Annotated in this window: 48 protein-coding genes, 4 tRNA genes and 1 pseudogene (1 of these 53 running past the window's edge); 23 read left to right on the plus strand and 30 right to left on the minus strand. The window is 72.7% G+C overall.

Annotated elements, in window-relative coordinates:
- Positions 1-1164, minus strand: a 1164-nt coding sequence (locus tag QSK26_RS36580) for an endo-1,4-beta-xylanase (RefSeq protein ID WP_285779933.1), incomplete at its 3' end; no start/stop codon positions are given.
- Positions 1165-1453: 289 nt separating this feature from the next.
- Between QSK26_RS36580 and QSK26_RS36585 the strand changes: the two genes are divergently transcribed.
- Positions 1454-4510 (plus strand): alpha-mannosidase, encoded by a 3057-nt coding sequence (locus tag QSK26_RS36585; protein ID WP_285779934.1) that lies wholly within the window; start codon positions 1454-1456, stop codon positions 4508-4510.
- A 10-nt stretch (positions 4511-4520) separates the two neighbouring features.
- Here QSK26_RS36585 and QSK26_RS36590 read toward each other — a convergent pair whose 3' ends face one another.
- The 3 genes from QSK26_RS36590 to QSK26_RS36600 form a co-directional block, all read right to left on the minus strand.
- A complete protein-coding gene (locus tag QSK26_RS36590; protein WP_285779935.1) occupies positions 4521-5387 on the minus strand; it encodes a GDSL-type esterase/lipase family protein in 867 nt (288 codons plus the stop codon).
- Positions 5388-5911: 524 nt separating this feature from the next.
- On the minus strand, positions 5912-6256 hold the full coding sequence (locus QSK26_RS36595) for a hypothetical protein (protein ID WP_285779936.1): 345 nt from the start codon (positions 6254-6256) through the stop codon (positions 5912-5914).
- Positions 6257-6424: 168 nt separating this feature from the next.
- On the minus strand, positions 6425-7273 hold the full coding sequence (locus tag QSK26_RS36600) for a helix-turn-helix domain-containing protein (protein ID WP_285779937.1): 849 nt from the start codon (positions 7271-7273) through the stop codon (positions 6425-6427).
- A gap of 185 nt (positions 7274-7458) precedes the next feature.
- Between QSK26_RS36600 and QSK26_RS36605 the strand changes: the two genes are divergently transcribed.
- Positions 7459-8037 carry a TetR/AcrR family transcriptional regulator gene (locus QSK26_RS36605; RefSeq protein WP_285779938.1) on the plus strand — a complete coding sequence of 193 codons (579 nt, stop codon included), beginning with the start codon at positions 7459-7461 and terminating at the stop codon, positions 8035-8037.
- 75 nt (positions 8038-8112) lie between these two features.
- Entirely contained in the window at positions 8113-9291 is a 1179-nt protein-coding gene (locus QSK26_RS36610; protein ID WP_285779939.1) for an MFS transporter, read from the plus strand.
- 43 nt (positions 9292-9334) lie between these two features.
- Here the strand turns inward: QSK26_RS36610 and QSK26_RS36615 are convergent, their stop codons facing one another.
- On the minus strand, positions 9335-9805 hold the full coding sequence (locus QSK26_RS36615) for a MarR family winged helix-turn-helix transcriptional regulator (RefSeq protein WP_285779940.1): 471 nt from the start codon (positions 9803-9805) through the stop codon (positions 9335-9337).
- A gap of 59 nt (positions 9806-9864) precedes the next feature.
- Between QSK26_RS36615 and QSK26_RS36620 the strand changes: the two genes are divergently transcribed.
- On the plus strand, positions 9865-10275 hold the full coding sequence (locus QSK26_RS36620) for a cupin domain-containing protein (RefSeq protein WP_285779941.1): 411 nt from the start codon (positions 9865-9867) through the stop codon (positions 10273-10275).
- Between the two features lie 105 nt (positions 10276-10380).
- Here the strand turns inward: QSK26_RS36620 and secA2 are convergent, their stop codons facing one another.
- Together secA2 and QSK26_RS36630 are read right to left on the minus strand one after the other, a co-directional pair.
- The gene (gene secA2 / locus QSK26_RS36625; RefSeq protein WP_285779942.1) at positions 10381-12606 is read right to left on the minus strand and encodes an accessory Sec system translocase SecA2; all 2226 of its coding nucleotides are present in this window, start codon (positions 12604-12606) and stop codon (positions 10381-10383) included.
- A 122-nt stretch (positions 12607-12728) separates the two neighbouring features.
- Positions 12729-13610, minus strand: a complete 882-nt coding sequence (locus QSK26_RS36630; RefSeq protein ID WP_285779943.1) for a DMT family transporter — start codon at positions 13608-13610, stop codon at positions 12729-12731.
- A 233-nt stretch (positions 13611-13843) separates the two neighbouring features.
- Between QSK26_RS36630 and QSK26_RS36635 the strand changes: the two genes are divergently transcribed.
- Both QSK26_RS36635 and QSK26_RS36640 read left to right on the plus strand, forming a co-directional pair.
- A complete protein-coding gene (locus QSK26_RS36635; protein ID WP_285779944.1) occupies positions 13844-14206 on the plus strand; it encodes a VOC family protein in 363 nt (120 codons plus the stop codon).
- A gap of 211 nt (positions 14207-14417) precedes the next feature.
- Positions 14418-15281, plus strand: a complete 864-nt coding sequence (locus tag QSK26_RS36640; protein WP_285779945.1) for a DMT family transporter — start codon at positions 14418-14420, stop codon at positions 15279-15281.
- Here QSK26_RS36640 and QSK26_RS36645 read toward each other — a convergent pair.
- Complete coding sequence (locus QSK26_RS36645) at positions 15278-16408, minus strand: FAD-dependent monooxygenase (protein WP_285779946.1); 1131 nt, start codon at positions 16406-16408, stop codon at positions 15278-15280. The two genes, QSK26_RS36640 and QSK26_RS36645, sit on opposite strands and share 4 nt — an antisense overlap.
- Before the next feature lie 69 nt (positions 16409-16477).
- On the opposite strand from QSK26_RS36645, the gene QSK26_RS36650 reads away from it, so the two are divergent.
- Complete coding sequence (locus QSK26_RS36650) at positions 16478-17065, plus strand: TetR/AcrR family transcriptional regulator (protein WP_285779947.1); 588 nt, start codon at positions 16478-16480, stop codon at positions 17063-17065.
- Between the two features lie 129 nt (positions 17066-17194).
- On the opposite strand, the gene QSK26_RS36655 is transcribed toward QSK26_RS36650, so the two are convergent.
- Positions 17195-17779, minus strand: a complete 585-nt coding sequence (locus QSK26_RS36655; RefSeq protein ID WP_285779948.1) for a GNAT family N-acetyltransferase — start codon at positions 17777-17779, stop codon at positions 17195-17197.
- A 137-nt stretch (positions 17780-17916) separates the two neighbouring features.
- The gene (locus QSK26_RS36660) at positions 17917-18420 is read right to left on the minus strand and encodes a cupin domain-containing protein (RefSeq protein ID WP_285779949.1); all 504 of its coding nucleotides are present in this window, start codon (positions 18418-18420) and stop codon (positions 17917-17919) included.
- A gap of 190 nt (positions 18421-18610) precedes the next feature.
- On the opposite strand from QSK26_RS36660, the gene QSK26_RS36665 reads away from it, so the two are divergent.
- Genes QSK26_RS36665 through QSK26_RS36675 form a run of 3 tightly spaced genes read left to right on the plus strand, consistent with a single transcriptional unit; the run spans position 18611 to position 22104 of the window.
- Entirely contained in the window at positions 18611-19825 is a 1215-nt protein-coding gene (locus QSK26_RS36665) for an acyl-CoA dehydrogenase family protein (protein WP_285779950.1), read from the plus strand.
- Between the two features lie 9 nt (positions 19826-19834).
- The gene (locus QSK26_RS36670) at positions 19835-21001 is read left to right on the plus strand and encodes an acyl-CoA dehydrogenase family protein (protein ID WP_285779951.1); all 1167 of its coding nucleotides are present in this window, start codon (positions 19835-19837) and stop codon (positions 20999-21001) included.
- Complete coding sequence (locus tag QSK26_RS36675) at positions 20998-22104, plus strand: acyl-CoA dehydrogenase family protein (protein WP_285779952.1); 1107 nt, start codon at positions 20998-21000, stop codon at positions 22102-22104. Before QSK26_RS36670 ends, QSK26_RS36675 begins: the two co-directional genes overlap by 4 nt.
- A 139-nt stretch (positions 22105-22243) precedes the next feature.
- Here QSK26_RS36675 and QSK26_RS36680 read toward each other — a convergent pair whose 3' ends face one another.
- The gene (locus tag QSK26_RS36680; protein WP_285779953.1) at positions 22244-22843 is read right to left on the minus strand and encodes a TetR/AcrR family transcriptional regulator; all 600 of its coding nucleotides are present in this window, start codon (positions 22841-22843) and stop codon (positions 22244-22246) included.
- Between the two features lie 215 nt (positions 22844-23058).
- Here QSK26_RS36680 and QSK26_RS36685 point away from each other — a divergent pair, with 215 nt between their 5' ends.
- The 4 genes from QSK26_RS36685 (at position 23059) to QSK26_RS36700 (ending at position 24304) form a co-directional block, all read left to right on the plus strand.
- On the plus strand, positions 23059-23826 hold the full coding sequence (locus tag QSK26_RS36685) for a nuclease-related domain-containing protein (RefSeq protein WP_285779954.1): 768 nt from the start codon (positions 23059-23061) through the stop codon (positions 23824-23826).
- A gap of 215 nt (positions 23827-24041) precedes the next feature.
- A tRNA-Leu gene (locus QSK26_RS36690) sits at positions 24042-24116 on the plus strand.
- Positions 24117-24146: 30 nt separating this feature from the next.
- Positions 24147-24222, plus strand: a tRNA-Ile gene (locus tag QSK26_RS36695).
- Between the two features lie 6 nt (positions 24223-24228).
- Positions 24229-24304, plus strand: a tRNA-Arg gene (locus QSK26_RS36700).
- A 31-nt stretch (positions 24305-24335) separates the two neighbouring features.
- Here QSK26_RS36700 and QSK26_RS36705 read toward each other — a convergent pair.
- Entirely contained in the window at positions 24336-25688 is a 1353-nt protein-coding gene (locus QSK26_RS36705; RefSeq protein ID WP_285779955.1) for a vWA domain-containing protein, read from the minus strand.
- Positions 25685-26542, minus strand: a complete 858-nt coding sequence (locus tag QSK26_RS36710) for an AAA family ATPase (protein ID WP_285779956.1) — start codon at positions 26540-26542, stop codon at positions 25685-25687. Before QSK26_RS36710 ends, QSK26_RS36705 begins: the two co-directional genes overlap by 4 nt.
- Positions 26543-26647: 105 nt before the next feature.
- Here QSK26_RS36710 and QSK26_RS36715 point away from each other — a divergent pair, with 105 nt between their 5' ends.
- Positions 26648-27166 (plus strand): MaoC family dehydratase, encoded by a 519-nt coding sequence (locus tag QSK26_RS36715; protein WP_285779957.1) that lies wholly within the window; start codon positions 26648-26650, stop codon positions 27164-27166.
- Positions 27167-27179: 13 nt separating this feature from the next.
- Here QSK26_RS36715 and QSK26_RS36720 read toward each other — a convergent pair whose 3' ends face one another.
- Positions 27180-27683 (minus strand): universal stress protein, encoded by a 504-nt coding sequence (locus tag QSK26_RS36720; RefSeq protein WP_285779958.1) that lies wholly within the window; start codon positions 27681-27683, stop codon positions 27180-27182.
- A gap of 649 nt (positions 27684-28332) precedes the next feature.
- Here QSK26_RS36720 and QSK26_RS42010 point away from each other — a divergent pair.
- Together QSK26_RS42010 and qcrB are read left to right on the plus strand one after the other, a co-directional pair.
- Positions 28333-29106: a hypothetical protein gene (locus QSK26_RS42010; RefSeq protein WP_352244469.1), complete on the plus strand. Its 774-nt coding sequence runs from the start codon at positions 28333-28335 to the stop codon at positions 29104-29106.
- A 251-nt stretch (positions 29107-29357) separates the two neighbouring features.
- The gene (qcrB, locus tag QSK26_RS36730) at positions 29358-31004 is read left to right on the plus strand and encodes a cytochrome bc1 complex cytochrome b subunit (RefSeq protein WP_285779959.1); all 1647 of its coding nucleotides are present in this window, start codon (positions 29358-29360) and stop codon (positions 31002-31004) included.
- Here qcrB and QSK26_RS36735 read toward each other — a convergent pair.
- Together QSK26_RS36735 and QSK26_RS36740 are read right to left on the minus strand one after the other, a co-directional pair.
- Entirely contained in the window at positions 30988-32199 is a 1212-nt protein-coding gene (locus tag QSK26_RS36735; protein WP_285779960.1) for a DUF4032 domain-containing protein, read from the minus strand. The genes qcrB and QSK26_RS36735 overlap by 17 nt on opposite strands.
- A gap of 53 nt (positions 32200-32252) precedes the next feature.
- A complete protein-coding gene (locus QSK26_RS36740) occupies positions 32253-32939 on the minus strand; it encodes a class II aldolase/adducin family protein (protein WP_285779961.1) in 687 nt (228 codons plus the stop codon).
- Between the two features lie 74 nt (positions 32940-33013).
- On the opposite strand from QSK26_RS36740, the gene QSK26_RS36745 reads away from it, so the two are divergent.
- Both QSK26_RS36745 and QSK26_RS36750 read left to right on the plus strand, forming a co-directional pair.
- Complete coding sequence (locus QSK26_RS36745) at positions 33014-33298, plus strand: 4a-hydroxytetrahydrobiopterin dehydratase (RefSeq protein WP_285779962.1); 285 nt, start codon at positions 33014-33016, stop codon at positions 33296-33298.
- A 66-nt stretch (positions 33299-33364) separates the two neighbouring features.
- Complete coding sequence (locus QSK26_RS36750; protein WP_285779963.1) at positions 33365-34021, plus strand: superoxide dismutase family protein; 657 nt, start codon at positions 33365-33367, stop codon at positions 34019-34021.
- 48 nt (positions 34022-34069) lie between these two features.
- On the opposite strand, the gene QSK26_RS36755 is transcribed toward QSK26_RS36750, so the two are convergent.
- Entirely contained in the window at positions 34070-35596 is a 1527-nt protein-coding gene (locus tag QSK26_RS36755) for a penicillin-binding transpeptidase domain-containing protein (protein ID WP_285779964.1), read from the minus strand.
- Positions 35597-35681: 85 nt separating this feature from the next.
- Between QSK26_RS36755 and QSK26_RS36760 the strand changes: the two genes are divergently transcribed.
- Positions 35682-36533 (plus strand): spermidine synthase, encoded by an 852-nt coding sequence (locus QSK26_RS36760; RefSeq protein ID WP_285779965.1) that lies wholly within the window; start codon positions 35682-35684, stop codon positions 36531-36533.
- Positions 36534-36545: 12 nt separating this feature from the next.
- On the opposite strand, the gene QSK26_RS36765 is transcribed toward QSK26_RS36760, so the two are convergent.
- From QSK26_RS36765 to QSK26_RS36775, 3 genes are read right to left on the minus strand one after another with little or no spacing between them, the layout of a single operon-like run.
- Positions 36546-37337, minus strand: a complete 792-nt coding sequence (locus tag QSK26_RS36765) for a class II aldolase/adducin family protein (RefSeq protein WP_285779966.1) — start codon at positions 37335-37337, stop codon at positions 36546-36548.
- 55 nt (positions 37338-37392) lie between these two features.
- Complete coding sequence (locus tag QSK26_RS36770; protein ID WP_285779967.1) at positions 37393-38088, minus strand: response regulator transcription factor; 696 nt, start codon at positions 38086-38088, stop codon at positions 37393-37395.
- The gene (locus QSK26_RS36775; protein ID WP_285779968.1) at positions 38081-40039 is read right to left on the minus strand and encodes a histidine kinase; all 1959 of its coding nucleotides are present in this window, start codon (positions 40037-40039) and stop codon (positions 38081-38083) included. The genes QSK26_RS36770 and QSK26_RS36775 overlap by 8 nt, the downstream gene beginning before the upstream one ends.
- A 347-nt stretch (positions 40040-40386) precedes the next feature.
- Here QSK26_RS36775 and QSK26_RS36780 point away from each other — a divergent pair, with 347 nt between their 5' ends.
- Positions 40387-41781 carry a serine hydrolase gene (locus QSK26_RS36780; protein ID WP_285779969.1) on the plus strand — a complete coding sequence of 465 codons (1395 nt, stop codon included), beginning with the start codon at positions 40387-40389 and terminating at the stop codon, positions 41779-41781.
- Positions 41782-41921: 140 nt separating this feature from the next.
- Positions 41922-43259: an L-lysine 6-transaminase gene (lat, locus tag QSK26_RS36785; RefSeq protein WP_285779970.1), complete on the plus strand. Its 1338-nt coding sequence runs from the start codon at positions 41922-41924 to the stop codon at positions 43257-43259.
- Here lat and QSK26_RS36790 read toward each other — a convergent pair.
- The 8 genes from QSK26_RS36790 to QSK26_RS36825 all read right to left on the minus strand — a co-directional run bounded on the left by QSK26_RS36790 (position 43234) and on the right by QSK26_RS36825 (position 52502).
- On the minus strand, positions 43234-43488 hold the full coding sequence (locus QSK26_RS36790) for a helix-turn-helix domain-containing protein (RefSeq protein WP_285779971.1): 255 nt from the start codon (positions 43486-43488) through the stop codon (positions 43234-43236). The two genes, lat and QSK26_RS36790, sit on opposite strands and share 26 nt — an antisense overlap.
- A 176-nt stretch (positions 43489-43664) precedes the next feature.
- A tRNA-His gene (locus QSK26_RS36795) sits at positions 43665-43737 on the minus strand.
- A gap of 74 nt (positions 43738-43811) precedes the next feature.
- A complete protein-coding gene (gene orn, locus QSK26_RS36800) occupies positions 43812-44408 on the minus strand; it encodes an oligoribonuclease (RefSeq protein ID WP_285779972.1) in 597 nt (198 codons plus the stop codon).
- Positions 44409-44429: 21 nt separating this feature from the next.
- Positions 44430-45653 (minus strand): DUF2510 domain-containing protein, encoded by a 1224-nt coding sequence (locus QSK26_RS36805; RefSeq protein WP_285779973.1) that lies wholly within the window; start codon positions 45651-45653, stop codon positions 44430-44432.
- A 63-nt stretch (positions 45654-45716) separates the two neighbouring features.
- Positions 45717-47276, minus strand: a complete 1560-nt coding sequence (locus tag QSK26_RS36810) for a protein kinase family protein (RefSeq protein ID WP_285779974.1) — start codon at positions 47274-47276, stop codon at positions 45717-45719.
- Between the two features lie 376 nt (positions 47277-47652).
- The gene (locus tag QSK26_RS36815) at positions 47653-49521 is read right to left on the minus strand and encodes a serine/threonine-protein kinase (RefSeq protein ID WP_285779975.1); all 1869 of its coding nucleotides are present in this window, start codon (positions 49519-49521) and stop codon (positions 47653-47655) included.
- Between the two features lie 100 nt (positions 49522-49621).
- Positions 49622-51742 (minus strand): serine/threonine-protein kinase, encoded by a 2121-nt coding sequence (locus tag QSK26_RS36820; RefSeq protein WP_285779976.1) that lies wholly within the window; start codon positions 51740-51742, stop codon positions 49622-49624.
- A 109-nt stretch (positions 51743-51851) separates the two neighbouring features.
- Positions 51852-52502, minus strand: a complete 651-nt coding sequence (locus QSK26_RS36825) for a pyridoxamine 5'-phosphate oxidase family protein (protein WP_285779977.1) — start codon at positions 52500-52502, stop codon at positions 51852-51854.
- Between the two features lie 43 nt (positions 52503-52545).
- Between QSK26_RS36825 and pdxR the strand changes: the two genes are divergently transcribed.
- Positions 52546-54057: a MocR-like pyridoxine biosynthesis transcription factor PdxR gene (gene pdxR, locus QSK26_RS36830; protein WP_285779978.1), complete on the plus strand. Its 1512-nt coding sequence runs from the start codon at positions 52546-52548 to the stop codon at positions 54055-54057.
- Positions 54058-54601: 544 nt separating this feature from the next.
- On the opposite strand, the pseudogene QSK26_RS36835 reads toward pdxR, so the two are convergent.
- Together QSK26_RS36835 and QSK26_RS36840 are read right to left on the minus strand one after the other, a co-directional pair.
- A pseudogene (locus QSK26_RS36835) lies at positions 54602-55060 on the minus strand (DegT/DnrJ/EryC1/StrS family aminotransferase); the annotation flags it as partial.
- A gap of 70 nt (positions 55061-55130) precedes the next feature.
- Positions 55131-55931 carry the 3' portion of a GNAT family N-acetyltransferase gene (locus QSK26_RS36840; protein ID WP_285779979.1) on the minus strand. Its footprint extends 285 nt past the window's final position, so only the last 801 of its 1086 coding nucleotides appear in the window; the start codon falls outside the window, past its right edge; its stop codon occupies positions 55131-55133.

Genomic DNA, 55931 nt, shown 5'->3' on the forward strand with positions numbered 1-55931 from the left:
GCCGGCGAGGCCGCTGCCGCCGGTGTCGGTGGCGGGGGTCCAGGAGAGGGTGGCGCCGGTGGCGGTGACGCCGGCGGCGGTGGGGGTGCCGGGGGTGGTGGGCGGGGTGGTGTCCGAGCCGCCGCCGCCCGCCGCGAGCGCGTCGTGCACCGCCGTGTACGCGGGCTTGGGCTGGTAGTTCTCGTCGTAGATCAGCGCCGCGCCCTCACTGGGGAAGGTGTCGGGCACCCAGGAGTGCCGGTCGGTGAAGCCCCAGATCGTGATCCCGGCGCAGGCCGTGACCGCGAGACAGGCGTTGACCATGTCGCGGTAGTACGTCGCCTGCGTGGCGTCCTTGCTCGTGCTGCGCGGCATCAGCATCCGGATGTCCAACTCGGTGATCCGCACCTGCACGCCGAGGTTCGCGAAGCGCTGGATGTTCTGCTGCACCTGGCCGGGGAAGCCGTACTGCGTGCTCAGGTGGCCCTGGATGCCCACGCAGTCCACCGGCACGTTCTGCGCCCGCAGCGACTGCACGAGCTGGTACATCGCGTCGCTCTTCGCGTTGATGCCCTCGACGTTGTAGTCGTTGATGCACAGCCGCGCGTTCGGGTCGGCGGCGCGGGCGGCCCGGAAGGCGTCGGCGATGTAGCTCTGGCCCAGCCGCTGGTACCAGAACGAGTTGCGCATGCCGCCGTTGTCGTCGAAGACCTCGTTCACCACGTCCCAGGAGACCAGCGAAGGGTTGTTCGCGTACCGGCCGACGACCTGGCTGATGTGGTTCTGCATCGCCGTGCGCATCTCGGTGGCGCCGAGGTTCTGCACCCAGCTCGGCGTCTGGCTGTGCCAGACGAGGGTGTGCCCGTGCACCTCCTGGTCGTTCTGCTGGGCGAAGGCCATGATCGCGTCGGCGCCGGAGAAGTTGAACTGGCCCTGGGTGGGCTCTGTCGCGTCCCACTTCATCGCGTTCTCGGCGGTGATCTGGTTGAACTCGCTGCCGGCGATGTTCCGGTAGGCCGTCTCGCCGGACAGCGGGCCGGTGGCGAGCGCGGCGCCGATGAACTTGCCGCGTGCCTCGGCGTGCGTCCGCAGGGACGCCGAGGCGTCGGCCGGTGAGGCGGGGAGCAGGAGCGCGGTGAGGAGCCCGAGGGCGGCCGTGGCGGCGAGGGCCCTCACCCGCGCCACAGGTTGGACAATGAAGGACGAAAGCACTGGCATCTACCTTTCAACCGACATACCGCCGATAAGCTGATTCCAGGGAGGTTTCCGAAAGTTTTCGGCGCATCCCGGATCTTCCAGGACGTTACAAAGCGCATGATGGCCTGGCAATGACGGTGAGATCGGCGGTCCATCGCACCAGCTAGGAAAGAGAAACTATCGGCTTGATAGTGAAACTTTCAGGGACCGGCGTGCGGGATGCCGTCGGGGGATGCTCGGAGAACGCCGGAATCACCTGGGCTGGGGAGGCCCTGCAATGCACGACGATCGTTCCCTGGTGGAGCGCCGCCTTGACCGCGCGCTGCGTGAGCGGATACGGCCCGCGGTCCACGCCGAGGCCACGCCGCTGGACGTCGAGGTCTGGCACGTCCCGGGAGAGCCGGTCCCGGTCGCGCGCGCCCTTGAGGCCCGGTACACGCCGTTCCGGCCCGGCGACCCCTGGGGGCCGCCCTGGGGGACGAGCTGGTTCCGGCTGCGCGGGCGGGTGCCCGAGGGCTGGGCGGGACGCCGGGTCGAAGCCGTGATCGACCTGGGGTTCACCGGGGCGGGGCCGGGGTTCCAGGCCGAAGGGCTCGTCTACGACGCCGCCGGCGTGCCGATCAAGGGCGTGCACCCGGAGAACCGGTACGTGCCGGTCACCGCGCCCGAGGTGGACCTGCTGGTGGAGGCGGCGGCCAACCCGGCCATCCCGCTGCCGGCGCCGACCGAGCTGGGCGACATCCTGACCGCGGGCGACGCCCCGATCTACCGCTTCGGCCGGGCCGACCTCGCCGTGCTGGACGAGACGGTGTGGCACCTCACCCTCGACGTCGAGGTGCTGCGCGACCTGATGGCCGAACTGGACGTCGCCGACCCGCGCAGGCACGAGATCCTGCGCGCCCTGGAACGCATGCTGGACGCCCTCGACCTGCACGACGTCGGCGCCACCGCCGGGCAGGCCCGCGCGGAGCTGGCCGGGGTGCTCGCCAGGCCCGCGCACGCCAGCGCCCACCGCGTCTCCGCCGTCGGCCACGCGCACATCGACTCCGCCTGGCTGTGGCCGCTGCGCGAGACCGAGCGCAAGGCCGCGCGCACCTTCGCCAACGTCACCCGCCTGGCGGAGGACTACCCCGAGCTGGTCTTCGCCTGCTCCCAGGCCCAGCAGTACGCCTGGGTGAAGGACGCCCAGCCGCACGTCTACCGGCGGATCCAGGAGGCGGTGCGAGCGGGCACCTGGGTACCGGTCGGGTCGATGTGGGTCGAGTCGGACGCCAACCTGCCCGGCGGCGAGGCCCTGGCCCGCCAGCTCGTGCACGGCAAGCGGTTCTTCGCCGAGGAGTTCGGCGTGGACACCGAGGAGATCTGGCTGCCCGACTCCTTCGGCTACACCGCCGCCTTCCCGCAGCTCGCCAAGCTCGCCGGGGTGCGCTTCTTCCTCACCCAGAAGCTGTCGTGGAACCAGACCAACCGCTTCCCGCACAGCACCTTCTGGTGGGAGGGCATCGACGGCACCCGGATCTTCACCCACTTCCCGCCCGCCGACACCTACGAGGCCCGGCTGGAGGCGTCCGAGCTGGCCCGCGCCGTGCGCAACTTCACCGAGAAGGGGCGCGGCACCGGGTCGCTGCTGCCGTTCGGGTACGGCGACGGCGGCGGCGGGCCGACCCGCGAGATGCTGGAGAAGGCCCGCCGGCTGCGCGACCTCGAAGGCTCCCCGCGGGTGGTGGTGGAGCCGCCGGCGGCGTTCTTCGAGCGGGCGCTCGCGGAGTACCCCGACGCGCCCGTCTGGTCCGGCGAGCTCTACCTGGAGCTGCACCGGGCCACCTACACCACCCAGGCCAGGACCAAGGCCGGCAACCGGCGCAGCGAGCACCTGCTGCGCGAGGCCGAGCTGTGGGCGGCCACGGCCGCCGTGCGCGACGGCGCCGCCTACCCGTACGAGGCGCTGGACGGGCTGTGGAAGGAGGTGCTGCTGCACCAGTTCCACGACATCCTGCCCGGCTCCTCGATCGCCTGGGTGCACCGGGAGGCGCGGGCGGCCTACGAGCGGATCCGGGTGGAGCTGGAGGCGCTGATCCCCGGCGGCGCGGGGCCGTACGCGCTGAACGCCGGGCCGTTCGACCGGGACGAGGTCGTGACCGTGGACGCCGGCGCGCTGCCGGGCGCGGTGCAGAAGCTGGAGGGCGGCGAGGTGGCCGGGTGGGCGTCCGCGCCCGCGCTCGGCGCCGGCCCGCTGACGGCGCAGGCGCCCGCCTCCGTCCCCGGGGTGCGGGTCACCCGGGCCGGTGACGGCCTGGTGCTGGACAACGGGCTGCTGCGGGTCGAGGTCGACGCCGACGGGCTGCTCGCCTCCGTGCTCGACCTGGCCGCCGGTCGCGAGGCGCTGGCCCCGGGCGCCAGGGGCAACCTGCTCCAGTTGCACCCGGACCACCCGCTCGCCTGGGACGCCTGGGACATCGACCGGCACTACCTGCGCCGGCACACCGACCTCACCGACGCCGAGGAGGTCACCGTCACCGACCACGGCCCGCTGGTCGCGACCGTGCGGGTCACCCGCCGCTTCGGCGACTCCCGGATCACCCAGCGGTACCGGCTGCGGGCCGGGTCCGGCGCGCTGGAGTTCGACACCGAGGTGGACTGGCGGGAGTCCGAGAAGGTGCTCAAGGCCGCCTTCCCGTTCGACGTGCACGCCGACCGGTCCACCGCCGAGATCCAGTTCGGCCACGTGCACCGGCCCACGCACACCAACACGAGCTGGGACGAGGCCCGGTTCGAGATCTGGGCGCACCGCTGGCTGCACGTGGGCGAGCCCGGGTACGGCATGGCGCTGGCCAACGACTCCACCTACGGGCACGACGTCCGGCGCGGCACCGGCGAGGCCGGCCCGGTCACCACCGTCCGCCTGACCCTGCTGCGCGCCCCGCACAGCCCGGACCCGCGCACCGACCGGGACGTGCACAAGATGACCTACGCGCTGGTGCCCGGCGCGGACGTGCCCGCGGCGATCCGCGCCGGGTACGCGCTCAATTTGCCGCTGCGCGCCGCCGCGGCCGATCCCGGGGCGCCGCTGGTCCGGGTGGCGGACCCGGCGGCCGTGGTGGAGGCGGTGAAGCTCGCCGACGACGGCTCGGGGGACGTGATCGTGCGCCTCTACGAGTCGCTCGGCGGGCGGGTCGCCACCCGGCTGCGCCCCGGCTTCGGGGTCGGCCGGGCGCAGGTCGCGGACCTGCTGGAACGCCCGCTGGCCGACCTGCCCTCCGCCGACGACGGCGGCATCCCGATCACGTTGCGCCCCTTCCAGGTCCTGACGCTGCGGCTCACCGCGGCGTCCTGACGGCGGGCGGTCAGCCGGGGGGGCGGGTGAGGGCGGCGGTTCCCGTGTTGCGGACCGTCACCTCGCCCTGGTGGCCGTTCTGCCAGGAGCCCACCGTGCGGTAGGTCGCGGTGCAGCCGCCGGACGGGACGGTGGGGGTGGGCGTGGGGGGCGGGGTGGGGGTCGGCGGGGGTGCGTCGCCGAGGGCGGCGGCCAGGGCGGGGAACCACCGGTCGGCCATCTTCCGGTCTCCGGCCGCGTTGGGGTGCACGCCGTCGTAGGTGTCGGCGGAGGTGCTGAACCCGGTCCACTGGTCTACGACGGTGACCGGCGAGGCCGGGGTGGACTTCCCCGCGGCCCAGGACGGGATCGCGGCGTTCAGCGCGACGACCCGCTGCCCGCACGGGGCGCAGCCGGCGGGGCTCATCGGGATGAGCTGCGCCACCAGGATCCGCATGTTCGGATTGCTCGCCCGCATCTGGTCCACGAGCCGGCCGTACGCGGCCAGGATCGTCGAGGGCGGCCGGTCGTTCCACACGTCGTTGGTGCCGAAGTGCATCAGCACCACGTCCGGCCGGGTGGCGGCGAGCCAGCCGGGCAACTGGTTCCGGTCGGCGACGTCGGTGACCAGCGCGCCGCCGTGCCCCTCGTTGTCGCCGTCGTGCGCGACCGCGCAGCCCTGCGGCGGGAGCGTGCCGACGAAGTCGATGTCGGTGCGGCCCGCGGCGCGCATCCGGTCCCACAGCAGCGCCCGCCAGCAGCCGGGCGAGCCGGTGATCGAGTCGCCGAGCGGCATGATCCGCACCGCCGCGGCGGGCGCGGGCGCGGTCGGCCCGGCGATCGGGTGGACCGGCGCCAGGCTCAGCGCCGCCAGGATTGAGATGAGTGCCTTCTTCATGCCGCTTCTCCCTGTGGTCGCCCGCGCGATCGTAGGAACGCGTTCAGGGACCGGGAAGGGTCGCCCCCGTGGCCCCCGTGCGAACTGCGGCGAAGCCGGGAAGGGCCGCTTCTGTGGCCCCCGTGCGAACTGCGGCGAAGCCGGGAAGGGCCGTGCACCTTTCATGCTAGGCGCAGCCGCGCGGACGTCGTCTCGCGGGTGCCCGGCGGGCACGCGGGACGATGAGGGGCGGGACGCCCGAGCGGGGCACGGCGGCGCGGTGCCACGCCGGTGCGGGGGATGCCGGTGCGGGCGCCTGTCTGGAGGACGCCGGCGGGTTCGCGGCCGAACTGGTCGTGGAGAGCGCGCCGGACCCGGCCTGGCGCTCGGCTCGCGTAACGCCCCCGGTCAGGCTCGCGAGCCGGCCCGGCAGGCCGCCGGGATGGTCCGGGCGCCCGGACGGACGGGCGGCGTTGCCCGTCGTCCTCGGGACAGGTCGGTGTGCGGTCGTGCGGTGTGGTCAGGTGTGCGGTCGTGCGGTGTGGTCAGCGGGCGGCCGGCGAGTCCTCCTCGGCGAGGATCCCGGCCGGATCGGCGAGGAGCTCGGGCGGTTCGGCGAGGAGCTCGGGCGGCGACTGACCGGCGCGGAGCTGGGCATAGCGGGTGACGATGCGGAGGGCGGCATGCGTGGGATCGGTGGCGGGATGACGGTCATAGGTGAAGCGGCGGCGCTCGGCGTCCCAGCCGGTGCGCCACCAGAACCGCGACCCGTCGCTCCACACCACCAGGCCGGGCCAGACCGGGATCAGTGCCAGCCCGAAACCGGCGTGGAAGCCGGCGGCGATTCCCTGGTTGTCGAGTGTGTGACACAGCTGTTGGGCCGCTCGCACGGCAGGCGAAAGAGGGGTGAGTCGAGGTGAGGCCATGCCCGAGACGTTAGAAAATGTGAAGATTCGATAGCCAGGAAGTTGCGTGATGTTGCTCCGAAGCGCAACTCTTTTCTGCCGCTCTGATATCCGGGTTTGGGACGCCGATTATTGACAAAGATACTGGAGGGCCTAAAGGGAGTCGAGTTCACGGATCGCCGTGTCGATTCTCTGTAACGCGGCGTCGCCGTACACCGCCGCCTCGGCGAGCCTGCCGAACGCCTTTTCGTACAACGCGACGTCGTTCGGCGCGTTGATGCGCAGCTGGCCGGGGATGGTGTCCACCCTGACCTGGTTGCTGTCGTAGATCCAGAAGTTCTCCGGCGGCATGATGGGCGGCCGGACGTGCCAGGGGACGATGCCGAGGCTGATCTGGGGCAGCCGCATGAGGTCGATCAGCCGGTTGAGCTGCACGACCATGGCGGCCGGGGCGCACAGCCGGGTGCGCAGCGCCTGGTTGCCGAGCAGGAACATGAAACGTCTCGCGCCGCTGGTCAGGACGTTCTGCTGTTCGAGGCGGCCGGTGACCGCGGAGTCCAGGTCGTCGGGGAGGCCGCGGAAGTCGATGATCACCGACAGGTGGGCGCGGGCGTACTCGGGGGTCTGCAGCAGCCCGGGGACGGCGCTGTGCTGGAAGATCCGGAAGTGCTGGGTGCGCTCGTAAAGCGGCTTGAAGGAACGTTGCACATACGCCAGGCCGTTTTCCTGGAGCCTGCGCCATTCTGTGTACAGCGAATCGATGTTCCGCGCGTTGGCGATGAGGTCGACGACGTAACTGTCGTTTCCGCAGATCCGGCACCATTCCCTGATGTCGGCCTCGCTCGGCATCTGCGTGCCGTTCTCGATCTTCGAGATCTTCGAGTAGTGCCAGCCGGCTCGTTTCGCCAGTTCGCGTCCGGTGAGGCTCGCTTCGCTGCGGATCTCCCGCAGCCGGGCGGCGAGGATGCCTCTCGCCTCTTTGATGCGCTCCGCAGACGACATGGGGTGAGTCGCCCCTTCGCTCTTATGGAATATTCCGCTGTCAACGTAGCTTGCTGTTGCAGTTTGTTGCTAGTCGCCATATTGCGGTTCGGTACCGAAGACCCGAGTGGCGGGAGGGGTGCCGGTGCCCGGTGTGACGCGCCCGTTTGTTGACTGATCTGTACAGAACAGGCTAGCTTCGGCCCATGGCCAGACCCCGCGAGTTCGACCCGCAGGCCGTGCTGGATGCCGCCATGGAGGTGTTCTGGGAGCAGGGATACGAGGCGACCAGCACCGAGGACCTGTGCAGGCGCACCGGGCTCGGGCGCGGCAGCCTGTACAACGCCTTCGGCAGCAAGCACCGCCTCTACGAGGAGGCGCTCCGCCGTTACGCCGAGACGAGGGCGGACGCGCAGCTGAGGATGCTCGCCCGGCCGGGGCCGGTGCGGGAGCGGCTGCGCGAGCTGATGCTCGGGGTGATCGACGCCGACATGGCCGATCCGCGACGGCACGGCTGCCTGGCGCTGAACGCCGCCACCGAGTCCGCCGGGCGCGACGGTGAGGTGCCCGGCCTGGTGCGCCGCCACTTCACCGACCTGGAGCAGGCCCTCTGCCATCTGGTGACGCTCGGCCAGGCCGCCGGCGAGCTGCCCGCGGGCCGGCCGCCGATCCAGGTGGCGCGCACCTTCCAGAGCGCGTACTACGGGCTGCGCGTCCTCGCCAAGGTGACCGACGACAGGAACGCCCTGCTCGACGTGGTGGAAGGGGCGCTCGCGGCCCTGTAGGCCGGCGCCGCCCCCGGTGTCACGCTGCCCGTTTTCTGTACTGATCAGTAAATAATCTGGTGAGGAAAGAGTCATATGACCGTTCCCGTCCTGATGCTGTGCGTCTTCGGCATCACGACCGGCGAGTTCGTCATCGCCGGGATCCTGCCGGACATCGCCGGCGACCTGGCGGTCTCGATACCCGCCGCCGGCCTGCTGGTGACGGCGTACGCCGTCGGGATGATCGTCGGCGGTCCGGTCCTGACCGCGCTCACCGCCGGCCGGCCCCGCAAGCCGCTGATCATGGCCCTGCTCGGGGTGGTGATCGCCGGCAACCTCGCCTCCGCGCTCGCGCCCACCTACCCCGTGCTCTTCGCGGCGCGGATCGTCACCGCGCTGGTCACCTCCACCTTCTTCGCCAACGCGATCGTCATCGCGGCGTCGAGCGCCCCGCCGGGCAGGCAGGCGTCCACCGTGTCCAAGGTCGTCTTCGGCATGAACCTGTCCATGATCCTCGGCGCGCCCATCGGCACGTACGTGGGCGGCGCCTTCGGCTGGCGGTCCACCTTCGCCGCCATCGTCGTGTGCTGCGCCCTCGGCCTGCTCCTCGTGGCGCGGCTGGTGCCGGATGTCAGGGACGCCGCGCCGGCCACCTCCGCCCTCGCCGAACTCCGCGTGCTCGGCGGCCGTGACGTGCGGCTCGCCATCCTGGTCACCGCCGTCGGCAACGCCGGGCTGCTCATGGTGTTCACCTATTTCGCGCCGTTGCTCACGGAGGTCTCCGGGTTCCCGGCCGGCGCGGTCGCCGCGCTGCTGCTGGTGTACGGGGTGGGCGCCGCGGCCGGCAACGTCATCGGCGGCCGGCTCTCCGACCGCGCGCCGATGCGGGCGCAACTCGGCCTGCTCGCCGTCCTCGCCGCGGCGCTGGTGCTCACCTGGGCGGTCGGCGCGAACGCGACGGCCGTCGCGATCATGGTCTTCGTGCTGGGCGCGGCGGGATTCTCCGTCATCCCCGGCATGCAGGCCAGGGTCCTCGCCACCGCCGCCGCGGCCCCGACCCTGGCCATGGCGGTGAACGCCTCCGCCTACCAGGTCGCCGCGGCCCTCGCCGCCTGGCTCGGCGGCCGGGTCATCGACGGCGGGCTCGGCCTGCGATCCCTCTACCTCGCCGGCGCCGCCGTCACCGTCGCCGGGATCGCCCTGAGCGGGTACGTGTGGCTCCGGGAGCGGGGCCGGGACGAGGGGCGGGGGGCGGCGTCCGCGGCGGTGTCCTGACGCGTCGGTGTCCGCTCGGTGTCCGCTCGGGGCCTGCTCCGAGTCAGTTGCCGCCGAACCAGCCGGGGATGTCGAGCTGGAAGAGGTCGTGCGGGGTCACCTTGCGCAGGTCGGCCTCCAGGGCGTGCAGGCGGTCCGCGCCCAGGGTGGCCGCCCAGCGGGCGCGCAGCTCGTCGAAGACGCGTGCCGACCTCGCCAGGGCGTCGGCGCCGCGACCGGTGAGCCGCACGATCTTGCTCCGGGCGTCGGCCGGGTCGGGGTGGCGCTCCACATAGCCCAGGCGTTCCAGCGTGTCGATGTGCTTGGCCGCCGCCTGCTTGGTGACACCCAGGCGGCGGCCCAACTCGGCGGCGCTGGTGCCGCCCGGGCCGATCGCCTGGAAGACGAAGCCGTGCATCGGGCGGAGGGCGGGGTGCCCCTGCCGGGACAGCTCGGCGTGCAACTCGTCGATGAGCACGCGGAAGCCGAGAAGCAGGCGTAGAGGCAGCTCGAATCCCGGGGGCTCACTTGACACAATCGACAACCAGGTTCACTATTTCGACAACCATGTTGCCTAATTTAGGGGATTCCGCGATGTCTGTCATCCGTCATGCCGACAGCCGCCGTACCGAGACGCCCAACGCCGTCATGACCACGCTCGCCTCGCCGGAACAGGGTGGGGCGGCCACCGTCGTCTGGCGGGTGGACATGCTGCCCGGCCAGGCCGGACCGTTGCACGGCATCGACGCCGAGCAGGTGTGGACCGTGCTGGACGGTTCCGCCACCGTGGAGCTCGACGGCGAGACGCTCACCGTCGCGCCCGGCGACACGATGGTCATCCCGGCCGGCGTGCCGCGCCGGGTGGCCACCGGCGACGCGGCCGGCTTCGCCGCCGTGGTCGTCGCGCCGGCCGGGATGCGCGCCTACCCGCTCGACGGCAGCACCGTCTCCGCCGCCTGCGCGGTGCCCGCCGGAGACAAAGTCATCCCGGCCTGGGTCGTCTAGCGGGCGGGCGCCAGGGTGGCTCCGGGCGCCGATCCACCACCCGATCCGAGCGCGGCGGCTCCCGGGCCGTCCACGCGCCACCCCGGCGGCACGGACGGCGGGTCGCTAGTCCCGGCCGCGGGCCTTGGTCGCCAGGCGTCTGAGGATCCGCTCCCAGGCGGTGCCGAAGGGGTTGTCCTGCACCATGTACGTCCAGGTGGCGGTGGGCCGCTTGAGGCCGGCGGCTTCGAGGTCGGCGCCCTCGGCGGTGATCGTCACGCTGTCGAAGGTGGCGATGGACTCGGTCTCGATCTCCTCCAGCAGCCGGCTGTAGGCGGTGACCGCCTCGCGGTGGAACTCGTCCAGCGGGTTCATCCGGCCCAGGGACCGCAGGTGGATGCCCTCACGCAGGTCGCCGAGGAAGGCGACGTGCCGGGTCCAGCCCTGGTCGAGGTGGAACAGCACGATCTGCCGGGCCGCCTCCTGCAGGACGGTCTCGCCGGCCACCTCCAGCAGCTCCGCCCACCGGTCGGGACGGGCCTGCGCGAACGCGTCGGCGGCGACGTCGCCGCCCAGCACCTTGGCCCTGCGCTCCAGCACCTGGGCGCGCTGCTGCTCAAGGAGACGGGTGTAACGCCAGGTGTTGCGGTGGATCTCCAGGTTGGCGCCCTCGGCGACGCGCTGGGCGTGGCCGACGATCTGCTCGCCCCGCCGGTTGCGCACCACGCCGTCGCGGTCGGCGGCGGGCGGGCGCTCCTCCGGCGCGAACCGGGTGATCAGCTCGTCCTCCAGGCTGACGTAGAACATCGACGCGCCGGGGTCGCCCTGCCGCCCGGCCCGGCCGCGGAGCTGGTCGTCGAGGCGGCTGCTGGAGTGCCGGCCCGAGCCGATGACGTAGAGCCCGCCGAGGTCGGCGACGCCCTCGCCGAGCCGGATGTCGGTACCCCGGCCGGCCATCTGGGTGGACACCGTGATGGTGCCGCGCTCGCCCGCCCTGGAGATGATCGACGCCTCCTCCGCGTCGTTCTTGGCGTTGAGCACCACGCAGTCGAGGCCGCGCCCGCGCAGGGTGAGCGCGAGCCGCTCGGACTCGGCCACGTCGAGCGTGCCGATCAGGATCGGCTGCCCCGCGCCGTGCACCTCGACGATCTTGTCGACCAGGGCGCTGTCGCGGTCGGTCACCGTCGCGAACAGCACGTCCGGCTCGTCGGTGCGCACGCAGGGCTTGTTGGGCGGGATCACCGCGACGTCCAGCCCGTAGAACTCCTTGAGCTGCTCGCCGACCGCGACCGCGGTGCCGGTCATGCCGCACTTCTCGGGATAGCGGGTGATCAGGCCCTGGATGGTGATCGAGTCGAGGATCTCGCCGGTCTCGCTGGCCGGCAGCGCCTCCTTGGCCTCCACGGCCGCCTGCAACCCGTCGGGCCAGCGCTGGAGCAGCGCGACCCGCCCCCTGGAGGGGTTGATCAGCTGCACCTTGCCGTCACGCACGATGTAGTCGATGTCCCGGGTCAGCAGGGCGTGCGCGTGCAGGGCGAGGTTGATCTCGGTCACCGTCTCGGGCGTGTCGTAGAGGTTGACGCCGTCCAGCGCCTTCTCCACGGTGTCGATGCCCTGCGGGGTGAGGAAGACGTTGCGCCCCTGCTCGTCGATCTCGTAGTGGTAGCCGCGGACGAGCCGGCGCACCAGCGCGGCCGTCTCCGGCACGGCGTCGGCGGCGTCGGCCGCGCCCGCCAGCACCAGCGGCACCCGCGCCTCGTCCACCAGCACCGAGTCGGCCTCGTCGATCAGCGCGACGTTGGGCTCGGGCACCACGACGTCGGCCGCCCGGGTGGCCAGCCGGTCCCGCAGCACGTCGAAGCCGATCTCGCTCACAGAGCCGTAGGTGACGTCCCTGGCGTAGGCCTCGCGGCGCTCCTGCGGCGTGGACGTCTGCCCGATCCAGCCCACCGTCACGCCGAGCGCGGCGTAGAGCGGCCCCATCCACTCGGCGTCGCGCCGGGCGAGATAGTCGTTGACCGAGATGACGTGCACCCGCTTGCCCTGTAACGCGTAACCCGCCGCGGCCATCGCGCCGGAGAGCGTCTTGCCCTCGCCGGTGGCCATCTCGGCGACGTCGCCGGCCAGCAGCGCGAGCATGCCGGTGAGCTGCACGTCGTAGGGGCGCAGGCCGAGCGTGCGGGACGCGGCCTCGCGGACGATCGCGCAGAACTCCGCCTGATCGTCCAGCGACGGCACGGGCAGCTCGTCCAGCGCCCTGACCCGCTCCTCGCGCCTGCCCGCCTCGGCCACCACCCGCTCGAAGGACGTGATGTCGATCGAGCCGGGGCGCTCCAGGAAGCGTCTGATCATCTGCCGTATCGAGGCCACGTTCCCTCCAACGAGCCGTTCGAGGGTCGCGTTCCCCGAAGGATCTCAGTATGCCCGCTCCGCCGTACCCGGGGGCACCCCCCTCGGCGGAGCGGGCATCACCGTCAGTCGCGCTCGGCGAGCGCGAGCAGCAGCACCGCCAGGAGCAGCACGCCGGCGCCGGCGGCGGCGAGCGGCGCGAGACGTTCACCGAGGAGCAGGACGCCGATGAGCGTCGCCCCCACCGGCTCGACCAGCGAGATGACCGACGCCGTGGTGGCCCGTACGGCGGTCAGCCCGGTGAAGAACAGCCCGTACGCCAGGGCGGTCGGCACCGCGCCCAGGTAACCGAGCAACGCCCCGGCGGCCACCGGGTCGGCGGATGCGGGCAGCACCCCCTGGACCAGGGCGAGCGGCAGCACGCAGAGCGCGCCGACGGCCAGGGCGCCGAGCGTCGTGCCGAGCGGGTCGTCGCGCACCGCGCGGCCGGCCAGGGTGACGCCCGCGTAGGTCACGGCGGACAGCAGCGCCCAGCCGAGTCCGGCGGAGGAGAAGCCGTCCCCGCCGCCGTCGCCGGTCAGCAGCAGCAGACCGGCGACGGCGGCGGCGATGCCGAGCGCCCCGGAGCGGCCGAGCCGTTCACCGAGGGCGAGCCGGGCGCCGACGGCGACCAGGACGGGGCTCGCGCCCAGCGTCACGACCGTGGCGATCGCGACGCCGGAGCTCTCGATCGCGGCGAAGTAGGCGCTCTGCGAGATCGCCATCCCGGCCCCGGTGAGCACCACGTGCCGGGCGGACAGCCGGGCGCGGCGGCGCGGGCGGCCGGCGGTCAGCAGGCGGAAGGCGGCGAGCAGGGCGGCGCCGACGGCGAAGCGCCAGAAGGAGACGGCGACCGGGCCGAGGTCGCCGACGCGGTAGAGGAGCGCGGCCGCGGCTCCGCCGGTACCCCAGGCGGTGGCCGCTATGGACACGTACAGCAGGCCCTGCCGTACGGAAACGTGCGTCATCGGAATCTCTCCGGGTGGAGTGGTCGGCTGATGGGCCCGTACGCGGGCAGCGACCACCCGCCGGATCACCCGATCCGGCTGACAGGGAACCGCCCGCTAGCGGGCGGTGGGGGGAGAGACGATGAGAGTGAACGGCACGTGCGCAGGGTAGCGGCCGGGCCGGGGGCCGGGCCACGGGATTTCCCCGCCGGTACCTGACGCCACCTGACAGGTATGGTCGCCACGATGGGCGCATGACGACGAAAGCCAAGCTCATCGCGTTCACCATCGACTGCGCCGAGCCGAGGAAACTTGCCGGGTTCTATGCCACGATCCTTGACGGATTCGAGGTCCAGTACGTGGACGACGAGTACGCGGGCATCGGGGACGGCACCACTTCGATCTACTTCCAGCGCATCCCCGAGCGGGAGCCCGCCGCCTGGCCCGGTCCGGGCAAGCAGTTCCACCTGGACCTCCGGGTGCCCGACGTGGACCGGGCGGTCGAGGAGTTTCTCGCGCTCGGCGCCACCAGGCCGGACTTCCAGCCCGGTAAGGACGGGGTCGTGCTCGCCGATCCCGAGGGCCACCTGTTCGACGTCTACCCCGAAAGGTCCTGAGAAAATTCATCTACTAACAGACGATGAATCGTGAAATAGCCGCCTACCAGGCCGGTTGCCGGGAGACGGGCATGCCGGAAGCGCTCCGGGCGTGCCGGAGCGGGCCGCCGGGGGACCGGCAGACGTTCATGGTTCCCTAAGCTTGAGTAATGCGCACCCCGATTTCTCCCCTTTCCGCGCTCGCGGACTGCCGTCGTGTCGGAGGTCACCGATGATCTGGGCGGGAGTGGGCATCGCCCTCATCGGCGCGCTGGGGTACGCGCTGGGAGCGGCTTTGCAGCAGTTCGAGGCGGTCGCCGAGGGGGCGTCGCTCAAGCTGGTCAGGCGGCCCAGATGGTGGGTGGGCGGCATCATCGGGTTCACCGGGGCGTGCCTGCACGCGGTCGCGCTCAGTTTCGCGCCGCTCGTCGTGGTACAGCCCGTGAGCGTGGCGACCCTGGTCTTCGCCGTGCCGCTCGCCGCCTTCCTGCACGGCAGGCGTCCGCACCGCGGGGAGATCTTCGGATCCATCGCGGTGGCGGGCGGCCTGCTCGGGCTCATGCTCCTGGTGCCGCACCAGGTCAGCACCCCCCGGCTCGGCGACGGCGCCGCGCTCGGCTTCCTGGCCTGCGTGGGCGTCATCGTGCTGGTGTGCCAGCTGGTGGCGCGGCGGCTGACCGGGGCGGTCAAGGCGCTGGTGCTCTCCGTCGGCGCGGGCGCGGTGACCGCCGCGGTCTCCACGTTCGTCCGGGTGGTGGGCGGCGGCATGGGCGGCGACCTGGGCCGGCTGGTGCACTGGTTCACGCTGCTGATCCCGGCGCTGCTCATCTGCGCCGTGGTGCTGCTGCAGAAGACCTACGAGGTCGGCTGTTTCGGCGTCGCCTACGCCGGGGTGCAGGTGGTCGACCCGATCACCTCCGTGATCGCGGGAGTGGTGCTCCTCGGCGAGCCGCTGCCCACCGGCGTGGCCTCGGTGGTCCCCGCGCTGCTCGCCGCCGGCGTGCTCGTCGCGGGCACGGTCGCGCTCGGCCGGCTCGCCCCCGACCACACCCGCGTCGCGGCCGAGCGCCCCCGGCCGGTGCCGGTCGGGTCCTAGGCGGCAGGCGGCGTCCAGCCGAGGACGTCGTCCATGTGGCGCAGCAGGAGGTTCGCGTCCAGCCGCCCGCCGATGGCCATCGCCCGGTCGCGCAGCCGTACGGCGAGCGGGTTGCGCAGCGTGGTCGCGCGGGCGATCCTGCGGGACCTGCGCACGATCGTCGTGGTGCGGGGGAGCCGGGCCGCGGTGTAGGCGGCCTGCCGGCCGGGGGCGCCCGCGAGATGGGCCAGCACGACGGCGTCCTCGATCGCCTGGCAGGCGCCCTGGCCGAGGTTGGGCGTCATGGCGTGCGCCGCGTCGCCGAGCAGCACGACCCTGCCCCGGTGGAAGGCGGGCAGCGGCTCGTCGAGCGAGAGCACGTCGTGCCTGAGCACCTGGGCCGGATCGGCCGCCGCGAGCAGCCGGGGGATGGGCGCGTGCCACCCGCCGAACAGCCGGAGCAACTCGTCCTTCTCACCCGAGGGAGCCGACTGACCGGCGGGGGCGGTGGCGTAACAGTAGACCAGGTCGCCGGACAGCGGTACGACGCCGAAGACCAGGCCCCTGCCCCAGGTCTCCGAAGTCATCACCGGCACGTCCTGCCGGGGGACGACCAGCCGCCAGCTCGTCACGCCGGTGTGCACCGGGCCGGGGTGGGCGGGGAAGAGCGCCCGCCTGGTGGCCGAGTGGATGCCGTCGGCGGCGACCACGAGGTCGGCCTCGACCTCGCCGGCGGCGGTGGTGACCACGCCGGTCCCGGCGTCCACGGCGGTGACGGGCGTGCCGAGTCTCAGCGACCCGCCGTCGAGCCGGCCGGCCAGCAGGTCCACCAGGGTGGCGCGGAGCACGAGCACGATCGAGTCGCCGTACCGTTGCGCGGCGTGCTCGCCGGTCGTGCGCAGCAGCCACTCGCCGCCCGGCCGCCGGATGCCCACCTCCCCCTGGACCGAGGACAGGCCGCGCAGGGCGTCGCCCAGCCCGATCGTGTCCAGCGCCTTGAGCGCGTTGGCCCCCACGCTGAGCCCGGACCCGACCGGGTCCAGCGAGGGCGCCCGCTCGAAGAGCGTCACCGCCCAGCCTTTCCGTTGCAGGGCGACGGCCGAGGTCAGCCCGCCGATGCCGCCGCCGATCACCACTGCGCGCCCCATGCCCGCTCCTCACTACAGTTGTAGTTACCGCACTCGTAGTGAACACCACTACCGGTGTAGTGTGCAACCGTGGTGCCGCCGGGGATCTCCGCCAGGGCCGCGCTCGTCGCGGACGCCGCCATCGACCTGCTCGTGGACCGTGGGATGCGCGGGCTGACCCACCGCGCCGTGGACGAGGCGGCCGGCCTGCCGGGCGGTTCCACCTCCAACCTCGCCCGCACCCGCGCCGCCCTGCTCGAACTCACCCTCGCCCGCCTCACCGAGCTGGAGTCCGCCGACTTCGCCCAGGTGATCGGCGGCGATCTCGGGCTGGAGGGGGGAGTCGACGGGTTCGCCGAGACGGTGGCGCGGCTGTTGCACCACCAGCTCACCGAGGGGCGACGCCGTACGCTCGCGCGCTACGAGCTGGCCCTGGAGGCCACCCGCAGGCCCGAGCTGCGCGAGGTCTACGACCGGGCCGGAGCCCGCTTCCGCACCCTCGCCACCGAGCTGTTCAGCGCCGCCGGCTCGGCCGACCCGGCGCGGCACGGCGGCCAGTTCGTGGCCTTCGCCGAAGGCATGCTCTTCGACGCCGTCGCGGGCGCGGGCGCCCGGCCGTCCCGGGCGGACCTGCGGGCGGGCGTCGGCGAGATCCTCCGCGGCATGCTCACCCGGTGACGCGGCCGGACCCCGCGTACGGCTCGGCGCCCCGCGACCGGGCCGGCGCCCCGCGACCGGGCCGGGCGAGAGCCGGTCGCGCCCGTGAGGCGGGGGTCCTTCACGCGGAGCCGGTGAAACGGGGGTCCCTTACGCGGAGCCGGTGAGGCGGGCGCGGCAGGCGGGCCATTCGGAGTCGAGGATGCCGAAGTAGGCCGTGTCGCGCCAGGTGCCGTCGGGGCGGCGGCGGTGGCGGCGCAGGGTGCCCTCGTGGACGCCGCCGATGCGGCGGATGGCGTTCTGCGAGCGCAGGTTGAGGTGGTCGGTCTTGAGCAGGACCCGGTTGCAGCCGAGCTTGTCGAAGGCGTGGTCCAGCAGGAGGATCTTGCACTCGGTGTTGACCCCGGTCCGCCACACCGCCCTGCCGTACCACGTCCAGCCGATCTCCACGCTCTCGTCGAAGCCGGGGACGTCGCAGTAGGCGCTCCAGCCGACGGCCCGGCCGGTCTCCCTGAGGATCACCGCGAAGGGCGCGTAGGCCGGGTCGCTGATCAGGTGGCCGGCGATCTCCGCCAGCTCCGCCTCGGTGCGCGGCGTGGCCCTGGGCATCCACCGCCACACCTCGTCGTCTCCGCCGCCGGCCAGGAACAGGTCGGGCACGTGCCCGGCGGCGAGCGGTTCGAGGCGTACGGCGGCGCCGTCGAGGACGACGGGTGAGGGCATGCTCGCGGTCATGCGACCGACCGTAGGGGCGGGGTCGGGACGTCCGGAAGTGCCACTTCCGGGTCGTTGCGGGGGACCAGTTCTCCCCGCCGGCGGGGCTCGACGACCTTCGGCGGCCCGGGGCGATTCGGTGGGGCCGGTGGCGGTGCTCAGCAGGGCGGGGGTGGGCCGAGGATGTCGATGCCGTGCCGGGCGGCGGTGTGGCCGAGGGCGACGGGGTTCGTGACGGGGTCCGTGGCCGTGGTGCCGGGAGGGGGGAGGGTGCGCTCGCGGGCGGGCTCGCCCACGGCGGCGGCGAACCGTTCGAAGCCCGGCGGCGCGGTGATCTGCAGGGCGCGCAGCGGCTCGCCCGGCCCGGTGACGAACGTGTGCGCCAGCCCGACCGGCAGCAGCGCGAAGTCCCCGGGACCGGCGGGCAGGATCTCACCGGCGCAGTGGAAGACCGCGGTTCCCGCCAGCACGTAGAACAGCTCGTCCTCCAGGCGGTGCCGGTGCAGCGGCGGGGCGAACCCCGGCGGGCTGACGAACTCGGCGACGGTCAGCGCCCCGCGCGTCTCGGCGCCGGTGGCCTTGACGACGGTGAGCCCGCCGAAGAACCACAACGCCTCCCCTTCGCCCGCCCGGCACACATAGGGACGCCCGAAAAAGGCCATAAATCATCATAAAACTCCATGCCGCCTACGAGCTGCCCGCCCTGCCGGATCCCCGCGTCCGGGATCGCCCTGCGGCCGACGCCCGGGATGGCCCCGGGTACGGGTCAGGACGCAGAATCGCGGTAGGTGGAGTGTGTCGACATGCATACCGGCTGGTCGGTACGCTCGGCGTAGACCGCGAGGAGGAGCAGTGGATTTCCTGTACGACGCCACGACCAACGATCTGCGGAAACGGCTCACCGACTTCATGGACGAGTGCGTCTACCCCGCGGAGGAGGCGTTCGAGGCCCAGGCGGAGGAGTCCGGCTGGCGCGTCCCGCCGCTCATGGAGGACCTCAAGGGCGAGGCCCGCACCCGCGGCCTGTGGAACCTCTTCCTGCCCGGCGAGCGCGGCGCGGGGCTCACCAACCTGCAGTATGCGCCGCTCGCCGAGATCATGGGCCGCAGCCCGCGGATCGCGCCCACCGCCACCAACTGCGCCGCGCCGGACACCGGCAACATGGAGCTGCTGGCGTCGTTCGGCGCCGACTGGCAGCGGAAGGAGTGGCTGGAACCGCTGCTCGCGGGAGAGATCCGGTCCGCCTTCGCGATGACCGAGCCCGACGTCGCCTCCTCCGACGCCACCAACATCTCCACCGCGATCGTCCGCGACGGCGGCGAGTACGTGATCAACGGTCGCAAGTGGTTCGCCTCCGGGGCGATGAACCCGAACTGCAAGATCTTCATCGTGATGGGCAAGACCGATCCCGCTGCGCCCTCCCACCGGCAGCAGAGCATGGTGCTGGTGCCCAGGGACACCCCCGGCCTCACCGTCAGGCGCGGGATGCGGGTGTTCGGCTACACCGACGGCGACCACGGCGGCCACGCGGAGCTGCTGTTCGAGGACGTGCGGGTGCCGGTGGACAACCTCGTCGGGGAGGAGGGCGGCGGCTTCGCCATCGCCCAGGCCCGTCTCGGCCCCGGCCGCATCCACCACTGCATGCGGCTGATCGGCATCGCCGAGCGGGCCGTGGAGATGATGTGCCGCAGGTCGCTGGCCCGCACGACGTTCGGCAGGCCGGTCGCCCAGCAGGGCGTGGTGCAGGACTGGATCGCCGAGTCCCGGGTGCGCATCGAGCAGCTCCGCCTCCTGGTGCTGAAGACCGCCTGGCTGATGGACACGGTGGGCAACAGGGGCGCGCACACCGAGATCCAGGCCATCAAGATCGCGACTCCGCGCGAGGTCGAGTGGATCCTGGACAAGGCGATCCAGGTGCACGGAGCCGGCGGCGTCAGCCAGGAGTTCCCGCTCGCCGGGCTCTGGGCGCACGCCCGGTCGCTGCGCCTCGCCGACGGGCCGGACGAGGTGCACAAGCGTTCCCTGGCCTACAGGGAGCTCAAGAAGTACATGATCCCGGAGGCGTGAGGACCCGTGGTGAACGAGGCAGACATCAGGGAGCGGGCCCGGGCGTTCCGCGCCGGGCACGATCCGGCGGACCGCCTGGCGTTCCTGCGGGCGCGCTTCGACGCCGGGCTCGCCTGGGTGCACTTCCCCACCGGCCACGGCGGCCTCGGCGCGCGCCGCGAGCTCCAGCGGGTCGTGGACAAGGAACTCGGCGACGTCCCCCAGCTCGCGCCCGGCAAGATGGCGATCGGCCTGGGCATGGCCGCGCCCACGATCCTCGCCTTCGGCACGGAGGAGCAGAAGAAGCGCTTCCTGCGCCCGCTGTGGACGGGGGAGGAGATCTGGTGCCAGCTCTTCAGCGAGCCCGGCGCCGGGTCCGACCTCGCCACGCTGGCCACCCGGGCCGTGCGCGACGGTGACGAGTGGGTGGTGGACGGCCAGAAGGTGTGGACCTCCGGGGCGCACCACTCCAGGTGGGCGATCCTCGTCGCGCGCACCGACCCCGGCGTGCCCAAGCACCGCGGCCTCAGCTACTTCGTCTGCGACATGCGGGCCCCCGGCGTCGAGGTCCGCCCGCTGCGCCAGATCACCGGCGAGGCGGAGTTCAACGAGGTCTTCCTGACCGGCGTGCGGCTGCCGGACGACCTGCGGCTCGGCGAGGTCGGCGACGGCTGGCGGGTCGCCCAGACCACGCTGATGAACGAGCGCGTCGCCATCGGCGGCGGCGACGTACGGCGGGGCGGCGGCATGATCGGCATGGTCGCCGACACCTGGCGGGAGCGTCCCGAGGCGCGCACCCACGACCTGCACCAGCGGCTGCTGCGGCTGTGGGTGGAGTCGGAGGTGACCAGGCTCGCCGGGGCCAGGCTGCGCGCGCAGCTCTCCGCCGGCCAGCCCGGCCCGGAGGGGTCGGGGATGAAGCTCGCCTTCGCCCGGCTCAACCAGGAGCTGACCGGGCTCGACCTGGAGATGCGCCGCGACGAGGGACTCGGCTACGACGACTGGACGTTCCGCCGCTCCGAGGCGGTCGACTTCGTCGGGCGCGACCCCGGCTACCGCTATCTGCGCGCCAAGGGCAACTCCATCGAGGGCGGCACCTCGGAGATCCTGCGCAACATCATCGCCGAACGCGTGCTCGGCCTGCCGTCCGAGCCGCGCGTCGACAAGGACGTCCCCTGGAAGGATCTGCCGCGGTGACCGATCTTCTCTACACGCAGGTCGAGGAGGAACTGCGGGCCGCCGTGCGCGACGTGCTCGCCGACAGGTGCCCGCCCGCGGCCGTGCTCGGCCGGATCGAGACGGCCTCGCCGTACGACCTGGACCTGTGGCGGACGCTGGCGAGGGACGTCGGGGTGGCGGGGCTGCTGGTGCCGGAGTCCCTCGGCGGCGCGGGCGCGTCGGCGCGGGAGGCGGCGGTGGTGCTGGAGGAGCTGGGCCGGGCCGTGGCGCCGGTGCCCTTCCTCGGCAGCGCGGTGCTGGCCACCTCGGCGCTGCTCGCCGCGGCCGACGCCTCCGCCGAGGCGGCCTCCTGGGTGCGGCGGCTGGCCGCGGGCGAGGTGACGGCGGCGCTCGCCGTGCCGTTCTCGGCCTCGCCGTACCGGGAGACCGGCGACACCGTGACGGCCGGCGGGGACGGCGCGCTGAGCGGGCGGGTGGCCGCGGTCGCCGGGGCGTCGGTGGCGGACGTGCTGGTCGTGCCGGCCGCCGGGGCGCTCTACGTGGTCGAGGCGGCGCACGCCGGCGTGGAGGCGGCGCCGTCGCTCGACCTCACCAGGCAGCTCGCCACGGTGACGCTGTGGGAGGCGCCCGCCGTCCGGGTCGCCGCCGATCTGGCCGGGGTACGGCTCGCGCTGACGGCCGGGGCCGGGCTGCTGGCCGCCGAGCAGCTCGGCGTGTCCGACTGGTGCCTGGACACGACGATCGCCTACGTCAAGGAGCGGCACCAGTTCGCCCGGCCGGTCGGGTCGTTCCAGGCGATCAAGCACCGGCTGGCCGACCTGTGGTTCGACGTGGCCCGCGCCCGCGCCGCGGCCAGGGCCGCCGCGGACGCGCTGGCCACGGCGAAGGACGTCACGGAGGACGCCGCGCTGCCGGTGGCGGTCGCCGCGTCGTGGTGCTCCGACGTGGCCCTGCACGCCGCCGAGGAGGCGCTGCAACTGCACGCAGGCATCGGGATGACCTGGGAGCACCCCCTGCACCTCTACCTGAAGCGCGCCAAGTCCGTGCAGATCGCCCTGGGCACCCCGGGCGACCACCGCGCCGCGCTCGCGGAGCTGGCCGACCTGCCCAGCCCCGCCTGACGCCAGGACGGGCGGGGGCGGTCTCGTGGGGGACCGCCCCCTCCGGATGCTCTCCGGGCCGGGCGGGCGCCCCTGCGGGCGTTCCCGGGGCCCGGTCCTGCGGGCCCCCTGCGGGCGTTCCCGGGGTGCCGGGAGCGTTCTAAGGGCGTAGCGAGGTCAGCAGCATGTCGGCGAAGTGGGCGCCCACCTCGGCGCCGGACAGCGGGCCGTCGGTGTGGTACCAGGTGCCGAGATGGTGGACGGAGCCGAAGAAGAAGTCGACCACGATGTCCGCCGGGATGTCGGCCCGGAAGACGCCCTCCCGCTGCCCCTCGGACACCAGGTCGCGGAACCGCTCGTGATAGCGGCGGCGCTCGGCGCGCACGCTCTTGTGCGTGTCGGGCGCGAGCTGGTGCATCGACCGGAAGAAGATCTTGGAGTCGTCGAGGTTCTCGACCGTCGTGAGCACCACGTCGGCCGCCGCCGCGTGCAGCCGCTCGGTGACCGTGCCCGGCCCGTCGGCCACCTTCGTCAACCGCTCCATCTGCAGCCGCAGCACCCGGCCGTAGATCTCGTGCAGGAGATCGTCCTTGGAGTCGAAGTAGTGGTACATGGCGCCCTTGGTGACCCCGGCGGCGGTGACGATCTCCTGGACCGACGTGCTCTCGAAACCCCGCTCCGCGAAGAGCCGCGTCGCCTCGGCGAGCAGCCGCCGCCGCACGGGCTCGGGTTCCCCGGCCGGGTTTCCGCTGCGCGCCATCGAGACCTCCCGCTACGCTCGGATCGCCGAGCTCCCGCCGCTAGGATACCGACTGGTCGGTAAGAACACTGGCGTGCATGGCCGAATTCCGTCATCCAGGTGTCCCGTCCCCCCGGACCGGGAATCTACAGCGACGGCGAGGGTCTTCAGCGTGGCAGATCGCTCGACCGTGCCTTCGTCTCCTCCACCAGCCAGGTCGACTTCGGGAGTCCGCCATGCCCAGCGGGTCAATCTACGTACCCCGTGACGACAAGTTCACCGGTGCCTCGCACCAGCAGATGTACGAGAAGTTCTGGATCGAGGGGACCAAGGAGCGCAGGCGGCTCCGGGCGGTCAAGGCCGCGGTCGGCCTGGCCGTGGGCATCGGTCTCGCCATCCGCTTCTCGATCCCCGCGCCGCCGGTGGTGGGCGTGCTGGTGGCCGCGCTGGTCGCCGCGGCCGACGCCTTCTGGTCGTGGAAGACGCACGAGGACACCGCCGTGTGGCGGGGCAAGCGCCGCGGCGAGGTCATCACCGGCAAGGTGCTGCGCCGCGGGCTCGCCAAGGAGGGCTACCAGATCCTCAACGGCCGCGCCGTCCGCGGCGCCGCCTCCGTCGACCACCTGGTCATCGGCCCCGGCGGCATCTGGATCGTGGACAACGAGGCCTTCGGCCCCGACACCGACCTCGCGCAGTACGGCGGGCGGCTCTTCTTCGGCGAGAAGTACGGCTCCGCGCACGCCAAGGCGCTCAACGACGCCGCGGCCTCGCTCGCCGGCGTGCTCACCGAGAAGTCCGGCGTCCCGGTCACCATCGAGCCGCTGCTCGCGGTCTTCGGCGGGCGGATGCCGCGCGGCCCCGTGGTGACCGCCGAGGGGCTCACCCTGATGCGGCCCAAGTCGCTGCCCAAGGTGATCCGCCAGCGGGCCACCGCCGCCCTCTCCGACGAGCAGGTCGAGCTCCTCGCCCGCACCGCCGCCCGGGAGCTGCACCGCCTGGGTTGAATGCGTGGCATTCCGCGCGGCCATGCGGTTAACGTGGTCCATGAGCGACGAAGACGATTGACGGAAAGGAGCCGGCGGTGAAATTCGAGACGATCATGCGCCGACGGATGCGCCGCATTCTCCTGATGCCTCGGCAGGCTTCCGGGTAACCCTCTTCGGGTCCGTCAAGAAGCCGCCGGGACGCATTTCCGGCGGCTTCTCCGTTTTCATGCCAGGCCGTTCTAGCCCAACCGGCAGGAGGCACCGCGTTCAGGACGCGGACAGTCAGGGTTCGAATCCCTGGAACGGCACGAGCACGGCCTTCACCCCGGAGGCCGCGCGGCGCGGTAGGGGAGCCCGGCCGTCCCCACGGGCCTCATAATCCCGAGACCGCCGGTTCGAATCCGGCCCGCGCCACTACGGGGCCCCATAGCTCAGCAGGACAGAGCGCCGGTCTACGAAACCGGGTCAGTCGCAGGTTCGACTCCTGCTGGGGCCACTTGGTGAATGCGCTTCCGTAAAGGGGGATCTCACGCGAGTTCTTCGATGAATATGGAGAGCTGGGAGATGTTCCGGCATTCGTACATGGGGACGGCGGCGCCGTAGGCGGTGGCCTCGGAGTCGCCGGTGTCCCATTGCGCTCGGGGCTCGGGATTGAGCCAGTAGGCGTGCCGGGCGCGGGCGGCGAGGGTTTTCAGGGTGGCGAGGGCCATGGGCTGGTAGTTGTTGCGGGCGTCGCCGAGGATCAGCAGCGAGGACTTCGGGCCGATCGCGTCGCCGTACCGGGTGGCGAAGCCTTCGAACGCCTGGCCGTAGTTCGTCCGGCCGAAGCGGATCATGTCCGACTCCTCGGCCAGCCGGGTCATGGCCTCGACCAGGTCGGCGCCCGGGGTGAAGAAGCGGGTGACCTCGTCCACCCGGTCCACGAAACCGAAGGCCCGGACCTTGCTGAACTGCTCCCGCAGCGCGTAGGTCAGCAGCAGGGTGAAGTGCGCGAACGACGAGACCGAGTCGCTGGTGTCACACAGGATGACCAGCTCCGGCTTGTGCGGGCGGCGCGGCCGGTGGTGCGTGGTCAGCGGGACGCCGCCGGTGCTCAGCGAGGCGCGCACGGTGCGGCGGAAGTCGAGCCTGCCGCGCCTGCCGTGCCGGTGTCTCATGGTGAGCCGGGTGGCGAGGCGGCGGGCCAGCGGGTGCACCTCCCGGCGCAGTCTGCCGAGGTCGGCCCTGGTGATCCGGAGGAAGTCGACCTGGTCCAGCGGCGGGCGCACGGCGGACCTGGCGATCCGCTCCGGCCCGGCGTCCTCGGCGATGCGCCGCCGCACGTCGGAGGCCACCGCCTCCTCGAACCGGCGGATGTTGTCCTCGACCCGCCGCCTGGCGTTCTTCTCGGCGAGGCCGCCGCGCTCCTGGCCGGCCAGCACCTCGGCGAGGATGCGGGCCATCAGGGTCTCCGGGGACAGCGCGCGCAGCACCGGGTAGGAGAACCAGTTCTGCCGGCCCTCCGCCGCAGGCCGCCTGCCGTACCTGTCCACCATGGCCCGGGCGAAGGCGGCCATGCCGCCGGCGTCGATCAGCAGTCCCGCGAGCCGCTCGCGCAGCTCCTCCAGGCTCTCCTCGCCGGTGGGCCCGCTCGCCGGGCGGGGGGCGGGCGCGGCCGTGGTGACCGGCGGGAACCACAGGTCGAAGAGCATGTCGAAGCCCGGCCGGTAGGCGGGCCGCTTGATCAGCGTCGCCGCGTACGCCGCGCGCAGCGACTCCCGTTCGCCGAGGTCGATGAGCGCCAGCGCGCGCGCCGCGTCGAGGCCCTCGGCCGGCGAGACCGGCACGCCCGCCTCGCGCAGCGCGTGCACGAAGCCGACGTGCCGGTCCAGCAGGCTCACAGGCCCAGCTCCTTGCGGGCCCGGTCCTGGTCGGAGGCGTGCTTGAGGACGACGCCGAGCGTGTCGGCGACCGTGGCCTCGGACAGGTCGTCGCGGCCGAGCGCGAGGAGGGTGTTCGCCCAGTCCACGGTCTCCGCGATCGAGGGGGCCTTCTTCAGTTCCAGGCCGCGCAGCGTCGCGACGACCCGGGCGAGCTGCTCGGCCAGCGCCCCGGGCAGCCCCGGCACCTGCGACAGCACGATGTCGCGCTCGCGCTCCGGCGCCGGGTAGCCCAGGTGCAGGTAGAGGCAGCGCCGCTTGAGCGCCTCGGACAGCTCGCGGGTGGCGTTGGAGGTCAGCACCACGTACGGCCGGCGCACGGCGGTGATGGTGCCGAGCTCCGGGATCGTGACCTGGTAGTCGGAGAGGATCTCCAGCAGCAGCCCCTCCACCTCGACGTCGGCCTTGTCGGTCTCGTCGATGAGCAGCACGGTGGGCTCCTCGGAGCGGATCGCCCGCAGCAACGGCCGCTCCAGCAGGAACTCCTCGGAGAAGATGTCGTCGTGGGCGGCGTCCCAGGTCTCGCCCGCGCCGGCCTGGATGCGCAGCAACTGCTTCTTGTAGTTCCACTCGTACAGCGCCCGCGCCTCGTCCAGGCCCTCGTAGCACTGGAGGCGGACCACCCGCGCGCCGGTCGCGGCGGCCACCGCCTTGGCGAGCTGGGTCTTGCCCACGCCGGCCGGGCCTTCGGCGAGAAGCGGTTTGCCGAGCGCGCCGGCGAGGAACACGGAGGTCGCGATGGCGTCGTCGGGGAGATAGTGCACGGCGGCGAGCCGTTCCCGTGCGTCGGAGGGTGAGGCGAACCACGACGTCATGTGTGTGCTCCCGGAAAGGACCCGAATTTTGTTCTAGGGTAGCCGGTCGTCCGCCGGCGCGGCGTCCTCCTTGATCGCCCCGAGGGCGGGTGGCACAGTGGCGGCGTGACGGTGCACGGGCCGGCCATCGGCCGCTACTACGAGGACTTCGAGGTCGGCGACGTCTACCGGCATCCGCTCGGCCGGACGATCAGCGAGGCCGACAACACCTGGTTCACCCTGCTCACGATGAACACGAACCAGAACCACTTCAACGCCCACTTCGCCGAGCGCGCGCCGTACGGGAGGATCATCGCCAACTCGGGGCTGACCGTGGCGATCGTGCTCGGGCTGTCCGTGATCGACGTCAGCCAGACGGCGATCATGAACCTGGGATGGGAGGAGATCAAGCTCACCCATCCGGTCTTCCTGGGGGACACGCTTTACGCGGAGTCGATCGTGCTGGACAAGCGCGAGTCGAGGTCGCGGCCGTACGCCGGGATCGTCTCCTGCCGCACCAGGGGGCTCAACCAGGACGGCGACGAGGTGATGTCGTGGCGGCGGGCGGTGATGGTCTACCGGCGTGACGCGCCGCACGACAAGGGGTACTTCCCGCAGGCGAAGAACGGCCCGATGACCCCGTAGGGCGCGGCGGCGGTCAGCCGAGCGGGAGCTGGGGGACGCCGGCGAACTCCAGCGGCTTCGCGTGCGCGCGCTGCGAGGGCACCATGTCGGGCGTCACCACCACGACGGGGCAGCGGGCGCGGACGAGGCAGGCGCTCACCACGGGGCCGATCGGCGCGGGCGCGTCGGGGTCGAACGCGCGGCAGCCGAGCACCAGCAGGTCGGCCTCCTCCGCGTGTCTGAGCAGCACCTGGGGGGCCGAGCCGTGCGAGATCACGGGAGCGAGATGCGGCGCGATCTCCGCCACCGCCCGGCGGATGTCGGAGGCGGCGGCCTCCCGTTCCTCGTCGCGGCACCGCCAGGTGCCCATCGGCGCGTAGGAGGCGCGGCCCTCGCCCGACCACTGCCAGGCGTGCACGGGCTCGATCACCGCCTGCCGTAGCGTGGCCTCGTTGACCGCCCAGAGCAGGGCCGACGAGGACGCCGTGGAGTGGCTGAGGCCTACGACGATGCGTGGCTGGTTCGTCTTCTCGCTCACGGTTCGAGCATTAATCCCGGCGGGTGAGGCCGGGCCAAAGTGCGGGGAAACGTGGTGCTAAATCCCGAGATGATCCCTTATGTCCACCCGGCGTTCGTTTGCCAGCTAAGGTAGATCTTCTGACCGATTCGTGGCTTTATGTTTGCCTTTGGGCCTTAAAGGTAACTAGAGTCCATTTCATGGCAGTCGACGAGACGCTCTTCGACCGAAGGCAGTCGGCTGAAGCCGAGTCCCGGCACCCCGCACCAGGGGAACGCCGGGAGCCGGGAGAACGCACCGGAGCCACGCGCTCCCCGGGGTGAGTCCGCCACCGCGCGGTAGGGCGCCCCTCATGCCCGAACCCCCACAACCCACCCGGTAGGCGCGATGGAGAGGAGAACCCCCGTGGGCCACCCCCGCCCGTGCAGGCTTTCCGCCGCACCGAGTTCCGCCGCCCGCCCGTTGGCGAAGCGTCGCTGACGATCTCCATCGCCGTCGCGGTGGCACCCCTTTAGAAGGGCCGTGCCCGATGGGGCGAGACCGTCGAGCAGTTCCCTCCGCTTGACCTCGTCCTGAGCACGTCACGACCCGTGCCCGCTCTGCGAAGTGCGTACGGATTGTCCTGTCTCCGACCAAAGGATCCCCCACCTTCATGATCGCCTTCTTTGACATGCGTGCGAAGCGTCTCCTTCTCGTCCCCCTTGTTGCCTCCCTCCTCGCCGGCACCGGTGCGGGCGCCGCCCTGGCGGACGCCACCGTCCTCCCGGTCCTCCCCGAGACCAGCGTCCCGGCCAGCGCCCAGGTGATGCTCGCCGGCACCACCACCGCCTCCTACTTCTGGGACGACTCCTCCGGCCGCGCCGGTGACACCGGGCTCCCGGCCAGCGGCAAGCCCATGCAGAAGGGCCTGTTCGCCAGCCCGAGCTGGCCGCTCGGCACCGAGGGGTACGTGTTCTACGGCGGCAAGATGGCCAAGTTCTTCATCGGCGACCGTGGTCCCGGCAACCCCTCCAGCAGCGGCGTCATGCTGGACATCGACGCCAAGACCTTCGCCGAGCTGACCGGCGGCGAGTTCAACCCCGGCACGCTGATGGTCAACGGCAACAACGGCGCCGGTCACATCGACGTCTCCTACGTGATCACCAACTGGGGCGACGGGCTCGGCAAGAAGGACTACCCCGTCTCCTTCTCGGCCGGCGCCTGGCGGATGAAGGACGAGACCCCCGCCGAGCCGCGCACGCTCACCCCGGCGATGATCGAGGCCGTGGCCAGGAACGTGCCGCTGAAGGACGCCGCCAGGAAGGCCCTGCCCACGCCGTCCGCCTCACCCTCCGCGGGCGGCCGGAGCGTCTTCGACCGGCTCGCCCAGTTGGTCGGCGTGGGCGCGGCGGGTGGCGCCTACCTCGGCCTGGAGCAGATCAGGAAGCTGTTGTCCCACCGCTGATCCGACCGCCGCCGTCCGGGTGACGCGGCGCCTCTCCCTCCGCCGCCTCCCGCACCGAGGACGGGCGTCCTCCTTCCCCCTCAGGACGCCCGTCCTCTCCCTGCGCCCGGAACCCCCGGCTCCCTGCGCCCGGAACCCCCGGCCGGGCGAAGTACGCAAATATCCTGTAAAGGTTAAAAACCGCCCACAACCTGCATGGCTGCCGCTCCGAAGGTGAGAGGAAGGGTCCGCGAGCCCAACGGGAGGCGAGCATGGCCGCAGGTGAACCCGAGGTGCCGAAGGCCGTGGCCAGGGGGAGCCGCTTCGTCGACGACCGGGTCGGTGCGGCAGGCTTCCTCAAGCGCAACCTGCGCAAGGTCTTCCCCGACCACTGGACGTTCCTGCTCGGCGAGATCGCGCTCTACTCGTTCGTCATCCTCCTGCTTAGCGGCACCTTCCTCACGTTCTGGTTCAAGCCCGGCATGGGGGACGTCGTGTACAACGGCGCGTACGCCCCGCTGCGTGGCGTGACCATGTCCGAGGCGTACGCGTCGGCGTTGCACATCAGCTTCGAAGTGCGCGGCGGGCTGCTGATGCGGCAGATCCACCACTGGGCGGCCCTGCTCTTCGTGGCCGCCATCCTGGTGCACATGCTCCGGATCTTCTTCACCGGCGCGTACCGCAAGCCACGCGAGCTCAACTGGCTCATCGGCCTGGTGCTGCTCACCCTCGCCCTCGTGGAGGGCCTGACCGGTTACTCGCTCCCGGACGACCTGCTGTCCGGCGCGGGCCTGCGCATCACCCAGGGAGTGGTCCTCTCCATACCGGTGGTCGGGACCTACCTGTCGTTCCTGCTGTTCGGCGGGGAGTATCCCGGCGAGGACATCATCAGCCGGTTCTTCACGATCCACATCCTGCTGCTCCCCGGGCTGCTCGTGGCGCTGATCACCGCCCACCTGATCCTGATGTGGGTGCAGAAGCACACCCAGATGCCGGGCAAGGGGCACACCGAGACCAACGTGGTCGGCGGCCCGCTCTACCCGTCGTTCATGCTCAAGTCGGGGGCGTTCTTCTTCTTCACCTTCGGCGTGCTGACGGCGCTCGGCGGGTTCGCCCAGATCAACCCGATCTGGTTGTTCGGCCCCTACTCGCCGGCGAACGTGTCCGCGGGGTCGCAGCCGGACTTCTACCTGGGCTTCCTGGACGGCGCCCTGCGGATGATGCCCTCGTGGGAGATCAACCTGTGGGGGCACACGCTGACGTTGAGCGTCCTCATCCCGGCGCTGCTGCCGATGTTCGTCATCCTGACCGGCCTGGCCGTCTACCCCTTCGCCGAACGCTGGATCACCGGCGACCGGCGTGAGCACCACGTCGCCGACCGGCCGCGCAACAACCCGCACCGCACCGCGATCGGCATGGCGGCCATCACCTTCTACGGCGTCCTGTGGCTGCTGGGGGCCAACGACGAGATCTCCGCGAACTTCCACATCTCGCTCTACGCGACCACCTGGTTCTCCAGGATCGCGGTCTTCGTGGGACCGGCCGTCGCCTACTACGTCACGTACCGGATCTGCGTCGGCCTCCAGCGCAAGGACGCCGGGCTGGTCCGGCACGGTGTGGAGTCCGGCGTCATCAAGCGGCTGCCGCACGGCGAGTTCATCGAGGTGCACGCCCCCTCGACGGAGGAACTCGCGGACCGGGTGCTGGCGAAGGAACCGATCCCGGTCATCGAGGCCGACGGGCACGACGGGGACGGCGTCCCGCCCAAGGAACTGCGCGGCCCCATCGGCCACCTGCGCGCCCGGCTGAGCCACGTCTACGGCGGGGACAAGGTCCCGCTGCCGGAGGAGGAGCACGAGGAGGGGCGGCCGCCCGCGGAACTGGAGCAGCGCGGCCGGCGGTCTAGGCCTCGCCGATGAGCGCCTGCTCGTCCGGCTTGAACACCAGCACGTTGTCGATGTAGGAACGGACCGCGGCGGCCAGCCCGATGTCCCCGCCCGCGGCCTCGGACCGGAACCAGCGGTGGTCGAGCACCTCGTGGAAGAACTGCGCGGGCTCCAGCTTGCCGCGCAGCCCGGCCGGGATCGCGGCCACCGTGGGCTGGAAGATCTCGGCGAGCCAGCGGTGCGCCACGATCGCCTCGTCCTCGTGCCGCAGGCCGCTCTGCACCCGGAAGGAGTCGAGGTCGTTGAGCAGCCGCCGCGCCTGGTTCTCCTCCACGTCCAGGCCGGTGAGGCGGAGCAGGCGGCGCTGGTGGTGCCCGGCGTCCACGACCTTGGGCCGCACGATCAGCCGGCCGGTGCCCGCCTTGCGGCGGACCATCATCTCCGCCACGTCGAAGCCGAGGGAGTTCAGGCGGCGGATGCGCTGCTCCACCCGGTGCCAGTCCACCTCCTCGATGATCTCGTCCTCGGTGAGCTCCTCCCACAGCCGGTTGTACCGGTCGAGCACCTGCCCGGCGATCGCCTCCGGGTCGATGGACGGGTGCAGCAGGCCGCCCGCCTCCAGGTCGAGCATCTCGCCGTAGATGTTGGTGTGCGCGAGGTCGATGTCGTGCCTGCGCAGCCCCTCGCTGATCAGGGGATGGATCTCGCCTGTCTCGGCGTCCACCAGATAGGCCGCGAACGCCCCCGCGTCCCGCCGGAAGAGCGTGTTGGACAGCGAGCAGTCGCCCCAGTAGAAGCCGTACAGGTGCAGCCGGACCAGGAGCACGGCCAGCGCGTCGAGCAGCCGGGTGAGCGTGTCGGGCCGCAGCGTGCCCGACATGACCGCCCGGTAGGGGAGGGAGAACTGCAGATGGCGGGTGACCAGGGCGGAGTCCAGCGGCTCACCGTCGCGGCCGGTGCGCCCGGTGACCACGGCGACCGGCTCGACGGCGGGCGCGTCCAGCCTGCTGAGATCCCACAGCAGGCGGTACTCCGCCTTGGCGTAGCGCTCGCTGATCTCCTTGATCGCGTACACCCGGTCGGCCAGCCGGACGAAGCGCACCACGTGCCGGGAGATGCCGCGGGGGAGCGGGACCAGGTAGTGGTCCGGCCACTCTTCCAGGGGGAGGTCCCAGGGCAGGCGGATGAGGTCGGGATCGCTGGGAGCGCCCGTGATCTGCAACGGCAACCCATCGCTCCATTCGTTCCGCTGACTCCGCTGGTTCCGCTGGGAAACGTTAGTCACTTTCCTGGTTCGATGTCCGGGACGTCCGATCCGTGGACCGGTTCCCGGCGCGGGAACGCCTGCGGGTTGAGCGCCCGCTCGACCACCGCGCCGAGCTCCTCCTCGGTCAGGACCCGGGGCTCGCCCACCCCCTTGGCCCGCACGTACACCTCGCAGAGCCACTCCAGCAGCCTGGTCGCCTCGAAGGCCGTCTCCAGGTCCGCGCCGAGGGTCACTCCGCCGTGGTTGGCCATCAGCACCGCCTGCCTGCCGGCGAGCGCCTCCATCACGTTCGCGGCCAGCTCCGGCGTGCCGTACGTGGCGTAGCGGGCGACCCTGATCGTGCCGCCGAGCAGCAGCGCGTTGTAGTGGATCGGGGGCAGCTCGGTCATGGTGGTGGCCACGACGGCGCCGAAGACGGAGTGCGTGTGCACGACGGCCGTGGCGTCGGTGGCCGCGTAGACGGCCAGGTGCATCGGCGTCTCGGAGGACGGCTGCCGCTCGCCGGAGACGACATATCCCTCGATGTCCAGCACCGGGCAGTCCTGCGGCGTCATCCGGTCCAGCGCGACCCCGGACGGGGTGACCGCGACGAGGTCGCCCGAGCGCACGCTCAGGTTGCCCGAGGTGCCGATCACCAGCCCCGACTCGATCGCCCGCCTGCCGTACGCGCACAACGCCCTGCGCTCCTCGCCCATCAGCATGCGATCAAACTAGGCGTTCCCGCCGTCCCGGGCAAAGGGTGGCATGGCCCCGTTCCGCGTGATGTCCTGGAATCATGCTGGACGAAACGGAGATCACCAGGAAGCTGGCCGGGCTGCCGGAATGGCGGCGTGAGGGCCGCGAGATCAGGCGCACCTTCAAGGCGCGGGACTTCCCGGCCGCGATCCGGGTGGTGGACGAGGTCGCCGCGCGGGCCGAGGAGCTGAATCACCATCCGGATGTCGACATCCGCTGGCGGACCCTGCACTTCGCCCTGACCACGCACGACGCGGGAGGTTTGACGGAGAAGGACTTCGCCCTCGCCGGGGACATCGACCGGATAGCCGAGCGTTACGCTTAGTCCTTGCGCGATTACGGGCTAGAGTTGCGCCTCGACCAATCCGTTCCACGAAGGGAAAGTTTCGGCATGCGCCGTCTCCCTGTCCTCGCGCTCGTCATGCTCAGCGCCGCCTGCGGTCAGCAGGGGGCGGTCGGCTCCGGTGAGGCTCCGGTCGTGAGCCCCGCCGCCGCGCCGTCCACCCCCTCCTCGCCCTCCGTCGAGGACTCCCCCGGGCACACCCCGGGCGAGTCCACCGCGCCGGTCCGGCTCACCGGCGGCGGCACCTTCAAGCCCTACAGCGAGGGCGCGAAGGCGGTGGTCTACGACAAGAAGCTGGCGCCCGAGGGGGCGAAGGCCGACATCACGGTCGACTCCAGCGGCCAGGAGACCACCTCCAAGCTGACCGTCGCCGGCCTGCTGCCCGACCGCAAGTACGGCTCGCACCTGCACACGAAGTCCTGCGGCGCCAAGCCCGACGACTCCGGCCCGCACTTCCAGCACATGCCGGCCCAGGGCCCCTCGCCGCACACGGCGGCCAACCCGACCAACGAGGTCTGGCTCGACTTCACCACCGACGCGTCCGGCGCGGCCACCGCCGAGGCCAAGCAGCCGTGGGGGCTCAGCCCCGACCGGCTGCCCAAGTCGCTGGTGATCCACGCCGAGGAGACCACGCCCACCGGTCCCAAGGCGGGCACGGCCGGTGACCGGGTGGCCTGCCTCGACCTGCGCAAGGCCGGCGCCTGACCGCAGGCCCGCCCGGCGGGCGCGCAGGGCTCACAGGGCGCGCAGGGCTCACAGGGCGCGCAGGAAGCGGGAGGCGATGGGCAGCGCCGCCCTGCGCACCGGTCCCTTGCCCTTGACGAACACCGCGAATGCCATGTCCTGCCGGTAGCCGACGAACCACGTGCCGACATCCGGGGTCCGCCCCGCGTGACCCGCGACCCCCTTGGGGAACAGCCCGGCGTTGGCCTCCTCCGCCGCTTCGGCCTGCATCATCGTGCGCAGGCCGGAGGCGACGGCGGGCGGCACCGTGACCTCGTTCGGCCGCACCCGGTCCAGTACCCGCGCCGCCTTCTCGGTGACCAGCCGCGGCGGGCGCCAGGTGCCGTCCTTCACGGCCGCGGCGAGCAGGGCCATGCACAGCGGACTGGCGGCGACCGTGTTACGGCCGACCGCGTCGGTGGCCAGCGCCGACCGGTTCGCGCTCTTCGCCGGGGGGCGTCCGCAGGTGCCGCCGACGCCGGAGCCCAGTTCCCGGCCGAAGCCGAGCGACTCCGCCTGGCCGGCCAGCTCGTCCGGGGTGAGGCGTTCCACCGCCTGCTGGGCGAAGGTCGTGGCGCACGACAGGCTCATGGCCTTGGCCAGCGAGACCGTGCCCGGGGCCGTGCCGCCGGCGTTCTCGATCTTCCCGGCGCGGGCGGGCGGGGTGTACTCCCCGGGGCAGGCCACCCGGCTGTCCGGGGTGAGCCCGTCCGACAGCAGAGCCGCCGCCGTGACCAGCATGAACGCGTCGCCGGGCCCGTAGACCTCCTCGAACGCGCGCCGGCCCGCGCCCAGCCGGTCCGCCACCGCGAGCACCTCCCCGGTGCTGGCCCGCACCGCGACGATCGTCGCGGGCTGCCGTACCCCGTCCAGCGCCCTGGCCGCCGCCGCCTGCATGCGCCAGGACAGCGTGGTGCGCACCTTCGAGGTGGGCGGCGGCTGGTAGACCACGAGCCGCCTGGTGACGCCCTCGCGCACCTGATCGATCGCCCAGCCCGAGGTGGTCCGGTCCAGCCGCCTGTTCAGCTCGCCCAGGTAGGACTCCGCGCCGTTGTCGTTGGGCATCCGCTCCCCGGTGCGGGTGACGAGCTCCGTCGTGGGCACCCTGGTCTCGGTGAGCTTCAGCGCCGCCCCACCGGCCAGCGCCGGGTGAAGGGTCTCCGGCGACCACAGCACCTTCCACACGCGGCCCCGGACCGCGAGGCGCAGCGTCGTGCTGAACGGCCACGCGCCCAGCTCGCGCACCTGGCGCACCCCCTGGACCCGGATGTCGGCCGCCTCGTCGCCGCGCCGTACGATCGTCCCCGGCGTGAGCGCGATCGACTCCACCCGGAGGTCGCGGTCGAGCCGCCGGTGCCGGTCGGCGAAGTCGGCGGGAGGTTCGGCTACCAGGGCGCTCATGGCCGCGTAGTCGCCGCGCCGCCAGGCGTCCAGATAGGCCCGGGAGGTTTCGGCCGCGCTTCCGCTCACCGGACCCAGCCAGAACCATCCCGCTCCGCAGGTGCCGCCCACGACGAGGAGCACGGCGAGCAGCACGAGGAGCCTACGAGGACGCATACGGTTTTTCTCCCAGGGGGTGTCCCCCAGGGGTATACCAGAACGGACCATCCGAAAGGGAACCGAACATGAAAGATCCGGCGTGATGGCGCGACGTACCTCCCACGAGCCGATGCCGGGCCGTTACACCGTCACCTTCGGAGAGGTGGAGCTCCTCCAGGACCTGGACCGGCCGGGCGGCTGGATCCTGCTGTCCGGCGGGGTACCGCAGTCCTACGTGGATCTCGACGATCCGGAGTACCTCGACTTCGAGTACGTGCGCCTGATGGCCGACGTGATCGACCTGCTGGACGACGGGCCGCTGGAGGCGGTGCACGTCGGCGGCGGCGCCTGCACGATCCCGCGTTACGTCGCCGCGACCCGCCCGGGTTCCCGGCAGATCGTGGTCGAGCCGGACGCCGGGCTGGTCCAGCTCGTCCGCGACCAGCTCAGGCTGAAGTCGGTGCCGCTGCTGAAGGTGCGCGTCGCCGACGGGCGGGCCGGGTCGGCCCAGCTGTGGGACGACTCGGCCGACCTGTTCGTGCTCGACGCCTTCAGCGGGGCCGTGATGCCGGTCGAACTGGCCACCGCCGAGTACCTCGCCGACGTGGCGCGGGTGCTGCGCTACCGGGGCACCCTGCTGGTCAACCTGGCCGACGGGAGGGGGTTGTCCTTCGCCCGCCGGTTCCTGGCCACGGTCCTGGACACCTTCCGGCACGTGGCGCTGCTCGCCGACCCCGGCGTCATGCGGGGGCGGCGCTTCGGCAACCTCATCGTCGCCGCCTCCCGCATGGAGCTTCCGCTCGACGACCTGGTCCGCCGCGCCGCGGGCGGCCTCAGCCAGGCCCGGTGCACGCACGGCGAGGCGCTGCGGAAGTTCGTGGCCGGAGCCGCGCCCATCCACGACGGCCAGAGCGTCGCCGCCCCGGTCCCGCCGTCCACGTTGTTCGACCGCTGAGCGGAGGTCCCGTCAGTCCAGCAGGTCGGGCTCGGCGCGCAGGATCTGGTCCCACAACGGCTGGAAGTTGAGCCAGCCCAGGAACTCACTGCCGACCTGGCCGTGGGTGAGCTTGGCGTTCTCGTGGTCGATCGGCACGGTGGGGCCGGCCGCCTTGGCCGCGAGCTGCGCCTGGCACGAGCGCTCCATCGTGACGAACCACCAGGCCGCGGAGTCGACCGACTCGCCGACGGTGAGGAGGCCGTGGTTGCGCAGGATCACGGCCTTGTGCGAGCCGAGCGCCCGCGCGATGCGGCGGCCCTCCTCGGTCTCCAGGACGACGCCGGTGTAGTCGTCGAACAGGCCGTGGTCCTCGTAGAACGCGCAGGCGTCCTGGGTCAGCGGCTCCAGCGGTGTGCCGAGGGACGACAGCGCCTTGCCGTACACGGAGTGGGAGTGCGCGGCGGCCACGACCTCCGGACGGGCCCTGTGGATCATGGAGTGGATCGCGAAGGCCGCCTGGTTGACGTGGTGGCGGCCTTCGACGACCTCGCCGGCGTGGTTCACCAGGATGAGGTCGCTCACCCTGACGTGCCTGAAGCTCATCCCGAACGGGTTCACCCAGAAGTGGTCGGTGTGCTCGGGGTCGCGGGCGGTGATGTGCCCGGCGATCCCCTCCTCGAAGCCGAACCGGCCGAACAGGCGCAGCGCCGCGGCCAGCCGTTCCCTGCGGTGGCGGCGTTCGTCGCCCACGGAGTCGAAGGCGGGCGGCGTCGGGAAGGTGAGCTGTTCGCTGGGCACGGGTTGCAGGTCGGCAAGGCTCATCGCGTCGCTCCAGAAGAATGTTCTTCGATTGGCGCAAGTATGACCCCATACCGGATCAGGGTGAAGACCCTCCGGGCGGTGCGCCGAGATAGGCGAGGACGGCCGCCACCCGGCGGTGGGTGTCCGGGCTGTTCTCCAGGCCCAGCTTGAGGAAGATCGAGTTCACGTTCTTCTCGACGGCGGACACCGACAGGCTGACGGCCCTTGCGATCCCGCCGTTGGACTTGCCCCTGGCCATCTCGCGCAGCACGTCCTGCTCCCTGGGGGTGAGCGCGGGCGCCCCGGGATCGGCGCGTACGGCCCGCCGCGCCAGCAGCCCCTCCACCACCTTGGGATCGATCACCGACCCGCCCGAGGCCACCGCCTGGATCGCGCCGAGCAGCTCCTCCAGGTCGCCCACCCGGTCCTTCAGCAGGTAGGCGAACCCCTCGGTGCCGCCGCGGAACAGCTCGAAGGCGTAGAGCGCGTCGGAGAACTGCGACAGGACGACCACGCCCACGCCGGGATGCGCGGCCCGGATGCGGTGGGCGGCGTCGATGCCCTCGAACCCGGGCCGCCAGGATCCGCCGGGCATCCGGATGTCGGTCAGCACCACGTCGGGACGCAGCCGGCTGGTCGCGTCGAGCAGCTCGTCCGCGGTGCCCACGGCGCCGACCACGAGCACGTCGCCCGAGCTCTCCAGCAGTTGCCTGGTGCCCTCCCTGACCAGGTAATGGTCATCGGCGACGACCGTGCGCAGCCGCTCAGCCATGGGCGGTCACCCACGCCCGCACCCGCGTCCCCGCGCCGGGCGCGCTGACGATGTCCACGCCGCCGCCCAGCGCGGCCAGCCGGTCCGCGAGCCGGTCCAGGCCGGCCGAGGACACCGCCCGCCGGTCGAACCCGATCCCGTCGTCGTCCACGAACGCCTCCAGCTTCCCGGCGGCGTGCGCCAGCCGTACCTCGATCCGGGCGGCCGCCGCGTGCTTCAGCGCGTTGGCGACCGCCTCGCTCACCGTCAGATACACGGCGCCCTCCACCTCGTCGGGGAAGCGCCGCTCGCGCAGGCCGGGCTCGGCCAGCACGGTCGTCCGCACCGGCAGCCGCGAGCAGCGCTCCTCGACCGCCTCCACCAGCCCGCCCTGGCTGAGCACGGAGGGATGGATGCCGGCGGCCAGCTCGCGCAGGTCGTTCAGCGTCTGGCGGGCCTGCTCGCGGAGCAGCGCGAGGGTGCCGGGGCCGCCGCCGCCGGACGCCCTGGCCAGCTCCAGACCGGCGATGAGCGCCACGAGCTGCTGCTGCACGCCGTCGTGGATGTTGCGCTCGATCCGCCGCCGTTCGGCCTCCTGCGCGTTCACCAGTCTCGTCGCCAGGCCGGCGCTCTGGATGGTCAGCGCGACGGGCACGGCGAGCGCGCGCAGCAGCCGCACGTCCTCCGCGGTGACCGGTCCGCCGGGCTTGGGCCCGCACGAGATGTGCCCGAGCCCGGCGGGCACCGGCAGCACCAGCACCGCTTCGCCGGTCTCCTCCCCGGCCACCACCCGGGTGCCGTCGGCGAGGGTCACCGCCGCCCACCTGGCCCCCAGTCCGGCCTGTACGGCGGACGCCACCCGGCTGAGCTGCTCCACCGGTTCCGACTCCTCCAGCGCGGGACCCAGGTCGGACAGCAGGTCGGCGGCCGTCGGACGGTCGCCGAAGACGATCCGGTCGGCCAGCCGTTCGAGCCGTGCCCTCGCCGGCTGGAAGATCAGGGTGACCAGGACGGTCAGCCCGATGGCCACCCCCACCGGCAGCCGCTCGCCGGCCGCCATCCCGAACGCGGTCGCCACCCCGGCGTAACCGGCGGCGATGGACGCCCACAGCAGCCCGTAGACCACCGACCGCCGGACCGCGAGCCGCAGGTCGAACACCCGGTGCCGGATCACGGTCAGCAGGATCGCCGCGGGCAGCGCGCTGAGCACGCTCACCAGGCCGACCGCCGCCGACAGCAGCCCGCCGCCGCCCGTGTTGAAGAACAGCAGCAGGACGAAGCCCACGATGTTCACACCGCCGCCCAGCGCGATCCAGCGCAGCCGCCGGCGCTCCGCCCGGCTCGCCCCGCGCGCCCGGGTGCGGAGCGAGAACAGCGCGGCGATCCCGCAGCACAGCGCGACGAGCTGGGAGACCGCGTTGACGAGCAGGGCGACCAGCCCGGGAAAGCCCGCCAGCCCGAACGGGTTGACCACGGCGGGGACGGTGGGCAGCACGTGGCCGGGCGAGAGGAACTGGGCGACGAACTGCACGGCGACGGCGGCGCCGCCGACCCGGCCGAGCAGCCGCCAGCGCGGCGAGGGCGGCCGGCCGTCGGGGAACAGCAGCGGGACGAAGATCCACGTCAGGCTGTAGTAGAGGCCGGACATGGTGCACAGCGCCACGCCCACCGCCAGCAGGGCGTCCGCGCCGGGACCGCCGGCGGCCGCCCTGGTCACCAGGCCGACGCCGAGCACCATGAAGCCGAGGCAGCAGCCGATGGCCAGCAGCAGCCAGCCGTAGCGGTTCGCCGGGCGGTGCGAGGAGACCAGCCAGCCGAGGAACGGCAGCGGAAGGGCCAGCAGGATGAACGCCACCGTCGTGATCGGCGGCGGGAGGCCGACCTCCAGCAGGCCGCCGGTGACCAGCGCCACCGTGGCCGCCCCCGCGCTGACCCCCGCGACCACCCGCGCCGCCGCCCCGGGCGTCCGCACCTCCGCCCCTCCCGCAGGCACCGGCGTTCCCGGAGACACCGGCGTTCCCGGAGACACCGTGGGCTCCGGTGCGCCTCCGGCGTGCCGCGTCCCGTGAGCGTCCGGGGAGGTGATCTCCGCCGCCGCGGTGCCTTGCGCCGTGGCCGGTCCGGGGGCCGGGGGCGGCGGCCGTTCGCCGTGCATGTGGCCCATCGTGCCCGCGGGCGCGCGGTCGCGTCTATGAGGTTGTCCGCACATCGGGTGCGGACATCCGCAGGTCCGGGACGGAGGCTGGCAGGCTACGCCGGCGCGCCGGCCTTTCCTAGCGTTTGCGGTGAGCCGCCGTACACCTCTGTGAAGGAGCATTCGTGCATCTCCCGAAGAAGCGGATCCGGGTCACCGCGTTGGCGCTGGCCGGAGTCTCCCTGCTCGCCACGGCGTGCGCGGGCGGCGAGGGGGCGGCGCCGACGACGACCGCCTCCCCGTCCCCTTCGGCCACGCCCACCGCCCCCGAGGTGGAGATCCCCGCCACGCCGGCCGGCGACCAGCTCCGCTGGCTCCTCGCCGCCATCCCGCGCGCGCCCCTGCCCGAGGCCGAGCTCGCCGAGCACGTGCACCCGGCCTTCCTGGCGCAGGTGCCTCCCGCGCAGTTCAACCAGTTCATCCAGAGCCTGGCCGGCCTGCGGCTCACCGAGCTGACCGGCGCCCGGCCCGACGTGATCACCGCCACCACGGTCCTGGCCGGGCAGAACTTCGTGCTGTCGATCACGGTCGACGGCACCGGGAAGATCGTCGGGCTCACCGTGCGACCGCCCCAGCAGCCCAGGCCCACGCCGGCGAGCTGGTCGGAGATCGACGAACGGCTGCGCGCGATCGCGCCCCGGGTGGGCTTCCTGGCCGCGGAGGTGACGGACAAGGGCGCCTGCCGTACGGTGCACGCCGTGGCGCCCGGCAAGGCCAGGCCGCTCGCGTCGATGTTCAAGCTCTACGTGCTGGCCGCCACCGCCGAGCGGGTCGGCGCGGGCGCGCTCCGCTGGGACGACCGGCTGACGATCACGCCCGAGCTCAAGAGCCCGTCGCCCGGCGGCATCCACACCCGTCCGGACGGCAGCGAGGTCCCGGTCGCCGAGGCGGCCGAGCTGATGATCTCCATCAGCGACAACACGGCCACCGACCTGCTCATGCACGAGGTGGGCAGGACCAGGGTCGAGCACCGGATGGACCGCTGGGGCGCCGGCGACCGGCGTAACGTGCCGCTGCTCACCACCAGGGAACTGACCGTGCTGAAGTGGGCCGACTATCCGCGCCTGTTCCGGGCGTACGAGTCGCGGGGCGTCCAGGGCAGACGCGCCTACCTGCGGGACACCGTGGCCGGGGTGCCGCTGTCCCGGCTGGCGCCGGAGCCCGTGTCCCGCGAGATCGACTCCCTGGAGTGGTTCGCCTCACCGCAGGACATCTGCCGCGCCTACGCCGGGCTGGAACGCCTCGCCGAGCGTCCCGGGCTCGCGCCGGTCGGCACCGCGCTGTCCCGCTCGGACGCGGGCCTGGACCTGGACCCCGCCGACTGGCCGGACGTCTGGTTCAAGGGCGGTTCCGAGGGCGGCGTGCTGACCGCGGGCTTCCTGGCCAGGACGGCGGCCGGCAGGACGTACGTCGTCACCCTGCTGACCTCCGACCCGGACCGGGTCTACGACCAGGACGCCGGGCTCGCCGAGATTTTGGCGCTGACCAGGGGAGCGTTCGCCCTCGCCAGTAAGGCGTGACCGCCCGCACCCCGTGCCTCCGTCCGCGGGCACGGGGTGCCCTTTGAGGTTTTCGTGATCTGGCGATTTTCGCGGGAAGATTTCTTGTTGGAGGCGCGATAAGGGGGAAGTATCCGAGTACGGCCCGATGCGGAGGTGACATGTACGTACACGACCGGCTCGCCCGCCATCTGCTCGTCGACGGCTATCACATGGTGCTCGACCTTGATCGGAGCGAGGGCTCCTGGCTGGCCGACGCGGCCACCGGACGGCGTTATCTCGACTTCTACACCTTCTTCGCCTCCGCGCCGCTGGGCATCAACCCGTTCGGCGACGACCCGGACTTCCGCGACCTGCTGGGCAAGGTCGCGATGAACAAACCGGCCAACTCCGACCTCTACACCGTCCATCTGGCCGACTTCGCCGACACCTTCGCCCGCGTGCTCGGCGACCCGGAGCTGCCGCACCTGTTCTTCGTCGAGGGCGGGGCGCTCGCCGTGGAGAACGCGCTGAAGGCCGCCTTCGACTGGAAGAGCCGCAGGAACGAGGCGGCCGGGCGCCCGCCCGAACTGGGCGGCCGGGTGCTGCATCTCACCCGGGCGTTCCACGGCCGCAGCGGCTACACGCTCTCCCTGACCAACACCGACCCGGTGAAGACCGAGCGGTATCCCGCCTTCGACTGGCCGCGGATCGAGGTGCCCGCGATCCACCGGTACGAGGACGAGCCGGGCGGGGTCGAGGCGGCCGAGGCGCGCGCGCTGGGCCAGGCGGCGGCGGCCTTCGAGCGCCACCCGCACGACATCGCCTGCTTCATCGCCGAGCCGATCCAGGGCGAGGGCGGCGACAACCACATGCGGCCGGAGTTCCTGCGCGCGATGCAGGACCTGTGCCACGAGCACGACGCGCTGTTCGTGCTCGACGAGGTGCAGACCGGCGTGGGGCTGACCGGCACGCCGTGGGCCTACCAGCAGCTCGGGCTGCGGCCGGACATCGTGGCCTTCGCGAAGAAGGCACAGGTCGGCGGGATCATGGCGGGCCGCAGGGTGGACCTCGTGCCGGACAACGTGTTCCGGGTGAGCGGCCGGATCAACTCCACCTGGGGCGGCGGGCTGGTCGACATGGTCCGCTCCCGGCGCATGCTGGAGATCATCGAGCGTGACGGGATCTTCGAGCGGGTGGGCGCGCTCGGCGCCCGCCTGCTGGCCGGCCTGCACGAGTTGCAGGCCGCCCTGCCCGGCGTGGTCGGCGCCGTCCGGGGCCGGGGCCTGATGTGCGCCTTCGACCTGCCCGACGCCGCGACCAGGGACGCGGCGATCATCCGCATCCGGGAGGAGGGCGGAGTGCTCGTGCTGCCCTGCGGAGAACGCTCCGTCCGGCTGCGCCCCGCCCTGTCGGTCGGCGCCGAGGAGGTGGAGTACGGCCTGCGCGCCATCGCCTCCGCCGTGACCGCCCTGGCGGAGGCCGGTCCGCTGGTCAGATCGGGTCCTGTGGCGGGGTGAGACTCACCCACAGGCCGATCGCGGTGACCCGGGAGTCCACGCCGAGTTTGGCGTAGATCCGGTTGACGTGGTTCTTGACCGTCTTCTCGCTGAGAAAGAGATGCTGCGCGATCTCGCCGTTGGAATGACCGTTGGCGATCAGTTGCATGACTTCGGTCTCACGCTTGCTCAGGCCCGATGCGAGCCGGACGTCGCTGGGTCCGGCTTCGATCGCGGGGTCGACTGTCATCCGGGTCTCCGGTCATGGTCAGGCCGCCGAGGCCCCCGCCCCTTCCGGCGTAACGGTTGACAGCGAGCATAACTCCCAATATCAAACTTTGGGGGCAAAGTCGGTCAGGAGATACCGCAACTTTTCCCGGACGCAACAAAAGACGGCCGGTTCCTTTCGGAACCGGCCGTCGCACGGGTGAGCGATGGGACTTGAACCCACGACATCCAGGACCACAACCTGGCGCTCTGCCAACTGAGCTACGCCCACCATGTCCGCCGCAGCGGCACGTTAGAAGTGTAGCGGTTTTTCGCAGTCGATTCGTCCAGCGGGCGGGCGAGTCGTCACGAACCCGCGACGATCTCCGCGACCTCCCGCGCGGTGCTGGAGTCGGGGCCCGGCAGCGGCACGAAAACGGCCGCCCGGTAGTACCGCAGCTCGCGGATGCTCTCGGTGATGTCGGCGAGGGCGCGGTGGCCGCCCTGCTTCTCCGGGGAGGCGAAGTAGACCCTCGGATACCACCTGCGGACCAGTTCCTTGATCGAGGAGACGTCGATCATCCGGTAGTGCAGGTGGGCGTCGACATCGGGCATGTCCCGCGCGATGAAGGCCCGGTCGGTGGCGATGGAGTTGCCGCACAGGGGCGCCTTCTTGGGCTCCTTGACGTGCCCCCGGATATACCCCAGGATCACCGACTCGGCCTCCGCCAGGGTGACACCCCCGCCGAGCGCCGTCAGCAGGCCGGAGGTCGTGTGCATGTCGCGCACGACGTCCGACATCTGCTCCAGCGCCTCGGACGGGGGCTTGATGACCACGTCCACACCCTCGTCCAGCTGGTTCAGCTCGCCGTCGGTGACGACACAGGCCACCTCGACCAGCGCGTCACGGCCGAGCTCGAGCCCAGTCATCTCACAATCGATCCAGACCAGCAGATCACTCATAAAGACAGACTAGTGCCGTTCTCAGGAGAGCTTGAGTGAGTCCAGCACCCGCTGGACGTTCCCGGTGTCCAGGTTGTCCGGCACGGACATGTAGAGCAGGGCCGGATGCTGCTCGTCGGGCCGGTCCACCAGCACGATCGCGCCGCGCTCCTTGCGCCACTTCCAGTTGTTGTCCTTCGCCACCGGGGTGAAGTCCAGCTCGAACTCGACGACCCAGGCATCCCGGCCGCCGATCTTCCTGGCCTCGTTCTTGATGATCCGCTGGCCGTGCGGCGGGCCGTACGAGGTCTGGTTGTAGTACTGGAAGAGCGTGTTGGCGGTGACCTCCAGGCTCTCCGGGCCGTTGTAGGGGATCGTTTCGAGCAGGGGGCCGGTGTAGATGTTCCCGATCCAGTCGTTCTCGCCGTTGTAGCGCTCCTGCGAGATCGCCTCGACCTTGCTCGTCCACGGCTGGACGCCGGCCTGGCCGGGGGCCGGCTTCGGCACCCGCCAGGCGCCCTTGGGGACCGCGTAGGACAGGCCGGCGGCCTCGTCGGTGATCCGGCCGTTCTCGGGCTGGGGCAGCGGCACGGGGGAGGTCTCCGGGCCGGGCTCGGTGGGGATCGGCGGCAGGCTGGGCTCGGGAAGCTGGTCGGGCAGGCCGGGCGGCGAGGCGCTCGGCACGGGGGCCTGGCCGCTCGCCAGCTCGTCCGGCGCCGCGTTCACCACGAAGACCACGGCGACGATGATCGCGATCACCACGATCAGCGCGCCGCCGCCGCCGAGCACCCACGGCCAGACGTTGCTCCGCCGCTGGGGACCGCCCGGCGGCTGCCCGAAGTCCGGCACCGGCATCTGCGCCGTGCCGCCCTGCGGGCCGGGGCCCCACTGGGGCTGCTGCGCCCACCGGGACTGGTCGTACTGCTGGGTCGGCGCGCCATGACCGGCCTGGGAGCCGGGCTGGGTGCCGAACGGGGGACCGGGCTGGGTGCCGAACGAGGGACCGGGCGGGGGACCGGTTGGGGGACCGGGCTGGGGGCCGGGGCCGCTCGGAGGGGCGAAGGCGGCGTGGTCCTGGGGGGCCGCGCCCCCCGGGGGCGGGCCGACCGGCGCGGGGCCGGGCGCCGGTTGCGGTGGCGGGGCGGACTCCTGCCGGCCCTGCTCGACGGGGTGGGTGGCATCCGTCCACTGGCCGCCGTCCCACCATCGTAGCTGGGGCGTGCCATATGGATCGGGGTACCAGCCCGCGGGGGTATTCGTGGTCATGGCCGCCAGAGTAGTAAGAACCGGTATGCGATGCATTGTGAACGACGACCGGTTCGGCTCGGGTCAGCGGCAGCGGTAGGTGAAGGTCGCCTTGTCCTCGACGCGCTTGCCCGAAGCCGGGGCGGGGGACAGGACACGGAGGGTGGCCGTGCCCTTGAAGGAGCCTTCGCCCTTCACCGTCCACTTCAGGCTCACCTGGTGGGTGGTGCCGTCGCCGACCGTCTCGGTCTGCTCGATCGGCTGCTTCCTGTCGCTGCGCACCCACGCGTAGCGGATCTCGCCGCCGCCGCCGTTCGTGGTGATCACGCCGTTGATCGTGACGGTCGAGTCGCAGCCCTGGACCTTCTTGGGCGCCGTGACGTCGACCTTCTGCACGGCCAGCGCCGGCCCGGTGTCCCGCAGCAGCCACGCCAGCAGCGCGCCCGCCACCACCAGGGCGAACACCACCGCCGACAGCACGGTACGCCGCCTGCGCCGGGCCGCCGCGCGCCGCAGCCGGCGATCCCGGGCCGCCGGGGTGGCCTGCTCCCGGCCGGACCGCCAGATGTCCTCGGCCGTGCTGCCGGTCGGCACCCCCGGCCCGAACCGCACCTCATCGCCGCCGGGGTGCGCAGTCGAGCGGTGGTCGCCCTCCGCCGGGTGGGTGCCCGCCGCGCCCGAACCGCGGTCGCCGGGGTAGGCCGCGTGACCGGCGCCGAAGCCGCCGTCGCCGGGGTGGGCCGCGTGGCCGCCGCCTCCCGGGTACCCCGTGCCCGGCGACCCGGACCCCGGGGTGGTGGGCGGCGTCGCCGTACTCGCCGGGAAGGTGCCGGAGCCGGGCGTGGGGACGTGCAGCAGCGTGACGATCTCGCCCTCGTCGTGCCCGGTCGGGTACGGCGTCGCCACCGGCGTGGGGAGGCCCTGCCGCCACACGCGTACGGCGTCGGCCAGCCGCTCCCTGCCGATGAAGCCGCCCGGCAGCCGGTCGCGCCCGGCGAGCAGCACGTCACGAGCGGCGGCGAGCCCGTGGGTCAGCGCCGTCGAGGCCACCTGGTCCAGCAGGACGGCGGCGGCGCCGGCGTCGCCCGCCCAGGTCGCGGCGAGTCCCCTGGCCAGCGACGCCCAGGCCGCCACGTCACGCTCCGGCGCCGGCGGCAGGCCGCGCAGCGCCTCGGCGAGCCCGCGCTCCGCGAGCAGCGCGGCGCCGTCCTCGCCGGCCACCACCGTGCCGGGTTGCAACGCGCCGTGCGCCAGCCCCGCCGCGTGCACGGCGAGCAGCGTCTGCGCGGTCTCCACCAGGACGGCCGCGGCGCTGCCCGCGTCCGGGATCGAACCGGCGGCGGAGTTCAGCAGATCGGTCACCGTGGGGCCGGCGGGACGCCCGGTGAGCAGCCACACCTCGTCCCCCGCGGCGACCAGGTCGGCGATCGGCAGCAGCCCGGTCAGGCCGCCCTGGGTGAGCCGGCGGTCCGCCGACACCGCCGAGGCCAGCCGCCGCACCGCCTCCCGGTCGGCCACGAGCCGCGCGTCGAACCGCAACGCCCCGGCCGCCCGTCCGTCCGGCGCCGTCGCCTCACTCCACGTGCCCAGCTCACCGAGCCGTCCCCGCCCGCCCAGCCGGAACCCCGCGATCACATCCGTCACGACCACACCACCGCCCACCCGTCCGGGAACGCCCGGGACGCGGGCACGCCTCCGCCGATCTGGGACGCGCCGTGGCGCCGGAAGGCGGGGACGCGCATGGCGGCATGGTGGGCACGGGGGTGGGGGTGCCCGGTGTGTGCGTGGGGCGCGGGGGCCGGGACGGTCATGATCGTGTGCCTGCCGGTCGTCCGGTCATGAGCGTGCGCTCGCCCTCCCTGTTCAATGCCGCCTGACTGCGCCCGGGGGCGCCGTGACACGTCTCCCCGTCAGTGTGCCGGGAAGGCCGCTCGCCGTGACACGTCTCCCCGTCAGTGTGCGGGAAGGCCGCTCGCCGTGACATGCCTCACCGCCAGTGTGCCGGGAAGGCCGCCCGCCGTCACCTGCCGGCGGACGTTCCGCCGCGCGAGACGCGGTCCTGGCCGTCCGCGGGCCCGTCCCCGCCGGGACCGCGGTCCCCGTGCGAGCGTGCGGAGCGCCCGTCCGGCCCTTCGATGCGGCCGGGATCGTCGGTGATCGCCGCCGGCCCTTCGGCGCGGCCGGGATCGTCGGTGATCGCGGGCGGTCCTTCGCGGCCGGGGTCGGCGGTGATCGCGGGCGGGTCCGCCGGGGTGGAGCCCGGGGCGGAGGTGATCGCGGGCGGGTCCGTCCTGCCGGGGCCGTCCGTGCCGCTCGGTTCGGGTGTCGGGGTCTGCGGCGGCGGGGTGGGGGTCTGCGAAGGTGGCTCCTGGGTGCGCGTCCGGGTGGGGCGCGGGTCCGGGGACTGGGGCGGCCGGGGCGACTGCGGATTCGTCGTACGGGGCGGGGTCGGCGTGCTGCCGGACCCGGGGGAGCCGGGCTTCTGCGGGCCGAGGGTGACGGGCGAGTCGTCCTCGTCGGAGCGGGTGGGCCGCGGGACGGGCCTGCGGGTGGGCGCCTTCGTGGCCTTGTCGTGCTGCTTCTTCGTCGCCTTGGGCTTGGGCTCCTCGGCGGCCGGGGAGGTGGCGCCGGCCGCCGCGGTGGCGGTGGGCGCGGTCTCCTGGGCAGGGTCCGCCGGCTCCTCGGTGGGCGTGCCGGTGGCCGTCTCCGTGGCGGTCTCGGTGGGCTCCGCGGTCTCGTCCGCCGGAGTGGCGGGCCCGCTGGTGCCGGGCACGACCGGGGTGCCGGCCACGGACGCGGTCGGCACGATCGCCGAGGTGTCCGCGCGCAGCTCGGTGTCCTGCGTCGAGCTGACGAGGAGCGCGGTGACGAGGCCGAGCACGCCGACGACGCCGGCGCCGAGCGCGACCCGCACGGCGAGCCGGTTCCGCGCCGACCGGGCGGGGGAGTCGTCGTTCCCGCCGCCGAGGAAGGTTTCCGCGAGGGACGTGTCGGCCTCGGACAGCAGGTCGGCCTTGGGGAACTGGAGGGCGAGCAGCCCGGCGAGCGTGGCGAGGCGGCGGCGTCCGCGGCGCTCCCAGTCGGCGCCGTAGACGCCGAGCGCGACGGCCTCCAGCTCGGTGAGGAACGCCTCCGCCGACGCCGGCCGGTCCGCGGGGTGCTTGGCCAGCCCCCGCTCGACGAGCCCCTGCAACGGCGAGGGGATCTTCTCCAGCGGCGGCGGCATGGTCTGGTGCTCGTGCGCGAGCACGGTGAGGTTCCTGGCGTGGAAGGGCCGGGAGCCGGTGAGGCACTCGAAGAACACGATCGTCGCCGCGTACACGTCGGTGGCCGGCGAGGCGGGCGCTCCCGCCCACTGCTCGGGGGCCATGTACGGCGGTGTGCCGGCCGCGCCCCCGCCGGCCCCCGCGCGTACGGCGATGCCGAAGTCGACCAGCTTGCTGGCCCCGTCCTCGCCGACGATCACGTTCTCGGGCTTGAAGTCGCGGTGCACGATGCCCGCCCGGTGCGCGGTCACCAGACCGAGCAGCGCCCCCCTGAGCACGACGAGCGCGGTCTCCGCACCGGTCGGCCCCTGGGAGCGCAGGACCGCGCGCAGGGACACCCCGTCGATCAGCTCCATCACGATGGCCGCGCCCTGGCCGCTCTCCATGTACTGGTAGAGGCGGGCGATGCGGGTGCTGTTCAGGGTCTCCAGTAGCCGGGCCTCGTGGCGGAACCTGGCGACGAAGGCCATGTCCGACCGGAGCTCGTCCGACAGGTACTTGATGGCGACGAGCGTGCCGTCCTCGTCGTGGCGTGCCATGACGACCCGGCCGGAGGCGCCGGCGCCGAGCTCTCTGATCTCGGTGTAGCCGGGAACCTGCCAGGCTGACGGCGTCCCGAACATCACGGTCTCCTTCTGCCTGGGCCCCCACCCTTGTTACGGGGGGTAGCTTAGTGAGCATCGACCGCCGTGTGTCAGGAATTTTACCTATCTGTCGCCCATATCACTTGATCGGGTTGACCTCCCCCTCGACGGACCGCGGCGGGACCTCCCCCTCTTCCTGGCAGTCCGGGGTCGTGCCGGAGGCGACGGCCGCACCGCCGGGCGCGGCGGGCGTGGTCGTCGCCGTCACCCGCCACGCGGTCCCGCACGGCACCCGCCCGACGGGGAAGGTGACCGTGCTGGTGTAGGCCGTCTCCCCGGCGAGCCGCACCACCTGGGCCAGGTCGCCGCCCTCGCCGAGGCTCAGCGCCACCCGCAGCTCGACCGGCTCGGCGCCGAAGGTGGTCGTCGCCACCGTGGCCGCCGCCTCGCCCTTGCCGCCGACGGCGGCCCGCAGCACCTCCAGCGTGCGCACGCCGGACGGGCAGGGGACGCGTACCTCCCGCCCGGCCGTCCGTCCGCCCGCGGTCACCCTGATCCCGATCGGGGTGTCGCACGGCGTCTCGCCGAAGGTGTGCAGGAAAGACCTCGTGTAACCGGTCGCGCCCCTCAGCGTGACCCGCTCGGTGCGCACCGGGGCGCCGTCCACGGTGAAGACCGCCTCCAGCCGTACCGCGCCGGTGCCCGTGGTGGTGACGGTGACGTCGCCGCCCAGGGTGGTGCCGTCCTGGGACAGCTCGCCGAGGCGCAGCGCGGAGACCCGCGTCCGCGGAGGCGCGGGCGAGGCGGTCGGCGACGGGGTGGGGGAGGCGGCGGGCGCCGACGGCGAGGCCGTGGGGCCGCCCGTGCCGGGTCCGGGGGTTCCCGGCTCGGGCGCGGCGGTCTCCGGGGCGCTCGTCGCGGGCCCGGGGGCCTGCGGCTTCGAGGGCCCGGGCTTCGAGGGCCGGGGTTTCGGGGAGGCAGGCTTCGAGGTGGCGGGCTTCGGGGTGGCGGGCCCGGGGGAGGTGGTCGCGGGCTGCTGCGGGACGCCGGCCTCCGGCGGCACGGCCGGACCCGCGGGGAGCAGCTCCAGGGGAGGGGGGTCGGCCGGGGGCGTCCCGGTGACGGCGGGCGCCGGCTCCGGCGGGTCCGACGGGCCGGGCGCCGGGCCGGGAGAGCGGGCGGGCGCCGCGGCCACGATGCCGATCCGCTGGGCGGGGGCCTCGTCCGAGGCCAGCGCGTAGGCGGTCACCCCCGCCGCGACCGCCACCGCGCCGGCCGCCGCGCCGAGCCGGACCGCGTTGCCGCGTGCCGTACGGCCCAGGTCGCGCAGCACCGTGCGGAAGACCGTGGAGCCGCCGCCCGGCACGACCGGCGGGTGCGGCGGCAGCGGCAGCAGCGCCGCGAGCAGCGCCGCCAGCCCGGCCAGCCGCCGCCGCCCGCGCTCCTCCCAGTCCGCGCCGTACCCGGCCCGCGCCACCCGCTCCAGCTCGGCGAGGAACGCCGACGCCGTGCCGGGCCGGTCCAGCGGATCCTTGGCCATGCCGGCCGCCACCAGGCCGCGCACCGGCTCGGGCACGTCGCCGATCGGCACCGGTGCGGTCCGGTGCTGGAACCTGAGCACCACGTGCGCGGTCGCCTGGTAGGGCCGGTGCCCGGTGAGACACTCGAAGAACACCGCCGTGGCCGCGTAGACGTCACTGGCCGGCGAGGCGGGCAGCCCGTCCCACTGCTCCGGCGCCATGTACGGCGGCGTCCCGGCCGGCGCCCTGCCCTCCCCCTCCCGTACGGCGATGCCGAAGTCGACCAGTTTGCTGGACCCGTCCTCCCGGACGAGCACGTTCTCCGGCTTGTAGTCCCGGTGCACGACGCCGAGCCGGTGCGCGGCGGACAGGCCCAGCAGGGAGCCCTTGAGCACGGCGAGCGCCGCCTCCGGGCCGGTCGGCCCGTGTTCGCGGAGCAGGGCGCGCAGCGAGACCCCGTTGACCGCCTCCATGACGATGGCCGCCGAGCCCCGGCCGTCCTGCACGTACTCGTACAGCCGGGCCACGTGCGGGTCGGTCAGTTCGACCATGACCCGCGCCTCCTCCTGGAAACCGGTCAGGAAGCCGGGGCGGGTGCGCAGTTCGGCCGACAGGTACTTGATCGCCACCGGGGTGCCTGTGGGGTCGTGCACGGCGAGCACGACCCTGCCGCTGCCTCCCGAGCCGAGCGCGCGCACCTCGGTGTAGCCGGGCGCCGTCCATTCACCACTGGCTGCCATGGCGATCTCCACTCGGCCGGGAAACGGATGCCATCCCTTGAAGACGTGCGGTTCGCCGGTGAGGTTGGCCGGTTGATACTGGATCGGCATGAATCGAGGGAAATGGTCCTCAGATCGTCCGGTCTGTCACGTGGCCGGGGGCGGGGACTCCGGCCGGCAGCGCCGGGTCCGGTTCCGGCGTGCCCCAGCTCGTGTGGAGGGGCAGCACGCCGGCCCAGATCGGCAGCGCGTAGTCCTCCTCCTCGTCCGACGGCGGCCCCTGCCGTACCTTCACCGACGCCTCGGCCAGCGAGAGCGCGAGGACCGCGGTGGCGGCGAGTTCCCTGCGGTTCGGGCGGCGGGCGTAGTCCCACTGGCCGGGGGCGAGCCGTTCGCTGATCGCGCGGAGCCCGGCCAGGTGCTCGTCCGGGTCGGTGACGGCCCGGGGCGTGCCGTAGATCATCGCGGCGCGGTAGTTCACCGAGTGGTGGAAGACCGAGCGGGCGAGCACGATGCCGTCGAGATGGGTGACGGTGACGCACACCTCGGTGCCCGCCGCGGCCCGCAGCGACCGTGCCCCGGTGGAGCCGTGCAGGTAGAGCGTGTCGTCCACACGGCCGTAGCCGGTCGGGACCACCATCGGGGCGCCGTTCGCCACGACGCCCAGGTGGCAGATCAACCCGGCGTCGAGCACGTCGTACAGGTCGGCCCGCTCGGTCCGGGCGCGTTCCTTGCTCCGGGCGAGGCGGGTGCGGTCGGTGGTGGAGAGCGCGGTGGTCATGCGCCCAGGATGCGGGAAAGTGGCCTGGGATAATACGGCCACTATGCGCGATTTGCAGGTGACCACTTCCGGTCCGGAGCTGCCGCTCACCCTCGTCAGGGACGCGTCCCCGTCCCTGGCGACCCAACTCGGCGACCAGTTGCGGGCGGCCATGCGGGCGGGCGTGCTGTCGGCGGGGGAGCGGCTGCCCTCCACCCGTGGCCTCGCCCGCCAGCTCGGCGTCAGCCGTACCGTCGTCACCGAGGCTTACCAGCAGCTCTACGCCGAAGGGTGGCTCGACGGCCGGCACGGCTCGGGGACCTACGTCGCCGACCTCCCGGAGATCGTCCGGCCCGCGCCCGCGACCGCGCCCGCCCCGCCCCGGCGGCTGCGCCGCGACCCCGCCCGGCATGCCGGGAAGGTGGTGGACCTGCGGCCTGGGTCGCCGTGGACGCTCGACTACGACCGGGCCGCCTGGCGGCGCGCCCTGCGCCGGGCCGCCGACCACCCGCTGAGCCCGGACCCCGACCCGTACGGCCTGCCGGAGCTGCGCGAGGCCCTGGCCGTGCACCTGAGGCGGACCAGGGCCGTGCCGGTGGACGCCGAGGGCATGATCGTGACCAGGGGCACCGGCAACGGGCTCGGCCTGGTCACCGCCGCGCTGCTGGGCCCCGGGGACCGGGCGGGGGTCGAGGATCCCGGTTACCGGGTCGCCAGGAACACCTTCCGGGCGCACGGCGCGGAGGTCGTGTCCTGCCCGGTGGACGAGGACGGCGTGATCGTCGAGGGGCTGCCCGGCGACCTGCGCGTCCTCTACACCACGCCGGCGCACCAGTACCCCACCGGCGGGCGGCTGCCCATCCCGCGCCGGGAACGCCTGCTGGCCTGGGCCCGGCGCACCGGGGCGATCGTGATCGAGGACGACTACGACGCCGAGTTCCGCTACGACGTGGCGCCGCTGCCCGCGCTCTACGGCCTGGACCCGGACCGGGTCGTGCTGCTCGGCACCCTGTCCAAGTCCCTCGCCCCGGATGTCGGCGTCGGCTGGCTGCTCGCCCGGCCCGACCTGCTGGCCAGGTTCGCCGAGACGCGCTCGGAGACCGGCGACCGCACGCCCGGCCCGGTGCAGGCCGCGGTGACCGCCCTGCTCGACCACGGCGACCTCGACCGGCACCTGCGGCGGATGCGGCTGGAGTACGCCAGGCGGCGCGCCGTCGTGGTCGAACTCCTCGGCCCGCTGGTGCGCGGGGACACCGCCGGGCTGCACGTCATGATCGAGCTGCCCGAGCACGTCGTGCGCCCGCTGGCCGAGGCGGCGCGGGAGCGCGGCGTCCTGCTGGACACCGCGGAACGCCACCACAACGGCGCCCCGCGCAGGCACGGCATCGTGCTCGGGTACGGCTCCGCCTCGCTCCAGGACGTCAGGCGAGGTTGCGAGATCGTGGCACGACTGGCGGCCGAGCTGGCCGGAGCCCCCGTACCACGGGAAGGGCGCGGCGGGCGTAGAGCGGATCCACCGGCAGCACGTGCCGCGCCCACCAGCGGGCCACGTGCGGAGCCGGCGAGGGCTCGATGAAACCGGGCGCGTAGTCGTCGTAGGGCGGGTCGTAGAGGAAACCGGTCGCGACGCCCTGCCGTTCCAGGCTCACGATGGCCTCGTCCCGGTCCTCCACCAGCAGCGGAACCCGGAACAGCGGCTGGTCCACCAGTCCGGGCACGGCCGGCGCCGCGCTGGGCAGCCCGGCCAGCAGGGAGACGCCCTCGACCCGGCGGGCGCGCTCGGCGGGCAGCGCGGCGAGCCGCCTGGCCTGGTACCAGTGCGCCGGCCTGCCCTGCCGCGTGCGGTAGGAGTGCAGGTCGGCGCGCACCCAGCCGTCGAAGGCGGGCAGGCCGGGCACCTGTTTCATCGCCTCCCGCAACTCCTCGGGGCGCAGCGCGATGCGGAAGCCGTCCCGGGGCTCCTGCATGCCGAGCGCGCGGGCGACCCGCAGCGCGGGGCGCACCAGGTCGAGTTTGAGCGCCGTCTGCCTGGCCATCGAGGTGAACACGGAGTACATCTCCCTGCGCAGCGCGCCGGGGCGCAGCAGCAGGTCGCGGTGGTGGCGCAGGGCGCGCAGGTCGGCTTCGTGCTCCACGGCGAGGACGCCGCCGGAGCCCGCGCCGGCGTGCTTGGAGAGGCTGAACACCCCGGCCGCCCCGAAGGTGCCGAGCGCCTGCCCGGCCACGGTCGTCTCCATGGCGTGCGCGACGTCCTCGATGATCGGCACTTTGCGGGCCAGCAGCGCGAGCACGTTGTCGGGCAGGCCGTAGAGGTTCGTGGTGAGCACGGCGTCGACCGACTCGAAGTCGACCGCGCCCACGTCGATGTTGCCGTCCCTGGGGGAGAGCGCCGCGATCACCGGGATCAGGCCCGCCGCCAGCACCAGGAAGAGGATCTCGTCGGCCGACACGGGGGACATCAGCAGCCGCTCGCCCGGGGCGCACCAGTAGCGCAGCGCCAGATAGAGACCCAGCCGGTTGGAGGGGAGTGCCAGGCACCGCCGGCCGATGCGGCGGGCCAGGGAGGTTTCTACGTCAATCGTGCCGACTCCTTCACTCCCATCACAAAAGACTCAGGCGCCACGCAGGCGCCCGAGCATACTCCTTGCGTCAGGAGCCTTGAAGCGTCGTCCGCAACTTCCCGAAGGCTTTGAGCGTGCGGTCGGCGGCGGTGAGGAGCAGCGGGTTGGCGAGCACCGTGCCGCGCACCTTGCGGACCGGGACGCGCAGCATCCAGTGCGCCCCGGAGCCGACACCGAGGGTCGCGACGCGCCCTTCGGTGACGAAGTACTCGCCGGTCTTCAGCTTCTCCTTGTACTCCTTGTCGCCCCGGCCCATGTCGATCACCTGGATGCCCGTCCCGGCGGCCCGCTCGGCCATGTCGAGGTGCTGGATGAGGCCGGGGGAGTACTTCGCGAAGGCGGTGTCGTAGGCGGGGAACCAGCCGGCCAGTGTGGTGCGGGTGCGCAGCCCGAAGTGGCCGGCCACCGGGCGGCCGTCGGCGTAGACCATGTCCAGCAGGCCGCCGAAGCTCTCGGTGTCGGTGGCGAGCAGCCGCTCGACCAGTTCGACGATCCACGGCCTGGCGAACCGGTCGGTACGGCCGGTGCGGCGGTACTGGTCGGTCTTCCAGCCGAGCAGCGTGTGCAGCGGCCCGGTGTCCTTGATCGCGAAGTGGTGCTCGACCTCGCCCACGTCGCGGCCCAGCTTGCGCTTCTTGTACGCCGTCGAGCGGTAGGTCTTGCCGCTCTGCTCCTTCAGGGTCTCGGTGTAGGCGTCGAAGCCGTCGCGCAGGTCGATGATCGGCGAGGGGTGGCGGCTGTGCCGCTCCGGGACGAGCGGCTGGTCGGCGATCAGATGGTCGAACTCGTAGACGTCCAGCCCGCACCGCTTGATCAGCGTCTTGGCGTC

It is taken from the genome of Microtetraspora sp. NBRC 13810 (assembly GCF_030268685.1).
Lineage (GTDB): Bacteria > Actinomycetota > Actinomycetes > Streptosporangiales > Streptosporangiaceae > BSRQ01.

Excerpts from the sequence above, each read along its gene's own strand:
- QSK26_RS36765 (WP_285779966.1), bottom strand. The coding sequence starts at position 37,337 with ATGAGCCTTGCCGACCTGCAACCCGTGCCCAGCGAACAGCTCACCTTC.
- lat (WP_285779970.1), top strand. The coding sequence starts at position 41,922 with ATGTACGTACACGACCGGCTCGCCCGCCATCTGCTCGTCGACGGCTAT.
- QSK26_RS36770 (WP_285779967.1), bottom strand. The coding sequence starts at position 38,088 with ATGGCTGAGCGGCTGCGCACGGTCGTCGCCGATGACCATTACCTGGTC.
- QSK26_RS36750 (WP_285779963.1), top strand. The coding sequence starts at position 33,365 with ATGCGCCGTCTCCCTGTCCTCGCGCTCGTCATGCTCAGCGCCGCCTGC.
- QSK26_RS36660 (WP_285779949.1), bottom strand. The coding sequence starts at position 18,420 with ATGGCCTTTTTCGGGCGTCCCTATGTGTGCCGGGCGGGCGAAGGGGAG.
- QSK26_RS36605 (WP_285779938.1), top strand. The coding sequence starts at position 7,459 with ATGGCCAGACCCCGCGAGTTCGACCCGCAGGCCGTGCTGGATGCCGCC.
- QSK26_RS36620 (WP_285779941.1), top strand. The coding sequence starts at position 9,865 with ATGTCTGTCATCCGTCATGCCGACAGCCGCCGTACCGAGACGCCCAAC.
- QSK26_RS36600 (WP_285779937.1), bottom strand. The coding sequence starts at position 7,273 with ATGTCGTCTGCGGAGCGCATCAAAGAGGCGAGAGGCATCCTCGCCGCC.
- QSK26_RS36755 (WP_285779964.1), bottom strand. The coding sequence starts at position 35,596 with ATGCGTCCTCGTAGGCTCCTCGTGCTGCTCGCCGTGCTCCTCGTCGTG.
- QSK26_RS36680 (WP_285779953.1), bottom strand. The coding sequence starts at position 22,843 with ATGGCGCGCAGCGGAAACCCGGCCGGGGAACCCGAGCCCGTGCGGCGG.
- QSK26_RS36790 (WP_285779971.1), bottom strand. The coding sequence starts at position 43,488 with ATGACAGTCGACCCCGCGATCGAAGCCGGACCCAGCGACGTCCGGCTC.
- secA2 (WP_285779942.1), bottom strand. The coding sequence starts at position 12,606 with ATGATCAGACGCTTCCTGGAGCGCCCCGGCTCGATCGACATCACGTCC.
- QSK26_RS36590 (WP_285779935.1), bottom strand. The coding sequence starts at position 5,387 with ATGAAGAAGGCACTCATCTCAATCCTGGCGGCGCTGAGCCTGGCGCCG.
- QSK26_RS36745 (WP_285779962.1), top strand. The coding sequence starts at position 33,014 with ATGCTGGACGAAACGGAGATCACCAGGAAGCTGGCCGGGCTGCCGGAA.
- qcrB (WP_285779959.1), top strand. The coding sequence starts at position 29,358 with ATGGCCGCAGGTGAACCCGAGGTGCCGAAGGCCGTGGCCAGGGGGAGC.
- pdxR (WP_285779978.1), top strand. The coding sequence starts at position 52,546 with ATGCGCGATTTGCAGGTGACCACTTCCGGTCCGGAGCTGCCGCTCACC.
- QSK26_RS36635 (WP_285779944.1), top strand. The coding sequence starts at position 13,844 with ATGACGACGAAAGCCAAGCTCATCGCGTTCACCATCGACTGCGCCGAG.
- QSK26_RS36685 (WP_285779954.1), top strand. The coding sequence starts at position 23,059 with ATGCCCAGCGGGTCAATCTACGTACCCCGTGACGACAAGTTCACCGGT.
- QSK26_RS36805 (WP_285779973.1), bottom strand. The coding sequence starts at position 45,653 with ATGACCACGAATACCCCCGCGGGCTGGTACCCCGATCCATATGGCACG.
- QSK26_RS36630 (WP_285779943.1), bottom strand. The coding sequence starts at position 13,610 with ATGACGCACGTTTCCGTACGGCAGGGCCTGCTGTACGTGTCCATAGCG.
- QSK26_RS36640 (WP_285779945.1), top strand. The coding sequence starts at position 14,418 with ATGATCTGGGCGGGAGTGGGCATCGCCCTCATCGGCGCGCTGGGGTAC.
- QSK26_RS36645 (WP_285779946.1), bottom strand. The coding sequence starts at position 16,408 with ATGGGGCGCGCAGTGGTGATCGGCGGCGGCATCGGCGGGCTGACCTCG.
- QSK26_RS36585 (WP_285779934.1), top strand. The coding sequence starts at position 1,454 with ATGCACGACGATCGTTCCCTGGTGGAGCGCCGCCTTGACCGCGCGCTG.
- QSK26_RS36760 (WP_285779965.1), top strand. The coding sequence starts at position 35,682 with ATGGCGCGACGTACCTCCCACGAGCCGATGCCGGGCCGTTACACCGTC.
- QSK26_RS36825 (WP_285779977.1), bottom strand. The coding sequence starts at position 52,502 with ATGACCACCGCGCTCTCCACCACCGACCGCACCCGCCTCGCCCGGAGC.
- QSK26_RS42010 (WP_352244469.1), top strand. The coding sequence starts at position 28,333 with ATGCGTGCGAAGCGTCTCCTTCTCGTCCCCCTTGTTGCCTCCCTCCTC.
- QSK26_RS36740 (WP_285779961.1), bottom strand. The coding sequence starts at position 32,939 with ATGCTGATGGGCGAGGAGCGCAGGGCGTTGTGCGCGTACGGCAGGCGG.
- QSK26_RS36710 (WP_285779956.1), bottom strand. The coding sequence starts at position 26,542 with ATGACGTCGTGGTTCGCCTCACCCTCCGACGCACGGGAACGGCTCGCC.
- QSK26_RS36815 (WP_285779975.1), bottom strand. The coding sequence starts at position 49,521 with ATGTTCGGGACGCCGTCAGCCTGGCAGGTTCCCGGCTACACCGAGATC.
- QSK26_RS36610 (WP_285779939.1), top strand. The coding sequence starts at position 8,113 with ATGACCGTTCCCGTCCTGATGCTGTGCGTCTTCGGCATCACGACCGGC.
- orn (WP_285779972.1), bottom strand. The coding sequence starts at position 44,408 with ATGAGTGATCTGCTGGTCTGGATCGATTGTGAGATGACTGGGCTCGAG.
- QSK26_RS36655 (WP_285779948.1), bottom strand. The coding sequence starts at position 17,779 with ATGACCGCGAGCATGCCCTCACCCGTCGTCCTCGACGGCGCCGCCGTA.
- QSK26_RS36820 (WP_285779976.1), bottom strand. The coding sequence starts at position 51,742 with ATGGCAGCCAGTGGTGAATGGACGGCGCCCGGCTACACCGAGGTGCGC.